The sequence below is a fragment of the Paraburkholderia sp. USG1 genome (assembly GCF_031570135.1).
In the GTDB taxonomy this organism is placed as follows: Bacteria; Pseudomonadota; Gammaproteobacteria; order Burkholderiales; family Burkholderiaceae; genus Paraburkholderia; species Paraburkholderia dioscoreae.
On the sequence record NZ_JAMWXW010000007.1, the window covers coordinates 229,218 to 286,602 of the forward strand.

The window sequence follows — 57,385 nt, forward strand, 5'->3', positions numbered from 1 at the left end:
GCGGAGCGACTGGAAGGTTGCCATCGCCGTCGTCGACGATGGCGGCCATCCGCTTGCGTTGCTTCGGCTCGATGGGTGCGCGCCGATTGGCGGCTACATTGCCACCGAAAAGGCACGCACATCCGCGTTGGGCCGTCGGGAGTCGAAAGTCTATGAAGACATGATTAACGGTGGACGCACGGCCTTCCTGAGCACACCGCTGTCTGGCACCCTGGAAGGTGGCGTGCCGGTCGTCGTCGACGGCCAGGTTGTGGGCGCAGTCGGGGTCTCGGGCGTGCAGGCCGCACAGGATGCCCTGGTTGCCAAGGCAGGCGCCGGGGCGATTTCCGGCTAACCTTCGGCCCGCTCTGGCCGCCGAACGCCCCTTGGCCGAATAACGAGGGGCGCCGGCGGCGCTAGTCCGTCGATAATTCCGCCACGCCAGACGATGCGGGACCAGAGGCCTGCGAGAACCGTCCCGCCGCTTCGCATTGGCGCCTGACGTTCGACAGTCAGTCTCTTCCAGCTGTCTTTATCCCAGACCTCTCCTCTCCCATACTTTCTTCACGTGCCGCCACGGCCCGACGACGACGAAGTCTGCCCCTCGCACCGAAACATCAGCAAAGCGTTCTCATGATTGAACTCTACACATCCGATACTCCCAATGGCTGGAAGGTCTCCATCGCCCTCGAGGAGCTTGAACTTCCCTACAACGTTCACACGGTCAGCATTCTGAAAGGAGAGCAGAAGCTGCCAGACTTTCTCAGGCTGAATCCGAATGGGCGCATTCCCGTCATCGTCGACACGGAGCACAGTGACCTGACGATTTTTGAGTCCGGCGCCATTCTTATTCATCTGGCCGAGAAAGCCGGAAAACTACTCGGCAACACCAGCGAAGAGCGAATTCACATCATCCAGTGGCTGATGTTCCAGATGAGCGGCATCGGGCCGATGATGGGTCAGGCGAACGTCTTCTATCGCTACTTCCCTGAAAAAATTGAGCCCGCAATCAAGCGCTACCACGCAGAAGTCAAGCGGCTGTTCGGCGTGTTAGAGGGGCAGTTGGCAACGCGGGACTTCATTGCTGGACCGTACTCTATCGCCGACATCGCGACTTTCCCGTGGGTACGCATTCACGACTGGGGCGGCGTTGCTATCGATAGGTTTCCCAACCTGCAGCGCTGGCTCGCGATGGTTGAGGCGCGTCCCGCTGTACAACGCGGCGTCCTTGTACCGAACGCATCAGGGTGGGAGAAAATTACAGGCAAGGCAGGCGACACCGACGAGCTCGCGGCCGAGGCACTTAAGCTGGTAACCACAGGGAAATAGTGAAGACATACGGCCTGTCCGTGATATCCGCACGGCAGGTAACGGAAATGGACAGCCGGCCGCGCGTTACCGCGCCCCCGTTGTCCGAACCACCCGTTACTCGCCGGACAGGCCTGAAAGCCTCCGTGTCACAGGAGGCGGTCCCGCCAACCGGTAGCGCTGCCGCCCTCTTCCTTCATGGCTTTGGCGACCGACGGGCGCGCAGCGACGCGGCCCATATACGCCACCAGATGACTCAGATTCCAGATGTCAACTTTCGTACGCACGACCCACGGCACAATCGAAAAGAGGAACGCGTCAGCGACAGTAAAATCAGCACCGAACAGATAATCCCTGCCGTCTGCAAGTCGCTGGTTCAGCGACGTAAAGTTCCGCACAAGCAGCGCGCGGAACTGGTCTTTCGCCTCTTCATTCACAAAGGGGCGCAGCACCGGGATGAATTTCGCCTGAACCTCGGTGGCGATGAACGAGAGCATTTCAAGTTGCCTGAACCGTTCAAAACTGTCGGCGGCCGGCGCCAGGCGCAGTTCAGGTTTTTTGTCCGCCAGAAACAGCGAGATGACAAGCACCTCAGAGAGTTTCGTCTCGTGGTCAATCTCGAGAGTCGGCACCATGCCGTATTGATTTACGCGGTAGTAGTCCGAGTCACTTCCGTACTTCTTGGCGGGGACGTCGACGTTAATCAGTTCGAGCTCAAGCCCCGTTTCATTCGCAATAGCCTGTGGTGCAAGCGAGCACGAGCCGTTCTGAATATAAAGCTTCATCGTCATTTGTTGTCCGTCTCCGAAATGGTTTTTTTCGTCAATGCGCGTCGCATCCCGCTGCGACAGCGAGTCATCTCTGACTGCGGATTTTGTTGCTCCTCAATCATCAGGCAACCATAGCACCCAGCATTCCTCGGTGATATACACAACTTCAGAAGTCTGACTTCACAAAATACATCACGGGAACCCACCCTTATCGAACGGGTCCCACAACTTCAGCGCGCGGTCTTCTACATCGCCAATCCAGGGCCGCCTGGCGATGCCCTGAAACGCGGTACTTTCTCAGAACGTATGCTTCAGCCCAATGCGAGCGAAGGTCTGATTTCGTCCGCTGGATGGCCCCGCGCCGCCGGTGATGTTCGCATTGTCGAGGAAGGTCCCCGTCAGGCCACCGGCTACGCGTTGATAGGCACCGAGAGCGTAGATGTCAGTCCGCTTAGAAAGATAGTAGTCGACCATCACACCCGCTTCGTGCCAGTGCGGCTTTGACGTTCCCTGGGAAGCGTCGAAAGTTCCGTTGGTGTAGGTGTACATCAACAGAGCCGACAATGCAGGTGTGAACTGGTACAGCATGTTTGCTTCAATGTTGTCGAACTTCAATGAACTTGGGACAACATTGAAATTCCCGGCGTAAATGGAACTGGTGGGCTGGTCGAGCGAGGTGTGCGTGTAGATTAGCCCGAAGCTTGCCGAAGCCCATACGTACTTGAGCGCGCCACCCCACACCTGCTGCTTGCGCGCAGTGAAGTTCGTATCGTCGTTGGCGAGAGCACCGCTGGCGTTTTGACCGGGATTGTCAATGCGCATATAAGCGGCAGCCACCGTTAAAGCCGCCGCGGAGTACGTAGCTCCAAGGCTGTAGGCGCGGTTGTTGGCAAACCCTCCCGTCTGGTTGCTCATGCCGTAGAGTCCCCCAAACGTCAATCCGTTGAGGTTCGTACTCGTGTACTTGATGGAATTGTTGACCCTGAAGGTGTCGACCGCATTGTCGTTGTCGAATGGATGCGTGAATGCCCAACCAGCGTAACCGCCCGTGGACGTCAAAGGCGCGATGAAATCGACGAACGAGTCGTACTGTCGGCCGAACGTCAACGTGCCAAGCGTGTTGCTTGCGACACCCACATATGCCTGCCGGCCAAACATCCGTCCGGCGTTGCCCAAGGTCCCCGAATTCAGGTTGAACCCGTTCTCAAGTCGAAACACCGCGCGCCAGCCACCGCCCAGGTCTTCGCTTCCCAACAGGCCCCACCGGTCTCCCGCCATTGACCCATCAGCCAACTGGTATGTGCTCTTCCCGCCCGTGTTGCTCGTGTACTGGAAGCCCTCGTCGATAATTCCGTACAGTGCAACACTGCTCTGTGCGAACGCATGCGACGCTACCAGCATAAACGATGCACCTGCAATAAATACCTTCTTCACGTCTGCCTCCGACCTCATTGATGGAATTTGAATGGCAAGCCTTATTGCTTTTTTTGACCGCCAGAATCCTTATGTTTTCCTACTCGCCAGCTCCCTGTGAATTCAGAAGTTGGCTCATCTTTATCTCGCCTCCCCAATATCAATTGAACTTGTCTCCGCCTTCAAGCAGATTGATATTTTCTTTATTGAATCGTAGTCCTACATTTTTCATCTGAAAAATGGATTTTTTCGATTACCCAAACTGAACAACGCGAGATGGATGCCGGCGTTGAGCACGCCGGCAACGGCCCAAGGTCTTATGCAGCTGCAGTGGTTTGACGAATGCTGTAAAGACTGACCATGCCCACGATTAAAACCCCGTAGCAAATCTGCTTAATCGCCTCAGGGACGTGCATGAGGGAGAGCATGCTGCTGATGAGCGTGATGACTAGGACACCGGCAATGGTCCCACCGTATGTGCCCTTCCCGCCCAGAATGCTTGTGCCCCCGACGACGACAGCCGCGATACCCGGCAAGAGATACGGGTCACCCATTCTTTGATAGGCCTGCCCCGCGTAACCGGCTAGCAGCATCCCAGCGATGGCGCTGCAGACTCCGGACAAAACAAACGCACCCAGGACCACGCGGCGAGTATCGATGCCAGACAGGTAAGCAGCCTTCTCCCGGGACCCGACCAGATAGATGTATCGGCCAATCACTGTGCGACGTAGAAGCCACATCAGCCCAACGGAAAAGACAATCCACAGCAGGACCGAGTTAGGCACGAGATTGAAGAGTTTTCCGCTTCCCAGCATTGTCATCAGGTGTGATGGCTGGCTCGCGACCACTGCATTGCCCGCGTAAAACGCACTGGCGCCAAGCAATATCGCGTTTATCGCGAGCGTCCATATAAGCGACGGAATGCGCAGATACGCAACCCCGAAGCCGTTCAGGATGCCAATGGCCGCGCCCGCGACCAGCCCGGCCAGCGGACTAAGTTCCACCCACTCGCTACCGCCGCCAGCCTGCATCACCGCCGTCGATACGATGGCGGAGACACTCAAGGTCCACGGGACCGAAAGGTCGATATGGCCCACGAGAATGACCAGCATCGCACCGGCCGCAATGATACCCAGCAGCGCTCCGCTCTGAAGTTGAAGCAACAGATAACGCGGAGACAGAAACTGGTCATGCACCATTCCACCGACCGCAATCAGTATCGTGAGCACGATGAGTAGAGCTCGGGTCGATGTGTCCATGGAGATGCGGGGGAAAATGCTCTGGTTCATTGAAACACCTCCAACCGGTTGCGAATGCCGACCAGTCCCAGCGCGCCGACCACCACCGCGCCCACGAGAACAAGGCCATCGAAGAGCGGTTGTGCGGATGGGGGTACGCCCAGGAAAAACATAAGGCTTCCAATTGTGCGCAAGATAAATGCGCCCGCGATGGAGGCAAGGACACTGCCGGAACCGCCGCTCAGGGCGGTCCCGCCTAACACCACTGCAGCCACGGAATTGAGCGTGTAAGGCATGCCTGTCGTTGCGTCACCACTGAGCGTCTGAAGTGCCAAGAAAAGTCCGCCCGTTGCGGCGAATATGCCGGCGAGCGTGTACGCGGCGACCTTGGCTCTCGCGACTGGGAGACCCGACATGAAAGCGGACGCTTCTGCCGAGCCGACAGCCAGGATGGCTCTTCCTGTCAGCGAACGTTTGACCGGTAGCCAGAAAAGCAGCACGAGGACCAGCAGGTAGAGAAGCGAGGTCGGAAACCAGTCTGCAAAGGCCCCCGTCAAAGCGTCGCTTAGGCCCTCGGATACACTTCCACCGGGTGCCGGCCGGACAAGCAGCGCGACGCCCGTGTAAGCAGCGCTTGTACCAAGGGTCGCGACGATGGGCTGTATGCGGCCAAACACGATAATCATCCCGTTGACCAGGCCACACAATGCGCCAATTGCAAGCACGGCAGCGATGCCAGCAGCGACCTGTACCGGACTACCTTGAACCAGCTCTGAGGTAACGCTGTTGCACAGTGCCATGATGGAGCCGATTGAGATGTCGATTCCACCGGCCAGCACAACAATTGTTTGCCCAACCGCTACGAGAGCAAGACCGACCCCCTGATTGGCCCACGCGGTGAACACGTTCACCGAGCCGCCTCGCGGGTGGATGCAAAGGAAGAGAAGCAGCAGTGCGGCGAGGACAGCACCCGCCATCAGATAGCGCGACTGGTACCGCAAGAACGAAGGCATTGAGGTTTTCATCGCGCGTAACTCCCAAGTTGTGCATCCTGTGACACAGAAGCAGGACTCTGCGCGGAGCCGGAGTTGGACAGATTCATCGAATCCATCAGAATCTGCTGCTCATTCAGGCTCGCGCCGGAAAGGACCGAACGAACTTTTCCGTCGTACATGACGGCGACCCTGTCGCACAACCCAATCAGTTCGTCGTAGTCGCTCGAGTAGAGAAGAATGGCCATGCCCTTCTCCGCAAGGTCGCGAAAGAGTCGATATATCTCCTGCTTGGTACCGACGTCGACGCCGCGGGTCGGGTCCATCAACAGCAGCAATTTCGGTTGGGTCGCAAGCCACTTTCCCAATAGGACTTTCTGTTGGTTCCCTCCGGAGAGCGTCGCGACCGGCAACGACGGGTCTGGCGCCTTGATTTGCAGTGCATTGACCAACTCCATGACCATCGACTTTTCAGCCTTGTCCTTGATGGCGCCGCGCCGGGTGAACCGACTGAGCGCGGCGACGCTAAGGTTATCGGCCACCGAGCGACGGATGAACAGACCCTCGGTCTTGCGCTCTTCAGGGACGAAGGCGAGCTGGAACTCCTTTCCTTTGCCGGCCCTCGGACTCGCGGGCACCCCTAGTCTCTCCCCCACATGGATTTCCCCTTCCACGTTTGCAAGAACGCCACTCAGGGCAAGTAACAGTTCACGCTGCCCCTGCCCATCGAGGCCACCTAACCCGACAATCTCGCCCGGGCGAACCTGCAGGTCTATGCCTTTGAGTACGTTGTTCCAACTCAAGCCTGCTAACCGTAGATAAGCCGGGTGTAACGACGCTGCCTCCGGCTTCGGCGGGTAGACCTGTGCGATTGGACGGCCAATCATGAGCTTGACGATGTCTTCGTGCGACCGCGTGCCGGCGGGGAAGCTCGCTACGCGCTCGCCGCTCCGAAATACGGAGCACATGTCAGCCAGCGCGTCGATTTCGTGCATGCGATGTGAGATGAAGAGCACGCAAACACCGTCCTCGCGCAACCTTCTCAGCAGACTCAGGATTTTGTTGACATCCCCCGCGGCGAGCGCGGAAGTCGCCTCATCCAGAATCAGTACACGGGGACGCTGAATGACTGCCTTGGCGATTTCGATAATTTGCCGCTTGGAAAGCGATAGGTCCGAGCAGCGCTCCGAGAGGTTAAATTCCCCCTCGAATCCCATCTCCGCCAGCACCGCCGCTGCTTCGGTGTTCTGGCGTGCCCCGTCAACAAGTCCGTAGCGCCGGGGCGGCTTTCTGATGCAGATGTTTTCAGCCACCGTCAGATGCGGTACGAGCGACAGTTCCTGAAATATGCAGACAACGCCCGTTTCCAATGCGTCGGAAGGTGTCGACATACTCAAGGGCGAGCCGCCGAGGGTGACAATTCCACTGTCAGGCTTGACTACGCCTGCGAGGATTTTCATCAGGGTGCTTTTACCCGCACCGTTCTCGCCAAGGATTGCGTGAATCGAACCTCGCGAGGCGCTAAACGAGATGTCCTTCAAGGCGGTCGTACCGCCGTAGCGCTTCGTTACACCGTCCAGGCGCAGGAAGCCATCAACCACATCATGTGCATTCACCATGTACCTCTCTTCGTGACATCAATTGATGGATGCCGCATCGAGCACGACATCCGTAGCCGAACGCTCAGTTGTTGTCAGCCAGGAATTTGTTGACTTCCTGTGGCGTGAAGGAGATGCCGCAGTCCACGTAGCTCGCTACCGTTTCGTACGTGTCCGGGAGATTGGGGAAATAATTGACGTCGGGTTTCATGTCCTTCGTCAGGACATACGGAATCGGCAGATACGCCCGGGTCGGGAATGTCTTTCCTTGCAGGAGCGCCACCGCTGCCTGCAGGGCAACCGGACCTTGGCCAGGCGAGGTAGAGACAGCGACACCCGGAAGCTTCTGTGCAGCGAGCGCTTTTACAAAGCCATTAGCGGCATCGCCACCGACAGGGATTGCTGGGCTGTGCGCGGCTTGAAGTGCGCGCGTGACGCCCTGGCAGCCATACTGGCAAGTTACCGCGTCGAAGTTTCCGTTCACGGCGATTGCATCGGAGACAACCTTCTGGACCGTACCTGTATCCCAGTTGCCGACAACCTCGGTGACCTGAATGTCCTTGTAGTTGCTGACAATCTTCTGCACACCAGCATGGAGGTCCCGGTCAGCCGCGTTGCCAGCCGGCCCCCGGACTTCGAGCAGTCTGCCCTTCTTGACCGGCATCTGGTCAAGAGTGGCCTGGGTACGAATCGACTCGAAGCGGGTCCACTCCGGCGTAATCTGCAGTATCTCTGCGTTGTCGACCGGATTGTCAAACGACACCAGGATTGCTCCCGCCTTTTTTGCGCGGCGGATGACTGCATCGAATGCCTTGGGGTTGACCGGGTCAAATGCAATCACGTCGTAGCCGGCTTCAATGAAGTTGTCGACCGCCGCGATTTGCGCCGCGACATCGGCTCCCGTGCTAACGACTTTCAGTTCCTTGATGTTGCGCGCATTCTCCGGTCGCGCTGCCCACGCACGGCTTTCCTGAATCATCTGGGTACGCCAGGGGATACCGGTATAACCGTTGACCAGTGCTACCCTGTACGGGCCCGGGCGCGCCGGGTACTTAATCGTCGTTGTGACGCCCGGCGCGGGCTTGTAGCAGGCTGGCATGTACGTATCAGCCGCCACCGATGTCAGCGACGTGGCCAGCGATGCTACCGCCAGACCAACTGCTGCCGCCAAAGGAATGCCACCTCTCTTTGCACGCTTCATCTTCGTCTCCAATATTTTCTCAATCCGCACAGCGCAAGCTCTTTTGGCCGCATCTGTTTTTTCGGTTCGGGCAGTCCCGCTGAAGGCCAACCGCCCTTCCTACTAGCACTGACGTACCTCTCGACCTCACTGGGCGATACTTTTTGCTTTGCAAATCAGACTTACAGAAACCAGACTATTTTATTTCGGATACCGAACTACGCTAGGTTGCATACCCGACTGAAAACACGCGTCCTGACTACTCACTTCGTCTTACGAAACCTTTGTTAAGCGCCGCCGAACAAAGTGTTTTCAGGCCGTGTGAAGCACAGGATAAATGACGTCACAGGCAATCCTTTCTCTGAAACTTCCGAAAACAGATTTCAGAAAAAGTGAAATCAAGTGGCTTGCGAAAACAATTTATTCATGAAGTGGAATGCCGCCTGCAACGTTCGCTGCGCCCAATGTCGTTTACCCTCTAGTCAGGTCGGCCATGCGAAATGAATATTGACTCAGAGCTCGTTCGCTCTTATCGTCACTTTGACGCACCCAGGACGACATTGAATTGATGGCGCAGTCCGCCTGACTACGAGTCGTTGGCGAGACATGAGAGGAGCTCCACGTAACCGCGCGGCCCCGCGCGGAGCCATCGACTGGCAGTGTTCGGTGTGCGTGCGGCGGTTAATCCCGCACAGCAGAAATTAACCAGTATCGCGCGGGGATGCTGAAGCTTTACACGAGGCGCGCGCTAGCCACGCGGCTGAGGCTTTTCCCGGATGACGGGGTCATGAATACCGTCAGGTCATTCTGAGGATGCGTTTGAGACCGTCGATGCGGACGGGTGGCCTTCGGAAAATTTGATTTTTCTATCCAGACCGGTTCAGTCCGATTGAAATCGGTCCGCTAGCGTGGAGGAATCGCTTGCCTCCTGCACCCATCATCGACGCGTCGTCCTCACGTCGAAATCTCCGGCGATGCCCAGTTCCGATAGCACCTTGGCAATCAGTCCAGTTCGCTTCCACTCCAGCCATTTCAGGTAGCACGTCTGGGATGCTGGATATGAGGACGGCAAATTTTGCCACTTTTCGTTATTAATCAAAACCCAAAGAATGCCATTAAGGACGGCGCGAGGGCAGGACCGAGGTCTGCCGACACGGTGCTTTGGTTGATTTTCAAAATAATGCGAAATGCAGCCCCACTGCTCATCCGAGAGAGGAATCATTTTGGTCGCCCCAAGCGCTTTGATGACGTAGACCCTTTCCAGAGCTCAAAACGATGCTGCGCCTGGTGAGCCCCTTATCAAAATTTCCATTTCAACCGTGCCGCTGGTCAAAACCCGGTGAATGCCGCACCGCCAATGACATCGTTTTTCCTCCGACGCGCGCGGGCCCAATTGCACGACCCTTCGCCAGTCGAACTCTCGTGTGCACTTGTGTCTGACGCGCCCTGGGCGCCGTCAAAAATCGTCTTCGGCGAGCGCAAGTGAAGCTTCGCCGTCTTTCGCGCTCAGTATTGAAGCGGCGAGTGCTGGCGCCTGTGGCAGGATGTAGTCTGCAAAAAAGTGTGCCGTCGCAATCTTGGCGCCGTAGAAGTCGGGGGCGCCCGTTCGCTTCCTGACCGCCACCACTAGCGCACGGGCCATCTGCCAACCGGTGAGTACGACGCCGGCGAGCTTCAGGTACAGCACGCCGCCAGCTGCGACCGCATTCGGGTCGTGCCTGTTGGTGTCCAGCACGAAATGCACAGCATCCGTCAATGCTTTTAGTCCATCTTTCAGACGACCGTGCATCGCACGACAGGCGTTCCCCGCTTCTCCAGCGTCGATGCTCTCCAGTTCGGCCAGAGTTTTCGCCACCGCCTCGAGTATGACTCGAGCAGTTGCACCGCCGTCCCTCAACGTCTTCCTCCCGACCAGGTCGTTTGCCTGGATGGCGGTTGTTCCCTCATAAATCGGGAGAATCCGTGCGTCACGGTAGAACTGCGCTGCGCCCGTCTCCTCAATGAACCCCATGCCCCCATGCACCTGCACGCTAAGGCTCGTCACCTCCAGCGACATCTCGGTGCTCCATCCCTTGACGATGGGCACCAGAAACTCGTAGAGGGCCCTGTGGCTGTCCCGTGTTGCGCTGTCCGCCGCATAGTGTGCGTAGTCAAGATGAGCCGCTGCCACATACGCCAGCGCCCGAGCGCCTTCGGTCAGCGCACGCATGGTCGTCAGCATCCGTCGCACGTCTGGATGGTGAATGATGGCGACCGGCTGTCTGGATGAACCGTCTACGGGACGGCTTTGCACACGCTCCTTCGCGTAAGTCACAGCCTTTTGATACGCCGCATCGGAAACACCAATTCCCTGCAGGCCGACCGCGAATCTGGCCGCGTTCATCATGATGAACATGTATTCGAGGCCCCGATTCTCCTCGCCAACCAGGTAGCCTACCGCGCCGCCGTTGTCACCGAATTGCAGCACGGCCGTAGGACTCGCCTTAATACCGAGCTTGTGCTCGATTGACAGGCATCGAACATCGTTGCGCCCACCCAGTGAGCCGTCTTCGTTGACTAGGAATTTGGGCACGACAAACAGCGAAATACCTTTTACGCCCGCAGGCGCATCAGGCGTCCTGGCGAGAACCAGATGGACGATGTTGCTCGCCATGTCGTGTTCGCCGTAGGTGATAAAAATCTTCGTACCGAACACCGCATAGGTGCCGTCGTCGCCTGGAACCGCCCGAGAGCTGACCAGCGACAGGTCGGAACCAGCCTGCGGCTCAGTGAGGTTCATCGTCCCAGTCCATTCACCCGAGATGAGCTTGGGCAAGTACCGTTCTTTCAGCTCGGTGGACCCTGCTGTCAGCAGCGCCTCGATGGCACCGTCTGTCAGAAATGAGCACAGGGCGAAAGACATATTTGCCGCGTTCTGCATTTCAGTGCATGGCGTCGCAATCAGCTTTGACAGGCCTTGACCACCGAATTCGGTGGGATGGACGATACCTTGCCAACCGCCTGCGGCGAACTGATGAAATGCTTCCCTGAAACCCGGCGTTGTGATGACGTTGCCGTCCTGCCATGCACTCGGATTCTTGTCCCCTTCGAAGTTCAGCGGCGCCACAATCTCAGAAGTGAATTTCGCGGCTTCTTCCAGGACGGCGTGTGCCGTTTCCAGAGTCGCATCTTCAAGACCCGGCAATGTAGAAGTCTTTGCGATATCGGCCAATTCTTCGAGTACGAAGAGCATGTCTTTGATTGGGGCGATGTAAGTCATTACAAATTTCCTGAATGTTGATGCGTACGAGCCTGCAAGACACCGACCTTGCGTAGGTCAATGAACGTGTTGGCATATGGCCCAGGGCCGACAACGGTCTTATCCAGACTTTTCCTTTCGCCTCGTTCGTTGGCTTCCGCGCGCACATTTACAGACGTTGCCTCATAAATGAAAAAGCCGCTCGCGTGCCCTTGGAGTGCACGCGAGCGGCGGAACCAGAACAGGAGATTTTTCCGGTCCCTCACAAGTAATGCGATTCAGAGTTCCGGGGTAGCGACGCAGGGTTCATGCAATGCGCCGCAGCAGCTCGGTATATCGCAGAAAAGGCTACGACGGTGGCCGAAAGAACACCTATTGCGCGTACTCGACCTGCTGCTTATCGGCCAGCCGGGGCTCCATGTACTCGCTCAGCCTCGGCATCACCTGCTTCGCCGTCAGTTCCATCGAACGGCGCCAGAGGGGCTCGTCATCCCACTCATGGAAGGTGGTCAGGAGCGTTCCGAACGGACCGGTCTTCTCGCTGAACGCCACCAGCTGTTCAACGACCGAGTTTGCGTCGCCGGCAATAACCATCTCGCGAATACAGTGCTCGATGTTCACCTCGTCGTCGGTCATGTCGGGGCGCGACTTGAAAATGCTCGCGTAACCGATGGCCTTCAGGTGAGTGACCATGAAGTCGAAGTACGTGGCCAGCGCGTTGGTTTCGCGGGCCAGGTATTCGTCGGCCTCGGCCTGCGAATCGGCAACAAACACGGAACGGGCGACACGCCAGTTCCGGCGGTCGGGTTTGACCCCGGCCGACAGCGCGCCATCGGTGTAGGCCTGCCAATGCGATGCGACTGTAGAAGCCAGATTGAAGTTGGCCGAAATGACGTCCCAGTCGTTCGCCCCAGCAAGTTTCGCGGTGCTCGAAAAATTACTCATTGCAGACGTGGCAACCCGCGGGAACGGATTCTGATAAGGGACCGGCATCAGTCCGACGCCCAAGTCTTCGTGAACGGTGTTCTTGATACTGACCTCGTGATGCGCCGTCTTCAGGTCGTATGGCGCATCGGTGTTCCAGATAGCGCGAATCATCTGGTAACACGACGCAAGCATTGCCCCGCTCGCCTTGTGGTCGCTCTTGTACACCTCGAAGTCCGATGCAAGGCCACCTGGGCCAATGCCCATAATGAAGCGCCCTTTCGACATATGGTCGAACATGGCTGCGTCCGCCGCGATGCGGGCAGGGTGATGATGTGGCAAATTCAACACGCCAGTGCAGAGCTTGATGCGCTCGGTAAGGGGAATCAGTGTCGAGAGAAACTGTAGCGCGTTGGTTACCGGTTCCGTTCGCTGCGAAGTGTGTTCGCCCATCCAAAGCTCGTCATAACCTACCTTGTCCGCGTGAATGGCACACGCAATGTCCATGTCATACATTGCGTGATATGGTGCCCCAGACAAATGGAGCGGCTGCATGAAAATGCCAAGTTTCATTTCATCTCCTTACTCTTTCTATGTAAGACCAGCATCTGACCGTCTACGCGGTACGTTTTGATTCTGGCTAGGCATCAAGCCGGACCGCTTATCCGGGACACGGACAAGCGGTGGCAGTGCTCTCAGGCACTCCTCGAACGTATGAATAGTCTGAAATTCGGGTAACTGTGCAGCCGCCCAGACACACCGGATGCTCTCCTATCTCCGGAGGCACCACGTCGAAAACATCGCTGACGTTCCGATTATTTCATTGCCTCACTAAATACCAAGCAAATCGAAACAATGTTATTCGCCTCGTTATTAGCCACAGGATAAGTGACGGACGGGTAATTGATTTTCTGAGATTTCAGAAAACAGATTTCATAAAAACTGATGACTCTCACCCGGCTCGAGATGCGTGTCGTTTACCCTGAAAATGACTCACTAATCATAAATGAATATTGACTCATAGTTCGTTCACTCATATCGTCCGTCTCAGGGCCGTGCGTAAGAACGAGTCCAAGTTCAAGGTAGTTCAGAGCAGAGCCTCGCGCATAGCATGGAGCGAGAGCAACACGACCCATCCGCATCATTGTCCAATTAACCTTCAGAAAGGTAACCATGACGACGAACACAGGGTCTGCGCCAGCTCGAAGACTCCTCATTGTGGGTGGCTACGGCGTAGTCGGGACTGCGGTGGCGAGCGCCATGCGAAACACTGACTGGACCGTCCTGACTGCGGCACGACGCGCGGCCCCAACTCAAATGCTCGCCGGAGCCCCAGCCGCGGACCACCTGCGCATCGATTTGCTTAACCCGGCAGAGATAAGCGACGCCCGCTCCAGACTTGAAAGCGTGACCGACGTCGTTTATTGCGCATACGCCGAGAGGGAATCGATGGCTGCGGCTGTTGAGCCCAATGCCTCGATGCTCGGCAACGTACTTAAAGGGCTTCGAATCGCGGGCGCGAGATTGCAGTCTGTTGTTCTCATCGGCGGTGGCAAGTCATACGCGGAACACCTCGGAGCCTACAAATCGCCCGCCAAGGAAAGTGACCCGCGCTTCATGGGCCCGATTTTCTACAACGACCAAGAAGACATTCTCTGGGCTCGTGCACAGACACAGGGTTACAACTGGACCGTGCTACGGCCTGATGCTGTAATCGGTCCAAGCATTGGCTCACCGATGAACCTTGTCATGGGAATCGCGGCGTTTGCCGTAACCAGTCGTGAGTTGAATGTGCCGTTGCGATTTCCAGGCAGCCTGGCGGCATGGTCCGCACTCCATCAGGCGACAGACTCTGAAATTCTCGGTCAAGCCGTGCGGTGGGCGCTCACATCTCCTTCCGCTCGCAATGAAATCTTCAATGTCACGAACGGCGACAACTTCCGGTGGCAGCACCTCTGGCCTGACGTGGCAGAGTTCTTCGACATGCCGGTCGCCGCGCCCCAGCCCATGTCTCTTGCCGAACAGATGCAGGACAAGGCAAGCCTCTGGGAACGGACAATCAGAAAGCACAATCTGAAGCCGACACTGTGGTCCGAGCTGGTGTCATGGCCATTTCTTGACGGTCAGCTGAACTTCGGCACCGACATGGTCCAAAGCACCATCAAGATTCGGCAGGCTGGCTTTGGTGCATGCGTTGATTCGCATCAGAGCATTCTTTCCCACTTGCGTCGGCTACGTGATTACCGCCTGATTCCCTAGGTGCGTACCGATATTGCTGGAAGTAAATTGAAATGAGACTGGTGGAGACAACAATGAAACATATAACGAGACGCGCCCCTCACGCATTTGCGAGCGCTATGGTACTTGCGCTCGTAGCGGCAATGGCACCGCAGATTGCGACGGCCGCCGAAACTTTCATGCCGGCTTGCTATACCCCCGCGCCAGCGTCCGCGGGCACGATTCAGTACCCGGCTCGCACGGGACCCTACAGGGTGGCGCTGGTCTATGGCTTCAGCGGCATTCCGTGGCTCACACAGATGGTTCAGGAAACGCAGGCGTGGGTTGCCCGACCCGAGAATGCAAAGAACATCAAGGAACTGAAAGTGGTCGGCACCGGGTCCGACGTTGTCGCCCAAATCGCTGCAATCGATAGTTTCATCCAGGTCGGCTATGACGCCATCGTCTTTGATTCGGTGAACCCCAAGGCGTTCGACGCGGTTATCCGGCGTGCAAAGCAGGCGGGCACAGTACTTGTGTCATTCGATAACGTTGTAGACAGTCCCGATGTGTTCAGAGTCACTCCGGATTTCAAGGCATTCGGCGTACTTAAGACTCAGACGGTCGTTGACCTGATGCCAACAAAAAAAGGCCGATTGCTCGAAGTGCGTGGACCGGCGGGTGCCCCAAATGACCGAGCCCGACATGCTGGTGCGCGCGAGGTCCTGGATAAGTACAAGGACATTCAGGTTACAGAGGTAGTCGGCAACTGGGATACCGGCACCGTTCAGAAAGTCGTCTCCGATGCCATCGCCGTGAATGGCAATTTCGACGCAATTGTTTGTCAGCACGGGTGCCAAGGCGTAACCAACGCTCTCAAAGCAGCGAACGGTCCGGCAACGCCCGTCGGCGGCGACGCTGTCAATGGGTTCGTCAAGGCGCTGGTGTCTCAGAAAATTCCCGGGATATCTATTTCAACGTCTCCCGGTCAAGGTCCCGTAGCGATGCAGGCAGCCATCGCACTACTCCAAGGCAAAGCCCTTCCTTCTCTTGCCTACCTTCCGCCTCTTCATGCAATGACTAAGGACATGAAGGTCGATGTCAACTACTTTCCTGAGCTGCCCGACAGCTACGAGACCGTCTCCAGCTACACCAACTGTGGCGTAGTGCTCAAACCTCAGGAATTCACAAAACTTTCGGCGAAAGACAAATAGCCCGCAAGCTTGAACGGACCGAAGCGGAACCGCAACGTCGCGTAGGTAGCGACGGCCGGCCGAAGATGATTCGTTCAGCAGGTGGCCGCCTCGAAGGCGGCCACTCGCAACACGGATTGGCCCGTAAGTCGGCTGCAGCGGCGCCGAGCTGTAATGAGCCTTCAGGAGGAGTTCCACTCACGTGCGAATCGCAGGCCAGAGCCAGCGTCTAGTCGTGTGCGGAACATCCAGCCCGTTCTGCTTGTAGCGCAGGCGTCAAGCTGCAGGAAAGTGACTGACAAGGCAGGATATATCGATGCGTTCACTGCGCAGGTGCTCAATTTGATGCGAAATTGCCGTTCATTGCGACGATTGCGCTGTCACGTGTGGCCCTCTGCCTCGGCTTCTAACAAGGGGCTCTGTGACAGCACAAACAAATGCGAACAAAGCTCGCTCAAGCATCAGACCTCGAGAATGACAGAGCCCATTGACTTGCCGCTCTCAATAAGGCGGTGAGCATCGGCAGCCGCGGCAAGGGGGAACCGCGCGCCAATGTGCACCTTTAGCGCACCGGACAGGATATGTCCGAAAAGCTCATCCGCTGCCACCTGAATGTCCTGCAAGGTCTTCAGATAGGGCGAGAGACCCGGCACGCACACCGAAAGAGACTGATATGGGCCGAGGTCTGCCAGGTCCAACGTTGGCAGAGGTCCGCCAACCTGGCCGAGATTGACCGCGAGACCGAATGGCTTGATAACCGCGAGCGAACGCTTGAGCGTGTCACCGCCGACGCCTTCGTAGACCACATCGACGCCTTCGCCTTTCGTCAGCTCTTTCGTCGCTTCCGCGAAGTCGACCTCTTTGTAGAGGATGGTTTCGTCTGCGCCAACGGACTTTGCCAACTCCGCCTTTTCAGGCGAGCCGACTGTCCCGATGACGCGCACACCGATGCTCTTCGCCCACTGAACCAGCAAAAGACCAAGGCCACCAGCTGCGCTATGAACTAGAATGGTGTTGCCCGGCTTGAGTTCACGAACACCCTTTAGCAGCATATGGACCGTCATGCCCTGCAGGCTGATTGCTGCTGCGACCTCATTACTGATGCCCTCGGGAAGGCGCATGAGCATCCGTTCGGGCATGATGCGGCGACTTGCATAGGAACCCGTCGTAACCGACCTCGGGTAACTGACATGGTCGCCGACACGGACCCGCGTCACCCCCTCGCCGACCGCCTCAACAATCCCGGCGGCTTCCACGCCAAGTGCACGCGGTAGTTCGCCAATCGGAAACAGGCCTCGGCGATGATAGGTGTCGACGAAGTTGATGCCCACGGCATCCTGCCTCAGAAGAACCTCACCCGGCCCAACGTCTCGAAGTGTTACCTTCTCCAGACGCATCTGTTCCGGACCACCAAACTCATGAATTCGTACCTCGTCAGCTTCCCAACTCATTTACATCTCTCCAGTTTTTTCGCACTAAAACAACATTCGCAATTGCGTCTTCGCGACCACCCAATCGAACCCAGTTGCGCATGCCGTCTCCTGATTAATTCCTCGCGGGGAGGCGAAACCACCGCGCTCGATTCCATCTGACTTCTTGCCCTCAACTTTCCATATCACCTGCATCCAGACGACGTATCGCCCTCCCGTATAAACGAGAGGGTCTCGAACTTCTGGCACGATGACGTTGTGTACATTTCCGATGATGACCGTATGGGTGCCGTGCTCCACCTCTCAGGCAACGGAGCAGAACACCGCGGGCGCATCATCGATGTACGGCAATCCAGCAGGTCCAGCTCGCCAACGGCCTTGGACAAATCGCTGGTCTCGATTATCGGGCCGGCTAAATCTGGCGCTGATTTCCTCATGAATGGATTGCAGCAGAACTACGCAGAAGACCCCGCTGTCCTTAATCACCGGCGATGCGCTTGCTGAACGGTTCACGCATATCAGCGCGGACGCCGGGTTCATTGACACAGAGAGGAATGTCGTCGTGGCGAGGCCATGGGGACGGCCGTTTTCGTCGACAGTAGTGACCAGCGCTACTGAAGATGCGCCCCGGCTCATGGCCGACTTGAAGCTCGCGGCAAGCTCCAGTGGATGGGTAATCCTCTCGATATCTGCTAGCACTTCCGCGTCTCCTTCTGTTCTACTGACACACACCAGAAGGCAACAACAGTAGCACCGAACACCCCGACAGCAGTGTTCACATTTGGCGAAATTACTTTTCTAATTTGCCGAATATCGGCTCGACTGTGACCACTCGCACGTGCGGTAGCAGAACGAGCCGTCTACAGCGCCTGTTCGATTTCATCTGCGGCGCGGTTGCGCTGCGCGGGCGTTCTTAGTTGTCCGCCCGCGCTTGCTGCCTCTGTGTTTTTTGCTAAACGCGCAAACTGTTCACGGCAACGCGACGATATTCGGCTGCAACCAACATCGTCGCAACGGATGTGCGCTATTTGTATTCGATGAGGACTTCGCGGTAAGGGGTGGGCCCGGCATTCAGAGCCTTGTGCGTCGCGGGTACGCGCGCGCCCTTGCCAATCTCCGAGAGCACCTCCAGGTAGCCGTGCTCCAACTTTAGCGAGAAGATTCCTCCGGTGGGGACGTCGAAGACCCCGAGGTCCTTACCTTCTTCGTCGTAGATTTGGAGCGGCGCACCGGCAATCGCATACCACACGTAGTCGCGCTCGTGCGTGTGAAGGGGCGTGCACTCCCCGGGTTCGAGGGTGAAGTTCCACACGATTACCTTGTCGTTCTCAAAAACCTTTTCGCTACCCACTCCGGCCATGATTGTCTCCTATATGTTGGACTGTTCATCGGTCATCCCGAAGGTGGCCGCGGAAGAAGTACTTCCAGGTCGTCGCCCGGTTCTTTTAGTTATAGGTGGCAATCTGACGCTTGAACTGTCGACTTATCTTTCCGGATGGTTCTTTTCATGCCTTACCGGAGAATCGGAGTGACCAACTCCACTTTCCGACGGTACTGGCTAGGTGTAACCCCCTGTTGGGCCACAAAGAAACGCGTGAAGTTGCCTGGCGAGTCGAACCCCATCTGCCAGCCGATTTCCATCAAAGGGGCGTCGGGCGAAGAGACACGGGCAATCGAGGCTTCCATGCGCAGCATCGTCGCAAATGTTGCCGGCGTCACGCCAGTCTGTTTGCGAAAAAGATGAAAAAAGTGAGGTCGGGACAGGTTCGCTGAACGCGCAATCTCATCGAAATCAACGGTAATCCCACTCGTGTACTGCATGAGCTCGATGCAATGCCGGATGCGTGCGTCGAATGCCACCCCTCCTATCAACTCGCATGCCGAAAGGTGGGGTGAAGGTTGAGCCTTCGCAGTGATTTCAGCAATCAGCGCGACGATTGTCTCCTCCACGATTCTCCCCCAAGGTGATTCCCTCACAGCAAGCATATCTAGCAGCTCGTCACGAATTCTTGCAATTCTGCCTTCCGCTTCGCAACCGGGGCTGCTGAAAAACCGCGGATGTGCACTCAGCGAGAAACGACGGTCAACTTTACGAAGCCAATCCGGCTCCAGGTAGAGCGCCAGAAGCGTGGCCGGCGGCGAAAGGGGTTTCTGCTCATAGAAGTGCGGCTCCCAAGCATTTACGAGGAGTACGGTTCTGGCGTCAAGGCGATGCTGCCGCTCCCTGATGCCAAATTCGATTGCTCCCCCGCCGACCTTGAATATGATGTGGCACACACGATGAGCATGGACCGCCATGGGCTTGTCGATAAGTACCAGTGCGACGCGACCAAACTCTCCGTGAAGAATTCTTAGAGCGTCTGACATTTCATCGTCTCCTATGCTCTTCTGTCGTTTCGTCCAGACCTGCGGGGAACGACTTCGCATGCTGCAGTGCACACGCACTTCGCATCGGCTCGCTCTGCGTGAGCATCGACGTTGCTCGATGTCGGGTAGGTCGCCGAGGCCCCGAGCATCGCTGCGCTCTAACCGCCGCCGCGTCCCGAACGACCGAATCAGGCTCAAACCAGTATGCTGCCAATTGGCAACAAATACGATACCGCAGCTGTGTTGAAGCCACAGCAAAATCTCGCTACATGCCCCTGCCAGGTGTGCGCCGACTGCAAAACGCAATCGCCTGACAAAACGCCCAGCGAACGTGCCAGCCCTCAGTTATCCCCTCGCGCAGTAATGGGCGCCAGCAACGGAGCAGACAATGGCAGGCTACGCGTCTCTCATTCGGGAAAGCGAACCGCACGTGCGCGAGACCAGCGCTCCAAAGCGCGCCAGACCAACCGTAAAGGAACTTCACGAGCATCTGAAGGAGATGGCTGTCCTCCATGCGAATCGGCCAGGCGAGCGAGTGAACAAACTCGAACTCAAGGAAAAGTTCGAGGTGAGCCGGCCTCCTCGTCGAGAGGCGCTCAACCGACTTATCGCCGAAACCTTCTGACTTTTGGACCCAACCGGTGATTCTTCATCCGGGAGCTGCACCGTCAGGACATCTTCGACCTTTTCGAGATGCGGCGCAGCATGCAAGCAGCCACGGTGCAACTTGCCGCCGGGCCCGCCGACGCCAAAGCCACGCGCGACACCGAGGCTTCAGGTCAGAGCGAACTGATAAGATGACCGCCGTCAACTGTCACGACAGAGCCGGTCATAAATGAGGACGCGCCAGACGCCAGAAGAAGGATTGGTCCGTCGAGCTCGGCCGGCTTGCCCAACCTGCGCATCGGGATGCGCATGACCAGTCGCTCTCCTGCCTCGCTCTCAAAAAAAATCCCGATTCAGGTCAGTTTCGAAGTACCCCGGCGCGATGGCATTGACACGAATCCGGTGTCGCGCAAGTTCGAGTGCTAGCGCCTTGGTCATCTGAATCACGCCAGCTTTGCAGACAGCGTACGCGGTTACCTGCTGGGCAACACGCAGGCCTAGAATCGAAGCGATATTGACCACGCGTCCCGGCGCATCGACTTCCCTGAGGCTATCGGCGAAGGCGCGGGTCATTTTCCATACACCGTTAAGATTTACCTCAATCGTCTGGTTCCATGAATCGTCACTGGTGGCAAGCGCGGGCGAGTGGTGAGCCACCCCAGCATTGTTCACAAGCACGGACGGCCGCCCGAGCGTCGAGGTGACTTCCTGGAGGCATCGCGCAATAGAAATCGCGTCGGTTACATCAAGCGCAAATGCCTGTGCCGTTTGGCCTTCATCGCAGAGCGATTGGGCCAGCGTCTGACCGCTGAGGAGCCGCCGGCCGCACATTGCCACTCGACAGCCCTGTGCCGCCAACGTCTTTGAGAAGTGAAGACCCAGTCCACTGAATGCGCCTGTTACCAGCACCGTCGTGCCTGCCAGGTTAAAGTCGAACGCCATGCATGTTCTCCGGTCCTTGCGTTATTCAGGCGACCTGCTTGAGCTCAATCACCGATGGCTTCGCCAGTTGGGCGACTGCGTTCGCCCATTCCGCGTCTACGGACTTGAAATTGCGCTCCTTGACGTGTCCGTACCCACGTATCTTCTCCACCATGTTTGCTGCACGGAGTGCGGTCTTATAATTGCGCGCGGTGCCATACCGCAGAATCTCGGCAACAGTGTGCTCATAGCGAGGTATCAGGGCGCGTTCCATTCGACGCTCAGTCGTGTACCCGAACACGTCGAGGGCGGTTCCCCGGAGCACCTTCATCTTCGCGAGCATCCGGAACGCGGGCAGAATCCAGGCCTTATACTCCTTCTTGCGCGGCTCGCCGCTCAGTACGTCTTTGCCCGCAACGAGCGGCGGCGCAAGATTAAATGCGATACGGAAGTCTCCCTCAAACTGCTGCCGGATACTCTCGACGAACTCCGGTGAAGAATGAAGCCGTGCGACTTCATACTCGTCCTTGTACGCGAGCACCTTGAAATAGCCGCTTGCGACGGCGCGCGTGACGCTCTCCTCGCGCGGCATAACAGTGCGCTCCCAGTCGCGAACCTTGCCGACGAGCTCGCGGAGACGCTGGCCATAAGCAGCATTCTGATAGTCGCTCAGGAACCTGACTTTGCGCTCGATGAATTCGTCGAGTGTCGACGAAATCCGGAGGGACTCGCTCACCGGCTTCGCCGCGACAAGTGCGCGCTCGGCTGCAGTGGGCGATAGTGCAGCCCGGCGGCCCCACAGAAAAGCTTCCTGGTTCATCCTGACACCCGCGCCATTGAGCTCAATGGCGGCGTTGATGGCCTCGGAGCCAATCGGGATGAGACCACGCTGGTAGGCGTAGCCGAGCATGAACATATTGCCCGCAATCGTGTCCTCGAACAGGTTGAGGGCGTATTTTGTCGCCTCAACAAACTCCGCACGGTCGCCCCCGACGGCATCGGTAATGGCCTTTCGCATTTCCGGCGCAGGGAACCTGAGGTCGGGATGGCGCGTAAATTCGCCTGTCATGACCTCGTGCGTGTTCACGAGCATGCGTGTTGCACCCTTTCGCGTCGCGGCGAGCGTCTTGCGGCTCGCTGCCACGACCATATCGCAGCCCAGAACGACATCAGCACCACCCGCGGCGATGCGGATAGCCTTGATAGCGTGTGGGCTCTTTCCAAAGCGCAGGTGCGACCATACCGAGCCACCCTTCTGGGCAAGGCCAGCCATGTCAAGAATTCCGCACCCCTTGCCTTCCAGATGAGCAGCCATGCCAAGAATTGCGCCAATGGTCACAACCCCGGTACCACCAACGCCCGTCACGATGATGGAGTAGACGCCGTCTTCGACAGAGGGCAGTTCAGGTTCAACCAGTGCCGGGAACAGTTCGATGTTCGGTTTGATGGCGCCGCCCTTTCTGAGGCTGCCGCCATGCACTGTCACGAAGCTTGGGCAAAAGCCGTTGTTGCATGAGTAGTCCTTGTTGCACGAGGACTGGTCGATGACCCGTTTGCGCCCGTGCTCCGTCTCAAGGGGAACCAGCGAAACGCAGTTGGACTTCACGCCGCAATCGCCGCAGCCTTCGCAGACGAGGTCGTTAATGACAAGGCGCTTTGCAGGGTCGGGGAACTGATTGCGCTTGCGGCGACGACGTTTCTCGGCCGCGCAGGTCTGGTCATACACCAGCACTGTCACACCTGGAATGTCGCGTAGCTCCTCCTGAACCTTTTGCAGTTCGGAACGGTGGTGGATGGTCACGCCCTGTGCCCAGCCGGCATCCGCTGGATATTTTGACGGCTCGTCCGTCACGACCGCGATGCGGCTCACGCCTTCAGCGCGCACCTGCCGCGTGACGGCCATCGGGCTGAGCTGTCCGTCGTGCCGTTGACCACCGGTCATTGCCACCGCGTCGTTGTACAGAATCTTGAACGTGATGTTGGTCCTGGCAGCAAGCGCTGCACGGACCGCGAGCAGGCCTGAATGGAAATAGGTGCCATCGCCCATGTTCTGGAACATGTGACCACGCTTTGAGAACGGTGCCTCGCCAACCCACGCCATCCCCTCGGCGCCCATCTGCGTGAAGCCCTGCGTGTTGCGCTCCATCGTCTGTGCCATCCAGCCACAGCCGATGCCGGCGTAGGCCTTACTTCCTTCAGGAATAACCGTCGACGAGTTATGCGGGCAGCCACTGCAGAAGTAAAAGCTGCGTAGCATGGCTTCAGGCGTGAGTTCCACCTGGCTCAGTTCAGTCAGGAAAGCGACCCGCTCTGCAATGCCTGCGTCGCCCGTATGCTGCGCGAGGCGTTGACCCAGAGCGATTGCAATCTGAATCGAACTGAGCGCCATTTCGACCGGAAAGAGCTTCTTGCCCTGCTCGTCGTGCTTTCCGATAACGACCGGGGCGTGAGGCTGCCGATACAGGATGTCTTTAACCTGGAATTCAAGCAGACTGCGCTTTTCTTCAACGACCATGAGAAGGTCAAGCCCGGATGCGAAGTCCCGAATACCCTGAGGCTCGAGTGGCCAGGTGCAGGCCACCTTGTAGATGGCAACGCCCATTGACTCCAGGTCGCCCTCCGTGACGTTCAGGTCGTCAATAGCCTGCAGGAGGTCCAGGTAATTCTTGCCGTGCGTCACGATACCGATTCGCGCGTGAGGCGTGCCAAGTGCAACCCGGTCAAGTCCGTTCGCGCGAACGAACGCCCGAACAGCATCAAGTTTATGATTGTGAAGCCGGAATTCCTGCTGCTGGGGTGTGTCCGGTTGTCTGAGGTTGAGGCCATCCGGCGGCATTTCGAACGCCGTCGGAATCTGCGGCGTGACGCGTTCCAGGTCGACATCGATTGCAGCAGAGGCGTCAGCAACGTCTTTCACGCACTTGATGCCGACCCAACACCCCGAGTATCGCGACATAGCCCAGCCAAACAGGCCATAGTCGAGAATTTCCTGTACGCCACTCGGGCTCAAGATAGGGATTGACGCGTCGACTAACGCAAATTCCGACTGATGGCAGGTCGTCGACGACTCGCACGTGTGGTCGTCGCCCATCAACAGCAGCACGCCGCCGTTCCTGGAACTGCCAGCGAGATTTGCGTGACGGAAAGCGTCGCCACTGCGGTCAACGCCTGGGCCCTTTCCGTACCAGATGGAGAAGACGCCATCATACTTGCCCTCCCCGCCCACCTCGGCCTGCTGCGTGCCCCAGACCGCTGACGCCGCAAGGTCTTCGTTTATCCCCGGCACGACGACAACATTGGCCTTGCCCAGAAACTTCCTGGCCTTCCCGAGTTCGGCATCGTATGTGCCCAGCGGCGAGCCCCGGTAGCCGGAGATGTAGCCGGCGGTGCTCAGCCCATCTGCCTTATCCCGTCGCTGCTGCATCAACGGCAAACGCACAAGGGCCTGTACTCCGGTCAGGAACATGCGCCCGCTGTCGAGGGCGTACTTGTCGTCAAGCGTCACTGTTCGCAGAGTCACGGTCACTCCTTCGTGGTGGTAGGTTCGGCCGGTTGCGACTTCCAGTTCCAGATATCGCTCCCGGTTTCAAGGAGCGAGCGCGCAACGACCATCTTGTGGACTTCCGAGGCACCGTCAACGAGGCGTGCCTGCCGTGCGTACCGGTACATCCATTCGAGTAGCGTGTCCCTGGAATAGCCTTTGGCGCCGTGCAACTGAATGGCTGTATCGACGACGTGGTGCAATGTCTCCGATGCCGCGATTTTTGCCATCGATATTTCCGGGCGTGCGAAGTCGCCGGTGTCCATGCAGCACGCTGCGCGCATCGTCAGCAAGCGAGCGATGTCGAGCTTCATGGCTGCTTCCCCCAGCAGCCATTGCACGCCTTCACGCGCCGAGAGCAGGTTGCCGCCCGCCTTGCGAGTGTTCACATGGGCAACGGCGAGCTCGAGTGCACGGCGGGCCATCCCATTCCACCTCATGCAGTGGGTCAGGCGGGCTGTGCCAAGGCGTATCTGCGTTGCCTTGAGGCCATCGCCAACTTCCATGAGGCGATGCTCATCGGGGATTTCCAGACCATCGAACTCAATTTCGCAATGTCCCCCGTGCTCCTCCGGGCCCATAATCTGGATGCGGCGGACAATGCGCCAGCCAGGACTGTCGGCGTGAAAGAGGAAGGCGGAGAGCCCCCTTCTCGAGTCGGCCGATGTGCGCGCGATGAGGATGAAGTGAGCCGCGACCTCCGCGCCGGTAATGAACCACTTGCGACCGCTGATAATCCACCGGTCGCCCGCGCGCTCTGCGCTCGTCAGCATCATCGACGGGTCTGAGCCCGCACCCGGCGCCGGCTCGGTCATAGCAAACGCGGAACGGACTTTCCCCTCGATGATTGGCTGCAACCATTGGTCCTTCTGCGCAGGCGTTGCCACCTTGTTCAGAAGAATCATGTTGCCGTCGTCGGGTGCCGCCGAGTTAAAGACAACCGGACCGAAGATAGAGCGATTCATCTCTTCATAGCAGACCGCCATCTGGGCAATGAACAGGCCGCCACCACCGCGCTCGCGGGGCATCTGGAGCGCCCACAGACCGTTCGCGCGTGCCTGCGCGCGTAGTTCCCTGAGCAGGCTCTCGGAAATGTTCTCGTGCTGGTCGTAGGAGTCAGCCCTAAACTCGAGCGGTAACAGTACGTCGTTGACGAACGTCCGAATCTGGTCGCGCAACGCTCGCGTCCTGTTGTCAATTGAGAAATCCATTTCACGAGGTCCTTTCGGAGTTTTGCAGGGTTTCGAGCATGCGGGGGTTGTCGATTGAAAGTTCCTGTACGAGGCGATTTCGCAGGTTTGCGACGAGCGCAGAGCGCATCGGCGAGCCACCGTCAAACTGTCCCGCACGAATGCCTCCGGCAATAGCAACGTCCCCGAGCAGCGGCAGCGGCGCCGTCAGACGGAACGCTGCGTTGACGTGGCGGGCAACGATGCACATAGCATTGGAAACCATGAGGCCGCGATATCGGCTCTCATCCTTGAGCAACGGAAGAACATCCGCCGTGAGCGTGCTGTGCGCGATTTCGAGCAGGTCGACTATCTGGCCGGGGGCCTCCATCAGAGAATCTCCAGCAGGTTCAATGCTTCCAGTGTCAGGCCCGAGACCAGCCGGCCAGAGAGTGCGAGCTCGAGACTGCGCTGGGCACCTGAAGCGTGGCGCCTCTCCTGATGCAGTGCAATGACCGCCCATTTGACCTGCGCCAGTGCCTGCCAGTCGACTAGCTCGGACGCCTCGACACAATGCCCGGTGGCCATTCGATATCCGTCCAGAAAGCTTTGAAGCGGCCCGACTCCGCCAGCAGCCCTCTCAGTCCTGCCAAATCTCCAGCATGGTGCTGTGAACCATCCGAGGTCTTCATAAGGGTGCCCCCAGCCCGAAAACTCCCAGTCAAGAACTGCCGTAACACGTCCGCAATCGACCATGTAGTTGCCGGTCCGATAATCGCCATGCGAAAAAACCGCTTCGGTCATACCGCCGACCCGCAGCTCGACTTCGCGAAGACACAACTCAAGCGCCGGGTAGGTATCAGGCAAACTGTCGAGCTGCCGACGAAGATGGGTGATTGACTCAGACGCTGCCAAGCGTGGAGCATCCCCAAAGATAGCCCTAACGTCCGGGCAAGGCGCGCGATGGATGGTGCCAAGGATTTCACCCAGTTCGAACGCAAGCGCGTGCCTATCCGGGACAAGTACGTCGTTCCTGGCGAGAACGTGCCCCGCCGTGGTCCCCTTGACAAACTCCAGAATGAAAAACGGTTTTCCGATGACGCTCAGGTCTTCACAAAAGCCGTAGGGTTGCGGCACTCGTGCGCCTTGGCGCGACGCCAGACAATAGCGGCCGTATTCCTGCTTGCGGCTGCAACTAGCCGGGATTGCGCCATCTGCATCCGTCCTCAACACATACGTATCGCCATTCGTCATCTCAAGCCGCCAGTTTTCCTGGATGGCGCCCCCGGACAATTTCGACACTCGGGCAACGTCAGCCGGAACGATGTCCTCCTCTGACATCCAGTGCCCGAGTCTCGCAAGGGCGGCCACAGCCGGAAGGCCAGCCACGCCGCTGCCGCTTTGATTTGCAGCTTCATGCAACATAATTGTGTAGTCCGACGCACTGCCACGAGGAAAATTCGAGTCAGCCTGCTTCAATTTCACAAGCTCGTTCATATGAACATCTCCGGGAAAGGTGCATCACTGCTGTACCAACAGGTGCCCGTCCAAACTTCCGAACCACTATCCATGAAACCGCCCTGCCTACCGCCAATCCGTCCTGCACACGTGTCGACCATTCACTGAAAGACTGGCGGGAGCGCTGCATCGGAGATTACCCTTAGGTTTTTCTGCACCAATGCACGCGCAGCCAGACACTGGATACCTTAACGGGGCCACCAACCGGTCCCTGCGTGGCATCGATTGTGTACACTGCTGCGTTCATGGCTGCAGTATAAAAATGCTTTGCGCTGCCCGATATTGAAACTTCGGGATAGTGATATAGCTGGAAGGCAACCCTGATGATTCCGTCTCTTAATTCCATCGTTGGCCGTCTGCACGCGAAGCAACTTCGCCTGCTCGCCGCACTGGCAGACCATGGCTCGCTGCTGAACGCCGCGAAGGCGGTTTCAATGTCCCAGCCCGGCGCGAGCAAGGCGCTCCGGGAAATCGAGTCCATATTCGGCGTCGAGCTATTCGTCCGAACGAACCGGGGTCTCGAGCCCAACGCCGCGGGCCACTGCGTTATCCGCTACGCGCGCCTGTTCCAGACCGATATGGCCCATTTGCGCGAAGATTTGCTTGGCGTCATGCGCGGTTTTGGAGGACGGGTGTCGGCAGGAACAATCATGGGGGCGGTGCCGCTGCTAACCGATGGCATCAATCTCTTGTTGTCGCAACAACCGAAGATGTCAGTGGAGGTTATGGAAGACACAAGTGCATCTCTGCTTGACCTGCTCGATGAAGGACGCATTGAGCTGGCGTTGTGCCGGACAAGTGTGAGTCGCGCACCGGAGCTCTACACGAGTGTCATCATTCAGCACGAAACGCTTGCCATAATCGCAAGTGCAGGACATCCGCTGGCTCACGTGCAGCGCGTGAGCCTCGCTGACCTTGAGGATGCCCGCTGGATTGTTTATCGCACGAATATGCCAATTCGACGATTGCTCGAGCGTGAATTCCATGAAGCCGGGCTTCGAATGCCCGTGCATGTTGTGGAAACAACGTCGGCTTTTACGACAATGTCGCTCCTGCGGAAAGACCCGCAATACGTTGCACTGCTGCCAGTGCCAGTCGTGGAATTCTGCACATCCCAGGGGTGGGCCACGCAGCTCTCCCTCCGTGTTGCGTCGCGCAGCGAGCCGTACGAACTCGTGACCCGTCGCAGTGCGCCCATTTCTCCAGGTGCCCAGATGCTGATTAATGCACTAACTGAGGTGAGTCCGGTCGCATTGCCTGCATCGGCTGATTAGTCCCGGGCCAGTACGCTTCCAGTACCCGTGCGTCGGCCAAATGCGGTCCGTGCAGACGACGGTTGGATAATGGCCTACGCCGAGGACGCCATCCGCAATCCCAGCGACCTGGTCATTCTTGACGCGCAGGACGTCGGTGGCAACTCGATGGCAGGCGTCCGCCAGCCGGTTCGCGCGCCGTTGATTTCCCCGGGGAGCTGGATGCCCCCCCCGCTATCGGTGCGCCGAAAGCGGTAGTGAACAGTTCTCGTCGGCGCCTAGCTACAAGTCATCGAGGTCGATTTGGACAGCGTGGTCTACTGATTTCAGCGGTTCAGAAACGCCGTGATGTTCGGCGTTGTGCAACAATTCCCTCACGCTGATATCCTCGACGCCACAGCGCCCCTTGAACTGCGAAGTCCCACAAGCTTGCGCTGATTCGCGGGTAGTCAGCGGTGGTTACGGTTTCTGTCAGAACGAGCATTGTGGGCTCACGGAGGGTACTAAAGCCCAACCGGGTCGTTATCCTCGGTCTGCGAATCCAGATAGGCGCGCCAGGCTGCATTCCGCTTCGCTAGGTAAGCCTGAATCGAAGTCGCATCGATATCGACTTGGCCCGATGAACTTTTCGCCTCCACCTCGACCAGCACGCCAATGTTAAGAAGATGGCGAATGTGCGCTTGGCTGACGAAGAGAAATTTCACTGCTTCTTCAATGGTCATGACAGACACTTCAACGTGACTATCTCGTTGCATGGACAAAAGCGAGGTGCGCAGCCAGTTGTCGCTATGTAGGGTAGGCACCGCCGGCAGTAGCCAGTTCTCGCGCCGCACGGTCATCGAGTCGATACACATGTGTCCCGTTTCCGAGTGTTTGTTACCAGTTGAGCAGAGTGCGCAGCCGTTCCAATAGCCAATCCGTTTCGACGACGCTCGTCCACTGTTTTCCTTCGATAGCCCTTTTCATTCTCCGCAGCGTTACTTCGCGCGAATTCTCGGGGTATTTCGCTGCGTCTTTAAGGGTCTTTGGCACCAACTGCTGTGCCAAGTCTTCACACATGTCCCACCGCTCAAACCTTTCGGCCGCAGTTAATCCGACGACGAACCTACCGCCAATCGACCTCACCGCGAGCTTTGGCTGAGCGCCGGCTAGTGAAGCGGGCGTCGTTTCCCAAGGAAAGTCGTTGGGAACCTGTAAACTCAACGTCTCTTCAAGAAGGAGCGGTTCATAGTCACGCATTAGTCCGCTGACGCGGATGTTCTCGTGAAGTTGGTCCCAATGCAGCTCTGCGCCGGACGCAGAGACTCGAACATCGTTTCGTTGGTCGGGCGTCGCTGCTAGCAATCGAGGAAACCATCGCCATGGAATCCGAAATTCTCGACCGTCTTTCAACAGAAGGATGAAGTCGCGCTCATTTACGTCAATCGAGATTGCCGTGGGTTCCTCTGGATTTGTCATTGGTTGACCCTCCTCGTTTGTCGACTAGAGGTGCTTGCAAAGGTAGCCAACGATGCGCTTGGCGATTTCGATGAAGCTTTCATGCTCATCGCGGGGCAACGTTTCTGAATGCAGCCGAGTTCCAACTGCAGCGGCAATGCGGATTAGAATCCGCTCACCGTCGACGTGAATTTGCACGCAAGCTTCCCGTATAGGCGTCGAGTCCCCCGCCGCCTGACGCGCGACGAAGAGGGAAAATATCCTGACGTCGGGATACGGCCCGAGTGGCCACTGATAACCGTGCAAGTGAAGTGCATTCGAGGCGCGCTCCCATAGAGGCCTCCTTGGGTCCACGTCGGCCGCAGCTGTGTAAAGCAATTCGATGTCCGCAGGTTCCACTTCATGCTCGCCATCGAAAATTTTGACCACTGTGCGCGACCACTGCGTGGCCCAAGCCGTGGCCATCCGACTCACTGTTTTGAACCCATCCACGCTCTTCAGAACTTCGAGGGGACTGCGGTCGCCCAGACGTTCACGCCGTGAAGTGAGAAAGTCGAGCCTAGCGTCCGAGGGCGCGGGCGCGATGATTTGGCAAATTGCATAAATGCTCCTCCGCTGACTTGCCGGAACTGCCAGCAAAGCGGGGAAATACTCCACGCCGTCTACTTTAATCGTAAAAACGCTGTCGTCCGCGAGGAGCACAGAAAGCCTTCGCGCTGTCAGGTTGCCGCGCCTGCGAAATTCCGCTTCTGAAATCAATTCGCCGTTCGCAATCATCTCGCGCCGACTCGTTAGTGCTTGCTGCCAAAGGTCCTCGCGGAGGATGTCTTCGTCGATGTCTTCGCCGGCCTCCAGATAGGATTCGAGGACGATGTGCTGGATGCGAGCGATAACTTCATCTGGCAAGTATCCAACCTTGACGCGGTCCGACGCCGGCAGCCGGAAATTGCTTGCTGCGATTTTGCGCACAAGCGCGGAAGCAACGAACTGCGCGAGGTCAAACTCCGCGTCAATGCGCCGCATCGCAATGTCCCAACCGCTATCAGCCACGAGCTACTCCAGACGCAGAAGGCAAAATGGGCATTTCTAGTATCTTCACGGTTGCGGCTCCTTAGGCATCCGCTTGCTGCTTCGCTCGTAAGTGACAGTCCTGCTACCCAGCGAAATGCGTCGCGAAATACGACGTCGCCCTGTATCCACTGTTGCAAGCATAGGTACCTGGGTGGTTTTGCCCGCGTTATAGTCCCGAGCGAGCTGGCCGTGGCTGACATCTATGTCTAGCTTGCGAAAAGCTTCTGCCGCGATTTCCTCAAACGTCGCTGCAGTTGCAGCTTCACCGGTGAATTTGTTGAGTCGTGTCTTGGCGTAAATTCCGAGCCCGACTCGTACCAATCGCTTGTTCTTAACCAGATTGGACAAGACTCGGGTAAGTTGCGCCGGGCTCCCAAGAGCGGCGAGCTCGGAGCGGAGAATCACTACGCTGTACCTCCTAGCAATTGAACGAACCACTCGGTCTTTGAGTTTCACCGCGATTTTTCTCAGTTCGTATTGTTGACCGCAAGTGCTCCCGGGGTCGGCAACTGTCCCATACCAGCACGTAGGCCACAGGCGCATCGCGCATTCAGCATCAGCCACCTCAGATTGCCATTTTCGAACCCAATTCACGCGATGCCATGTACGGCATCATTGCTTGCCTCCTCGGCGCATACGCCCCATGAGGTCCGCGACCGCAGGATGGTGTTCTCTGCTCGCCAGATGAAGTAGGACGGCGAGGCCAATCTCGGTGGGTGAGTGAGATGGCTCGACGCGCATGCGTGCGATTTTTACCAATGACTGGCCAGTAGCGACAGCCTCACCTCGAATTCGTCCCGATGTGTCAATGGATATTGTGAAGCGCGCGGCCGCATCTTGCACTTGCCTACATTCGCGTTCGACGAAGACAGTAATATTCGTTACGCGAGCGCGCTTTGCGCATGTAGCCGTCTCAGGACGCGCAACCGCATTTTCGTCAGAGACGAGCTGCGCGCTTTCGTATCTAGCTAGGGCATGGTATGCGTCGACCCAAATGTCGGGGCCACCTCCATGCTGAACGCAACGTCCGTATAGAACCTGAGCCCATTGCAAGTTAGACCCAAATTGCCCTGTGTACACTCCAATTACGATGCCCTCGTTCTCCCGAAATGCAGTGCTCTCTACCGCATAAACTGCCATCACGTCAGTACTCCCGCTCATACATCGTGGCCAATTTTCCTCGCAGTTCCGCTAACACCATCGGCGTGCTAATTCCGAGAACCTCATGTGTTCGTATTAACTTGTCCCGACACCACGTCGGCCAATGCAAATAGTCGTCATCGACTGCAAGCCAGTCGTCTGGCTTGCGTCGCAGGACGTCTGCCCATATTTGCATTCCTCGAGGCGCCTGCCTAAACAACTCTGCGTCCATGTTTTCGTGATACGTCGCTCCAATCACCCTGCTACGCAATTCTGGCGGCAATTTGCGCGCGACCCTCACAACGCTTTTGTAGACACGCACCCAGGACGTTGACAGCACAATGCGGAGGTCCGGATATGGCAGCAGGGTTTTCTCAAGCAATCCTACATTCTCAAACAATTTATGACCTTTGGGCGACTCAATATAGGGCCCTCGGCCGGTGCGCATATAGACATTCTCGGGATGCAAGACGCCATCAAAGTCTAAATACAGTACGAATCCACCAGTTGCTGCTGGTGGTGGCACAGCAGGCGGTGGTGTTAAAACGTCGCTCATCTTCCAATATTTGTAGTCTCGTACAGTCTCGCTTCCTGAGATACACGCGCTAGCTCGCGCAAAGCCCCGCGCGCAATTCTCTGCCGCTTGCGTCGATAAGCTTCTGCTTTTGCCCGAAGCACGGATACACGACCGCGGCGCACTGGTACTGGCCGCGAGGGGTGTTTCCGCAACAGCTTCTTGCTCACATAAGTTTTTGACACGAAAAGCAACAGGGCCAACTCGGCGACTGACATCAAGTGGCGGTCATCGGCGCTAGTCATCCAAACTTTCCCTCGAATCACACATGCATCAACAATGAAGGCGCAATGAGGACGCCGTCAGGTGCTGTGCTCAAAAAACACGGCCCTGCCTCAAGTATTTCGACCGTACGGTCGATTGTCGAACGTCTTGGCATCGGCCTTTCCACCGGCAAAGCGCGACGTGGAAAATTTGAGAGCTGAACCTCCTCAAATTTCAGACGACAAAACCGTCTGTCCGAGACTCGGAATGGCGAAAATGCTTCGGAACGCTCACAGCATCGCGCCTTTGCGATGCCGCTCGACAAACCGCACATACGGCAAGTGTAGGCGTTTACGATGTACATGTAAACGACAACATTTCAAGTGACGACAACTTTTACGACGCAAATTTTAAAGGCGAACAGTTTTACGCTGTAGACAGATAAATTGTTGTCGCCAAAATTGCGACATGAAAACGACTAACGAGCAGATGAGCTTGAGGGAACGCTTCGCGCGGAATCTGAAGCGCTACCGCATAGAAATGGGCATGACGCAGGAGAAACTGGGGAGTTTTGTCGGGGCCGACCGTACGGGCATCAGTCGCCTTGAACAGACTTACGGGAATCCAACGTTGGAGCGCGCGGACGCCCTTGCTACGGCACTGGGAATCGATGTCCGAGTACTGATGGCAACGCCGACAGACGCCGTGATTGAGCATCGTGCGCCGACGAAAGATGTCTCAAGCGCTGCGGTCGGTGCCAAAGTCCTCGAACTGCGTAGCGCGGAGGGTATTTCCCAGAAGGAGCTGGGGGCACGCGTTGGGCTCGACCGCAATTTCATCTCGCGCGTTGAATCGCAAAGCGGGCGTTCCACACCACTTGAATTTGCCTCGCTTGAGAAACTGGCAGCAGCACTTAGCGTGAACCCGGTGGATTTGCTTTAGAAGCGCCGACGGACAGGGTTCAACCGCCGCCATTGCATGAGCACGTTCGGTCGCCAACGAACAGGCTCGCGGTCGAGCAGTTCGGCGCGGGGTGGTAGCAGCCAAGGGCGGTGTCTTGCTCGCAGGATGATTGTGCGCAGGGAGAGGCCGAGGATGTCGGCAAGGTCGGTGGCGTCGAGATAGACTGCCGGTTGCGGGTCGGGAGCATTCATGCAACCTGTAGCGCAACGGCTTTAGTCGCTGCAGAAAACGTAAAACATCGAGCTTGCCGCGATTCGAGCATATGAGCGCGCGAGCCCAGCTATACGCCGAGGGCAAGCCGTGCACATCGTCGCGCTACGGGTCAACAATTTTCGGGGAATCCGCGAGCTATCGTGGTTTCCGAATCAAGGCGTCAACTGTTTAATTGGTCCGGGCGACAGCTGCAAAACTACGATTCTCGATGCTATCGACCTGCTGCTTGCAGAACGGCAGAACGTCACGTTTGACGACCTTGACTTCTACGACGCGAATCCGTCCAACGCAATCAGAATCGTTGCATGCATTGCCGAGTTGCCGAGAGACTACCTGCGAGAGGACCGATACGGACTGTATCTATCCGGCTGGAATTCCGTCACGCGTTCGTGGAACGCTGAGCCCTCGGAGAAGCAAGGATTTGGACCCGTACTGACGCTCGAACTCTTGGTCGATGAAACACTCGAGCCCTTGTGGTCAATCTATGTTGGATGCGCGCCCGAAGACAAGTCCAAGCGAATTCGCTTCGCTGACCGCAAGGAGATGGCGCCAGCGCGCCTCGGCGCCTACGCGGACAGACACCTTTCATGGGGCCGCGGCTCCGCCTTGCAACGGGTCGGTGCACATCCAGAAAGGCTGCCAGCGCAGCTGAACGAGCTGTTCCGCTCGGCTCGCGACACGTTTGCTGCCAAAGGCGCCTCGACCTTCAGTGAAATCATTGAGGCAGTTGCACCGGACATCACAGGGTTGGGTGTTCAGGTTCGTAACAAGCTAACCGCGAATCTTGACCACACGAGCTTCTCCATGAACGCAAGCGGAGTTGCCCTTCATGATGGCAACGTACCCTTTCGCTGTATGGGAACAGGCTCCGCGCGGCTTGCAGTTGCCGCCCTCCAGAGTGCTGAATCGGCACATCGCCAGTTCTTGCTCGTCGATGAGATTGAGTACGGGCTCGAGCCCCACCGAATCTCTCTGCTAGTCAGCCATCTCCGAAAACGGGTTGAATCAGGCGGTCAGGTATTTCTGAGCACGCATTCCACGAGCGTACTGCGCGAGGTAAGGTTCGGGGAAGTCTTTGTTTCCCGACGTGACGCAACGGGCAAAGTTGAAGTGAAGCCGTCGTCCACAACTGCCACGGCGCCGCTTGAGGCAAAGCGCTATATTCGCGACTTGGGCGAAGCGTTGCTTACAAGGTCCGTCCTCGTTTGCGAAGGGCAGACAGAGGTCGCCCTTCTCAAGGGATACGCTGAAGGCAAACAAAGGCAGTTCCAGATGTTTGGTGCGACCGTCATAGATGGCGGAGGGGCCTCGGCGCCCGCCATCGCAATACACTTTGCGTCACTGGGATATCGGACTGCCCTGCTTACCGACAGCGATGCCCCAATCCCACCCGCCTTCACTGCATCGCTCAAAGCCGAGAAGATTCCCCACTTCGAGTGGGGCGACGGGCGATGCACTGAAGAAGAGCTTTTTATGGGGACACCGCAGGACTTGCGCCCAAAGCTACTAGAGTTGATTGTTCGCGAAATTGGAGAGCCGCGCGCTCTGGGAGAACTGTCCAACGTTGTTCAGCAGAAGCTCGAAACGCTGCAGCATGCATCCACGTATCTATCGGACCAGAATTGGCTCCGTCACATTGGTGGACTCGCGCATAAGTCGAAGTGGATTAAGAAAGACTACGACCTCTGCTTCCGTATCGGCTCAAATCTCGCGACGCCCCCGGTAGCCCCAGGAGCACCTGCCCATTTGCCGTGGCAGCTCGACCAGATTATTAGTTGGCTCTGCAGCGATGCTTGAACTGACCGTCCAGCAGATGCTCCGCGCTCGCGCCGGCGCTATTGAAGCGCCAGCGGGCACCGGTAAAACCGAGCAGATTGCCCTTGTCGCCGGCAACGCTCCGGGCCGCTGGTTGATTCTCACGCATACAGTCGCTGGTGTTGATGCCATTCGACGCCGGCTGGCCAAATACAAGATAGCCCCCGAGAAAGCTCAGGTCGAGACGCTGTCGGCATGGGCGCACCGATGGGCACGTGCTTTTCCAAAGGGGTCAGGGTTGGCCTCAACGTGGTCGGCTAAAGACCGGGATTGGGATACGGTGATGGTAGCGGCCGCGACGCTGATTGAAAGCGGTGCCGTCGAGAGCATTCTTCGCGCGTCGTATGAAGGCGTTCTCGTAGACGAGTATCAGGATTGCACCGTCGCACATCATGGGCTTGTACGCACGCTTGCGCTCCATCTTCCTTGCTATGTGTTCGGCGACCCGTTGCAGGCCATTTTTGGCTTTCGCCCAGGCATGCTCGCTAACTGGCACACGCACACCTTGGCGGCCTTCCCACAGGCAGGCGTGCTAGCTACGCCTCAAAGATGGATTCATGCCGGCAATCCCGCACTCGGTGCGTGGCTCATCGGCCAGCGAGCAAACTTCAGCGCCGGCATTTTCGATTTCCGGGGCGCCCCGACATGCCTAACATGGCAGGCTTGCGCCCCTCGGCTCGCAGCCCAGCAGCTCGCCGGCTCCTGGTCGGTCCAGCTTCGTGCTGGAGAGACGCTCGCGGTGGTTCATTCGAGCATCGACGAAGTGCGGCGCGCAGACCTGGCAAAGGCCATCCATGCGACTACGGTCGAACCCATTGGTGGCAGGACCGAGCGCAATTTTTATGAGAGCCTCAGAACGCAAACCGGGGTTGACCGGGTGAACGCCGTGCTCGACCTCATGGGAACAGCGTATCTGGGCGTAGGGGCTGCGAGCAAAAGGAAGCGCGTTGAATCGTTGCTGGCAAATCCGACGCGCATCAAAACACCGGCTACGCCAGCAGAGGTCGCATTGACCGGCATCGTGACGAGCGATTCGCTCGCGAATGTCTTGGACGCAATTCGGTGCATTGAGAATGAGACCGGCGTAACAACCGTGCGCCCAGAACTGGTGTATTGCATCAAATCCGCGTTGCAGCTATGCGCAGAGAATCCCGCGCTACAACTGGACGATGCCGCATTTCAAGTTGCGAACGCACGTCGAGAGAGAGGACGAGTCCTGCGGAATCGCGCTGTTGGCAGCACGCTATTGATGAAAGGCCTTGAATTCGACCATGTCGTCGTTACGCCGGACGCGTGTGAAAACCGCCATCACTGGTACGTGGCTCTGACGCGCGGCACGAGGTCGGTTCGTGTCTTGGCGCCAAGTGTGAGTTTCAGCGTCTAACTAGCAAGCCGACCTTTCGACCATAGTCACCTCCGACGTTCGTCCCAAAGTAGTCCGGCTAAAGCACGTCAATCCGAGACACGCTGCTTCGCGCGCTCAGCCGCGGTCGCCCTCAACGAAGCGAAGAGCGCGTTTCGCTCGAACAGGGCGAACGCGTAACAACCTGCTGCCAGATGCCACACAGGTTTGAAGGGTGACGGTGGTAGCTGGTGATAAAAAAACGAAACACCGTAGAGACAGAACGTCAGCAGCACGATTCCAACAAGCCCAAAAATCGCGTCGTCAGGCAGATACCGGTCGATAAAAAACAGCGCGTTATCGACCAACATCATCGCAAGCAGCGCCACAATGCAAGAGAAGACCAGTCCGGCAGCCATGTTCGTCATAACGCTGGCATCCGGAGAATTGTGAATTGGAAAATCCGCGTCGATGCCGAGCGCGACCATCGGAATCAGCAACAACCACGCGAACTTTTGAATCGTCTTCAATACGCTGAATGAGAACATCGTTCCTCCACTCTGACACGCGTTTCGGGGTAGCGTCCGCAAGAACGCAGGCCATATATTCCTGATTTCGATGTCAACTGCAAGCGACTTTGTCGCCTTCTAGCAACGCCTCCCGTGAGCTGTCCCGGCGCCACCCACGCTCCCTCTTAGCGAATGGGCCTCGCCGTGAGCAACATGGCCCTAGACCGCCGGCCACAGCAAATGCAACAAGGGATGCTTGCGCCGAGCCTGCTGCCCGGCCCGGCGTATACGCGGGCATGGGGTCGCCGCAACATCGCCTGAAGCTAACAGCTTGTCCAGTGGGTCAAGGGTCCGCCCTTTACACTTGCCAGGACTGCGGAATGAGCGCCTCCCCATTGCGGAATTCGGGCAGGAGGTGCACGTAGTTCATGCCCGTGAAGGTATCCCGCGGGACATGCTCGAAGACAATCATCTGAAATTCCGTCTGATAATCGTTGTTCATACGAGCGACAAAATTGTTGAGCAGATTGAAAGCGATTGAGACCTTCTCGCTGTCGCTGTTCGTAAGCTTCACATTGTCGTTCGCTTTCTCGTCCGGATAGTACGGTCGACTCGGCTGGTCAATAATCAGAAAGCTTGGGATGAACATCGACTTGTGGCTGATGGCAACTTCATGCAGCGCAAGGAAATGCAGCAGATGCAGGAACATGTGATTCGAACTGCTGCCCACGTTCTCAATCAGCTTGGAACGCGGCTTTCGTAGTCGCAAGCGCTTTTCCTTGTATGCAAAGTCGGTCTGGTAGCTGGCGTAGTTCGCAAGCGCATTGGCTGTTTCCTTCAACAGAGCGAGCGCAATCTCGTTAATCATGGAGACAACGGCCTGCCGGGTTTCCTCTACGTCACGTACCTCGATATCGTCCATTTGCTGTTGGAGGTCTGCTTCGTCGGAAGTAGCTGACTGGAGAACGGCCGGCGTTCTCGCTCCCTCGTAGGCATTAAATCGCCCCATCGCCTCACCAACGAACATCCACTTTTCGCGCTCTGACGCAAAAGATTTCGGCTCCTGCGGAAGCCCGGAGAGGTCGCGTTGCAGCGTCTCGCGTTCCTCCTCGAGTGACTTGACCATCGCGCTTATCTGCCCGTCCACCGGCTGCTTGCCAGCGATGGATTTCTTGACTGCCGACAGGTCCGTTTTAAGGCTGCTGATAAGGTCATCGAAAATCTCCGACTTCAAGAGCGTCGGCGCCTGCTTCAAAAGCTGCTCGATTGGCCGAAGGCTGTCCTCCGCGTTCTTCAACGTGTCTTTGTACGAGCGGTATTCAGACGTGAACTGCCTGAGCTTTCGCAACCGCCGCTCAACGACAAAGAGCTTGGCACTTGCTTCGACATATCGGTTCAGGGCGCGCCCTGCCTCCGGTGACGCAGCGTCGCGAATCGCACTCCGTACACTGTCGATGGACAGTTTTTCAGGGTCACTATCTATCAACCCGTATTCAGCCGCCTTAACAGCGATATCGCGTACTTCCTCATCAAACGTTTCCCGCCCTTGGCCGAGATGCGCGTCCTTGCGCTGGAGCCTCGAAAGGTCCTTCCTGAGGACCTCCTTCCTCTCGCGCGCGGCAATGTTTGAGAGGTCGTCGATTCCGAGCGCCATATCGAATATGCGCGGCAAAGCCTCCTGATACCGCTCTTCAGACTGCTTGTCGAAGAACACCTTGCTGTTAGTGATGATGTCTTCGGAAATGGTGTTGAACAAAAAGAAATATCTGAACGACACCTTCGAGCCCGCCTTCAGCGCCCGCCCGCCATATGCGACCGTGACCTTGTCGTCGATATGGAACTCAGCCTCCAGTATCGACTTGATGTCGTCCTCTCTTGTGTTCGGCTGTGGCGCGTCCGGAACAGCGCCGGTGCTCGAGAAGTAATAGTCTTTCGACACCGCGTTGTCTAACGGGCTCCTGCGTGCAATGGTGTAGGTCTTGTCGTTCACGTAAAACGTGAGCCCATACCAGCCGACGTTCTCGTTGATGATGCTGTCAGGAAGCTTATGCGAGCTGGCCAGAAAACAGTAATCGATGATGTCAAGCAAAGCGCTTTTACCGGTGTGACTACCGCCCGTGAGCACATTTACCCGGTTGCGCTCGAATGCCAGGCTTCGTTGCTCACCGCTCTTTGACCAAAGCGTGATGGAATCAATGCCAAAATTCAAAGCTTCACCCTGAAATTTAGATACAGTTCTTCGACCGGGCTCGCGAGGAGCGAAGCGATGTGCCCGGCCGCTTTGACGATTTTCTGTGCTCGCTTGCCAAACGCGGCATCAATTTCCAATGGCTTAAGCAATGTCAGACCGTCGTCGAATTGAACGAACCCGGCCGCCACGAGTAGCTGTATCGCGTTTATCGTTACTGCCAAACTGTCGTCGAAACGGGTTGAAAAGTTCGCGAACAAATCAGGCCGTTGGGCGACCAATGCTGCAGCTTCTCTCTGCGCGACTCGAGAATTGCCTAGATAACGAACGGTTACATCGTGCATGACGAGCGGCATCACAAGCAGGGCTTTCGGGAGCGTCACGCCCTTCGAGTGTCCAAGGACGCTCATTAGCGCAATTGAGCAAATCCCCACGTTGTTGTATCCGGACCATCTATTGCTCATTGCCGCTCCAATCTTTATGCCAGCCTATCTGTCCAGCGTCAGAGAGATAGTAGAGCTCCCCGTTACTCAATGTTGTCGTAAGTTCGGTCTCGCCCAAGCTGAACTGGTCGCGCCTTAGAGTCATCAGCAAATCCATCGCCGCGTCGATAATCTGCTGCGGACTATTACAGCCGCGAAAAGCCACCCGGAACTCGTTTCGCCAACGAACGAATACCTCTTCATGGAAGTTTTCGATTTCGTCGCGGACAAGGTCACCTTCCTGAACCCACTGCTCCAGATATCTCGATATACGCAGCTTGTAGGTGGTGTAATCGATGGCGAGCTCCTCGTCAGAATCGGTAATGTCACCAATCTCCAGGAGACGCTTGATGAATTTCTGCGCGAAGATGTCGTCCGGCAACTCCGGAGTGAACTTTGGATAGACCAGCTTTTTTGTACGTCCGTCGTCGAAAATACGCTTGTACCGTTTCATGAAGTCATCGAAGCTGATGACTATTGACTCGCCACGCTTGATGGCAATGAAGTTGTCGGTTCTGATATTGGAATCGAGACGAGAAAAAACGGTTTCCAGCTTGTCGGTATCGATAATTTTCGCGAGAAGGGAGACCTTCACGCGGCCAATTATGTCGTCGAGTTCGAGCTCCAAGCGGACATTCACGAAAAACGCCTTGAGGACATCGGGCGACAACTTCAGCACCGCATCGATATAGCCTCTAATACCGTCGTCGGCAGTCTTACCGTTTAGAAATTTCAAGTGACCAAGCAGCTGTTCGAAGTCTTCTTCGCCCGCATGGAACTGGTCGAGTATCTGAAGAAACTGATTCGACTTGGAATGCGACTTATTAGAGACAAGAAGGAACCTCGTGTTCTCCACGAACCGCATTTGTGCACCAAAGGTTTCGCGCCCTTCCGCCGAATCTGTGATTACCTGCGACCAGTTGAAAAGCGTCTTCCAGAGGTCCGAATCGAGTTCGGTCAACGCTATTGGCTCGCCCTTCGCGTTACTTTGAACCGTGTGCTTGAGCTGGACGAGTATGTTGAAATCGGCGTTGAGCGCCGTATGCACGTCGTCTTTTACTTCAAGGCCAACGGATTGCCCTGGTTTTAGGTTGAGTATTCTGTCGAGGAAGTAGTAGTACTGGTAGTCAAATCCAATACTTTTATCATCCGCGCTGGTCTTGTCGGTAAAGCTCTTTTCGTTTGCCACGTGCTACGCCCAGTTCTTCTGCTGACTACGCACACCCTTGACCACCAAGGTCGGCATTCGAATGAGTCTTGGCGGCATCCCCGGAATTGAAAGCAGACAGACTTACGAAAGCTTTCTGATGCCGAATGATACTTCGTCCATACGTATTTTTGTTAGTTGCGTCGGACTTGTGTTGCGGGAGCAGCAACTATCCGCGCGGCCAGAAAATCTTTGATTTCAGACAGGTGCCGACGCCCCTCTTCCCGTGGCGTGATTACGACGCCTTCTGGTATGGTGACACCGAGACTTTTGGCAATGTTGGAAACATAGGGCCGGGTACGTCCAGGAAGCGCCTGGCGGGCCTTGATTACCCGTTGAAGCCCACAGGTGTCGACGAGGTACGCGAAGGTACGGCGGTCCCTCTCATTCGCCAGGATGATGTCAAGGCTGTCCGGAGTGATTGCTTCCATGGTCGGCTCCGTTGGGAGGGTTGGGCACAAAATGGAATCTAGTCGAAGAAATGGAAAAAACAATATATTTTTCAACAACTTATCATCGACATTCCGCGCCCCTCCCCCGGACCCCCACCGGTTTCGGGCATGCTTGCCCTCAACCTAAAGTCTCTCGGCTCCCTGCGGTCGCCTTCGAAAAGCTTAGATACAGATGCACGTAAACCCTACTTGGACACAAAACGCTCTATTCTTGACTAGTACATATGTGTTCGACTGGGCTTGGGCCGACGCCTACAAGCGCAACGGCTTGCCGTATTACCCGAAGCTGCTGTGCGCGGTGCCGTTCACGCCGGTGCAAGGCAACCGGTTGTTGTCGGCGGATACGCATGCGCTCAGGCATCTGGCGGCCACGCTGATGGCGTTCGCCGAGCAGGCCGACGTGTCGTCGCTGCATGTGCTGTTTCCCACCGAAACGGAAGCCAACGCGCTCACCGAAATGGGCATGATGCAACGCGAAGGCGTGCAGTTCCATTGGCTCAACGACGGCTATCGCGACTTCGACGATTTCCTCTCCACGCTCGAACAGAAGAAGCGCAAGAACATTCGCGCCGAGCGGCGCAAAGTGCATGAAGCCGGCGTGACCATGCGCCGGCTTCGCGGCGAGGACATTCAGGACGCGGACTGGCGTTTCTTCAGCAAGTGTTATCGGCAAACTTACCGCGAGCACTTTTCGAGTCCGTATCTGAACCTCGATTTCTTCCGCATGATCGGCGCGTCGATGCCGGAGAACCTGTTGCTCGTGATCGCCGAATACGAAGGCAAGCCGATCGCCAGTTCGCTCGTGGTGTATCAGCGCGACGCCAAAACCGGCGGCACGCTGTATGGCCGCTACTGGGGCGCGCTGGAACACGTGCCGTGCCTGCACTTCGAAACCGCGTACTACCAGCCGCTCGAATTCTGCATCGAAGAAAAGCTCGGCGCGTTCGAAGGCGGCGCCCAGGGCGAACACAAGATGGCGCGCGGCTTCCTGCCCACGGTGACGCGCTCGGCGCACTGGCTCGCGCATCCTGCTTTCGCAGACGCGGTCGGCCATTTTCTCGACAACGAAAAGAACAGCATCCACGCGTATGTGGATGAACTGCGCGAACACAATCCGTTTAAAGGCTGAAGCGCACCGATGGCGTGGTTTCTCTATCTGCTCGAATGCTCGGACGGCAGCGTCTATACGGGCATTGCCGTCGACGTGCAGGCGCGCTTCGACAAACACGTGAGTGGCGAGGGCGCGCGTTATACGCGTTCGCGCAAGCCGGTGCAGGTGCTGGCGTCGTTCGAACTGGCGGATCGGTCGAGCGCGTCGCGCGCGGAGTATTGGGTCAAGCGGCTGTCGCCGTCTGAGAAGCGGGCGCTGGCGGCGGGCTTTCGCACGCTGGAGTCGGTCATGCCGGAGCCGGAGCCCGAGCCTGACCCGGAACCTCAGCCTCAGCCCGAAGCGATCGAAGCCGGGCAGACTCAAGAAGCCACCCGCGCGACCTGAAACGGCTTCAGCTTCGTCGTCGCTCTTCCTCGCGCCGCGTTACTATCCCCTCGCCTCCCGCATCCGCTCATTGAGCAGCCGATGCATCAGCGCAAGCTCGCCCACCGCATCCGCCTCCAGCGAAGTCAGCCCGTCGCGTGCGGGCAGCGCGTGGCGAACCGGCCGCAAGGTCCGATTCAACGCGGCGTCGATGTCCGCGCTCACGGTCGCGATCCAGGCGCCGAGCTCATCGTGCATATCGCGCCGGTTCGTGCTCAGACGCAGTTGCGTCGCGGTGCCGGCCATTCTGCGCAATACGCTCAGCACCGTCAGCGTCACGGTATCGACCATCGAGTCCTCGAGCTTTTCGAGGCGCATCCGGCCGATGGCTTCCTCCGCGTTATTGCTGCCCAGACCGGCGGCCCGGCGCAAGCGCTCCATGTCCTTCTCGCTGCGACGGGGCGACTCCAGCGCGGCTCGCAGATACGCGAGATTGGCGCGCACCGCCTCGCCCAGATACGCGCGGTAGTCGATCTTTTCGCGCGTCGGCCACAGATAGAACGTGGCCAGCAGCGCCAATACGCAGCCGAGCACATTGTTGCCGAGCCGCGTGATCGCATAGGCGAATTCGCTGGCGCCCGGCGTCGCGAAGTCGGCGACCAGCACGAAGGTCGGCGTGAGGAACAGCACGAACAGGCTGTAGCTGACCGGACGCAGCGCCATGGTCGCCATCACCAGCGGAAACACCGCGAGGGAAATGCCGAGCGGCGAATGGATCGCGTAGCCGATACCCGCCGCCAGCACGCCGCCGACAATGCTGCCCGCGGCCCGTTCGATACTGCGCGGCCACGTAGCGGCAATCGACGGTTGCAAGATCAACAGCGTCGCCATCGTGGCCCAGTAGCCGAACGGCAGCCCGAGCGCGCGAATCACGAGAAAGCCCGCCGTGGTCGTCACGCCGACGCGGGCCGCATGCCGCAAGCCGACCGAGTCGGCCGACAGATTGGCCTTGAGCGTGGCCCAGATGCGCGTGAAAAGCCGCGTCGCGCTATCACGCCAGCTTTCCGGCTGCGCATACACCGGCGTGAAGTCGACCAGTTCGAAATCGGACTTCAGCTTCACGGGTTCCATCAAGGCGCTTTCGAGCCGCCTGGCAAAACGCCGCAAGCGCAATTGCAAATCGGTAAGACGCGCCCACTGTCCGTCATTGACTGCCGCGCCGATGCCACGCAGCACGTCGCCCGTGGCCGTCAGCAACCGGACTGCGCGTTTTGCGCGCCATGCGTCGTCCGGTGCTCGTTCGCATGCGCCGGAGACGGCGATCAGATACGCGAACAACGCTTCGCTGTCGGTCAGCAAGCCGAGCAGCGTGTCGTAAGTTTCACGGCCACCCGTTCTCGACGCCGGCACCCGCGCCAGCACCTTGCGCGAGCGTTCCAGCGCGGCGCGGGCGTCGGCGCGAAATTTCGCGGCATGCGTGGCCCACTCACCGCGGGCCGCGCGCCGCTCCAGCAGCCGCGCGCTATCCAACGCGATGTCGGCCAGACGCAGGTACACAGCGCGCAGCGTCGAGCGGCTCGTACTGAACGGGTGAATGCGCCAGACCGTCAGACTCAACGCCACGGCAAACAGGCAGCCGATCAGGTAGACGCCGAGAAACGTCATGCCTTGCCGAACATCGTGCATTGGCCGGTCGACCATCACGACGCATGCGGTGGCGACGAGAATCGTCACCTGTGCAGTGGCGGCGCCCCAGATCCGGCCGAACGCGCCCAGACTCGTGAAGACCAGCAACGCAAGCGCGGCGAACACGGTCCCGGCTGCGGAGGCGAAAGCCGTCAAGCCGCCGCATAGCGTGGACAACACGGCGAAGCCCATCATCGACGCGAAGCGGGCGCGGTTGGAACCGGCGGCGTCGGCGAGACAGGTCCAGAAGGCGCCGATCGCCGCCCACGCGAAGGTCGGTTCGTGCAGCACATTGCCGAGCGCAAGCATGGCCGTCGATGCGCACGCCGCCCGCAAACCTTCCGACAGACTGGCCTCGCTCGCCGAAAACGACACCATCCATACCGGCCGCTGGCGGTAAATCGCATTGGCGACGGCATACAGCCAGTTCGACCAGCGCTGCGAAGAAGACGACGACGGGTTGGACTTGCGATTCAGCATCCGGACGGTGTGCTCCTTGGAACGCGGATTGGCGCCGCGTCAGCGCCTCTGGATAGCCGGCGGAATGTCAGCGCGGCGGGGAGCCCAATGATAAGGGTTTACACCTAGATATAAAAATGCATTCGGTTCATCCTCTCGATGCGCTGTGTCTATGTGGTGTCGATGGAGCGGCGGTGCTCAAGCGGCAGGGAGTGCAACCTCGCGACGGCTACTGCCCGAATCGGCGTTCGAATAGGTGCCCTATATCCGAATGCGATTCTCGGTGCGTTCACAGGCATGACAGGCGCGACGGAAGACCTCGGCGAAGGGGCGACGAAGCGTTGGAACATGGCTCCCATGATAAGCTGGACTTCCGTGCGAACGGTGCGTGCGCGGGCACGTGGGCCTGCCAGTCAGAAGCGCTGGCCCGATTCGATGGAGTGGTTCTTGATGCGCTGAAAGATGTTCAATGCGGCGTTGCCGGTTATAGCGGCAACATCGACCGCATGCACTCGCTCGAACGGCCTTACGCATTGGCGGCTGATTCCGCGAGTCACGCCGACCACCTCTATTCAATGGGCCGGGCGACATTCCTGGACGACCTTGATGCGAGCCGCTCGCTGACCGATAGCGGGCTCGATTCGATCATAAGCAGAGTCGGCGTGTCTCTCAGTCAGTCGACGCGGCAGATGGGCGATGACACGACCTCACTCACGAACACGACGTCGCGCCAGAGAATAAGTAAAGGAAAAGAATGGATACGCTGAACCAGATGCGTGTGTTTGCACGCGTTGTTGAATCGGGCACGTTCACCGCAGCGGCAAACACGTTGAATACAAGTCCCGGCGCAATCTCACGCGCAGTCGCGGAACTGGAAACACGGCTTAGAACGAGACTGCTCAACCGGTCAACGCGGAAGGTTGCCCTCACTCCAGCCGGAGAAATCTATCTTCAGAGATGCAAGCAGATTCTGGCGGACGTCGAGATGGCCGAGGAAGAAGCAAGTGATGCGCAGTCGCGCCCCATGGGTAAGCTTCGAGTTCACAGCTTCACGGGAATCGGGCAGTACTACGTGTTGCCCGCCATCAAGGAGTACAGGTCACGCTATCCGAACGTCTCCGTAGAGCTCACCTTATCCCAGCGGGCGCCGGAGTTGTATAAGGGCAGCACCGATATTGCCGTCGTGGCAACTTCTTCGGCGCTTCCAGATTCGGACCTCGTCTCGCATCTACTGGGCTCCTCTTTCAGCGTCTTGTGTGCGTCGCCAGACTATGTCCATCAACGCGGCATGCCGGATTCACCTGAACAGCTTGCCCGTCACGAATGTCTCATTCTGCATTCCCCCGCTTTTCCGGCCTACGAATGGCTACTGGAGAGCGACAACGGAAGCGAATCGATGAAGGTATCCGGTGCAGTGGAGTTGAACACGCCTGAGGCAATCGGCATGGCCGCGCGGGCAAGTATGGGCATAGGCGTATTGCCGATCTACACGGCGCTTGAGGGTTTATCTAACCACACCCTCGTGCGAGTACTTCCCGGCTACACGCTCCAGAAGATGAATATCTACGCGCTTCATCCGTCCAGAAGATACACAGACGCCAGAATCAAGACGTGGGTCGAGTTTCTGCGTCAGCATCTTCCAACTGTGACGGCACGCGACGCACAACTGATCGAAGCGCACCAGGCTTGTTGAAAGCTGCAATAGCGAGAGCACCAAACCGCGACAACCTGTAAAGCGATCACGTTCTTCTCACGGAGCACAACCGGTAGAGAAGACGCAAGATGCGAAACTCACAGGCACGCAGAATCGCGATTGCCGGAATTGTTGTGGGAGTCGGGAAACCCCACAAACGTTCGACTCAGTATTTGTACTGATAGGCCACCAGCATCACATCCCGTACTCTTTCTGTATACAGAGTTCCGAATTCCGCACGCAGAGTGACAGAAAAACGCCGGCGGATCTCCGGCGGCTCTTCTCAACAATGATGAACGGAGACGGCATGAAAGAAGCGGACTTCCTGATAGCGCGCCCCGTAAGCTATGGCAATTCACCGCCTGTCGTGATCGGCGAGACAGGCTTTTCATTTCGCGACTCGGACAGACCGAAATCAATCATGGATGTCTGGATGAACGGCGAGGGCTTTCCCGCGGCCGCTCGGGACGTTTTCGCGAAATATCCGCAATTTGCCGATATCGTCGGCCTCATTGGAGTGCCGACCGCGCCGCGCGAACATCGCCGCCCTTCTTCGGGATGGATTCTCGCGCGTGCTTCATCAGGGCTGGTTTCCATTGCGATTCGCAACGCTCAAGATTGCGATTCAGAACGCCTTGCGGAAGATGCAGCGTTCGCGACTGAGGAAGCACAGCGCTTCGCCGCAAAGTCCGTCGTCATTCTCGTGCAGGCGGAAACCGGCCGGGGCGCAGAAATCGGGCGCAAGGCGCTGGAAAAGACATTTGCAACAGACATCCCTGAGCTGAACCGGCTCTACATCGACCGGCATGCCAGTTCCCCAATCTGGCTCGCCAGTCTGTCGGGCAAAAACTGACTGTTCCGGCGTAGCACCGCTGCTTCCTGCCGAAAAACGCCGCCGCCGCTCCCTTCCTTTCCGTGGGCCTTCGCCTCCACCGCGAATCATCAAAGGCTTGCGCCACGTCATGCAGGCGAAGCGCCGACCTGAACAGCCTTAATCAATGCTGGTAAGCTATTAGTATTCTGTATCCACAGCTACCGTAGCCATGCCAGCAAAACTCCTGAAAATCCAGGCACGTACAGATTACGTCGATGAAGTCTACCGAGTCCTGCTCGATGCCATCAGCGAGGGTTCGATCGCGCCTGGAACCCGGATCGTCCAGGAGGAAATCGCCGAGCAGTTGGCTGTCTCCCGTTCGCCCGTTCTGCAGGCCTTCCGCCTTTTGAAAAAAGACGGACTGGTGGAAGATGCGCCCGGCCGCGGATTGCAGGTCACACCGCTCGACGCGACGCGCATCGGCCATCTCTATGAACTGCGCGGCGCGCTGGATAGTCTCGCCGCTCGCCTGGCCGCGCGCAAGAAGGTCAAGATAGACAAGGCACTGGTGGCGACCGGGCGAAAGCTGTCAAAAGGTGAAGACGTCCGGGCGATGATCGAGGCCGACATGGCATTCCACACCGCCATTTACACGGCGTCGGGCAATCCGCTCATTGTCGACAGCGCACGTTTGCACTGGATGCACCTGCGGCGTGTAATGGGGGCCGTTCACCAGGTGACCGGCCAGCGCAAGTCCGTCTGGGACGAACACGCGGCAATAGCTGACGCGATTGCCCAGGGAGATGAAGAGCTCGCTGCAAAGCTCAGTCTCCAGCACACCGAAGTCGCCCGCGAGAACCTCGTTCGCCACATGAGCCAAACCATCGTGGAAACGGACACGCCGAAACGCTCGGTACGCTGAGCGTTTTTGCTCCCCTTCTGGCGTCGCGACCGCCGCAGGATCCAGAGCCTGCGGCGGCGCTTACACACAAGCGCTCACCTAGCGACGACGGTTAACCAGCGTCGGAGGCACAAATAGCACCAGCACGCCCGCAATGACGAGGCTGACTGAAAGTGCCAACACGCCCGCGCCCGCCGATCCCGTAGCGGTCTTGACCAGACCGATCAGCGACGGACTGACCACGCCCGAGATGCTGCCTACCGAGTTGGCAAATGCCAGCCCCGCAGCGGCAGCGGCTCCGCCAAGGAATGCCGGAGGAAGCACCCAGAACTGCGAGATGGTTGTCATCACACCCATCGTTCCGATGGTCAGCGCAATCATCGCCGGCACCGTCGAGTTGGAAAACCACACGCTCATCGCAAGACCAAAGGCGCCGACGAAACCCGGCACGATCAGGTGCCAGCGGCGCTCGCCCATCCGGTCCGAGCTCTGGCTGACGAGCACCATGGCGACCGCACCGACCGCATAGGGAATAGCCGTCAGCAGCCCGACGTGCAAGGGGTCGGCCACGCCGCTCGATTTGATGAGCGAAGGCAGCCAGAAGCTGACCCCGTAAAGGCCCATGGTATAGAAAAAGTAGATGGCGCTGACAAGGAGAATCTTGGGATTGAGAAGACCGTCCTTGACCGAGTGCAGAAGGCCCTCGGGCCTCTCATCAACGAGCTTGCGCTCAATGATGGCTTTCTGGGCGTCGGTGAGCCATTTCGCATCCTGTACCTTGTCGTCCAGATAGAAATATGCAGCCACGCCGAGCACGACCGTCGGCACGCCTTCTACCAGGAACAGCCATTGCCAGCCTGCCAGACCATGAGCCCCTCCGAGGGCCGTCATCAACCAGCCGGACAGAGGACCGCCGATAACGCCGGACATCGGAATGCCGGTCATGAAAAGCGCGGTAACCTTTGAGCGCCGCGAAGACGGAAACCAATAGGTGAGGTAGAGGACAATTGCGGGGAAAAAGCCTGCCTCGGCGACACCGAGCAGAAACCGCATGATGTAGAAGGTCGTGGGCGTCTTCACGAACATCATGCCGACCGAGACGATACCCCATGTAACCATGATGCGCGCGATCCACCGTCGCGGACCTACACGCATGAGTATCAGATTACTCGGCACCTCGAAAAGCAGATAACCGACGAAAAACACGCTGGCGCCAAATCCATAAACCGCCTCGCTGAGCCCGAGGTCGTTGAGCATCTGCAACTTCGCAAAGGCAACGTTGATGCGGTCCAGGTAGGCGGACAGATAGCATAGAAAGAGGAATGGAATAAGGCGCCAGGCGGCTTTTGCAAACGCGGATGACTCACTCTCTTCCAGATATACGGCCGGACTGTGGGAACTCATTGTTGTCTCCTGAGGGGCCTTCCGATGACGGTGGTTGCTTTTCTTCTAGTGCCCACCGGTTGTGGCCTGCGGCGGTATCCGAGGAAATACCGCCGCAGGTATGCGTTCGTGACCGCGTTTAGTCGAACATGTCCGGCTGCGTGGCTACGAGGTCATTCCAGATGGTCTGGAAGTGAAGCCAGCCAATGTATTCGCTACCCACGTGCTCACGGCTGTACCGCGCACGGTCCGGCGTGACTTCCTTCGGCGTAATACCCGTGGCTTCGATCATCAGTTGCTGCTGGCAGCAGCGCTCCAACGCGATGAACCAGAACGCGGCCGAGTCGATGCTGTGACGGCTGGCGGTCAACAAGCCGTGGTTCTGGTGGATGGCGGCTTTGACTCCGGCGAATGCGTTGGCAACCTTATTGCCGCCCTTGACTTCGACCGCCACTTTGCCCGCTTCATCGCCGATAACGACGTGGTCCTCATAGAACGCTGCCGCGTCCTGCGAGATGGGCGCGAGCGGCTTACCCAGCGAGGAGAACGCGGTTCCGTAGGTCGTGTGGGCATGGCACATCGCGACGATGTCCTGATGCTGCTCATGTACCGCGGCGTGCAGCACGAAGCCGGCACGGTTGATGGCGTAGTTGCCCTCGACGACATTACCCTTGTGGTCCGCGCAGATGAGATTCGAGAGCTTGACCTGTGCGAAATGCACACACATCGGGTTTGTCCAGTAAAGGCCAGGATTTTCGGGGTCACGGATGGTCAGGTGACCTGCGAATCCGTAGTCGAAACCCTGTAACGCGAACGCGCGGCATGCAGCAACCAGGCGTTCCTTCAGATGCTGGCGGTGCGCCTGCACAGACGTGAACTGTGGAACTTCCGGAAAAATCAGCCCTTCCTGGTCCGGCTGGTAAATCGAGACCTTGCCCGGCTTGACAATCGATTCTTCTCTGGATTCTGCAACGGCAGTAGACATGTCTAATTCTCCTACGTATTGAACGGGAACTTATGAAGTACGTGGGTACCAGTCGCGTTGCTTCCGACACTGTTCCCACTGAAACCCGGCGATGTAACCATCACCGCCGGCATGACCTGCAATACAAACATCAGGCGACCGACTCATTCGCTTCGGCCGATAAATTGAGAACACCGAGCAATGCATCGAACTGACCGGCGACCAACTGGCTTGCATGTTTCGCATGCCCGCCCGAGAGACGTTCCGCTAGTGCGCAATCCCCCGCTTCTATGGCGTTGGCGATTGCCGCATGCTCGTCCCAGATTGACGGGCGCTGACCGGGCGCCTGCAGTACAGCACCCATGACGCGCCGGATATGCACCCAGTGACCATGTGCCGTCTGCGCAATCAGACGATTTCCAGAAGCGGCGTAGACGGCAAAGTGAAACTCCATATCCGCGTCGATCATCGCGTGAACGTTGCCCGTCTGCGCTGCCTTGCGGCCGCGCTCAATGAGTTTCGGGTCGAGCCGCGCGCCGGCGCCGGCAGCGAGCCCGGCCGCGAGCCTATCCAAAGCTCCGCGAATTTCGTAAAGGTCGGCGAGTGCCGATGCTTCCAGGGGTGCGACAAGCAGACCACGGCCGGGAGCATCCTGCACAAGTCCGTCTTTCTTGAGCAGTCGCAGCGCCTGCAACACCGGCGAGCGCGACACGGAGAGCTGCTCCGCAATGTCTTCCTGCGTCAGGCGTGTTCCGGGTGCGAGAGAGCCATCGCAGATTGCGCCGAGGAGTACCTCATAGACTTCCTCTACGTAATCGGGCCGCGGTTGAATCTTGAGCAGTTTCGATGTCATGGTTTCACTTTCCTTGACGACGGCATGGATTTATCCGGCGATATGCCCATGCCTGCTTCGCTGGGAACTCAGTTCTTCGAGCGGTCGACCAAAGCGCCTTTGCTAATCCAGGGCATCATGGCGCGAAGTTTCGCCCCAACGATTTCGATCTCGTGATTGGCGCTCAGGCGACGGCGAGCCTGCAGCGTCGGCGCGCCGGCTTTGTTCTCGAGGATGAAGCTCTTTGCGTACTCACCGGTCTGAATGTCATGCAGCACCGACTTCATGGCCTGCTTCGTCGATTCGGTGATGATTCGCGGACCGGTTTGATATTCCCCGAACTCGGCGTTGTTCGAGATGCCGTAGTTCATGTTGGCAATACCGCCCTCGTAAATGAGGTCCACGATGAGCTTTACTTCATGCAAACATTCGAAGTAGGCCATCTCCGGCGCGTAGCCGGCTTCAACCAACACTTCGAATCCAGTCTTGATGAGGTCGACAAGACCGCCGCAGAGTACCGCCTGTTCACCGAAGAGATCCGTTTCTGTCTCTTCGAGGAAGCTGGTTTCGATGATGCCCGCACGCCCACCGCCAATCGCTGCAGCGTAGGCGAGCGCGACTTCGCGAACAGAGCCTGACGGATTCTGCGCAACCGCGATGAGATGAGGCACACCACCGCCCGACACAAAGGTGCTGCGCACGGTATGGCCTGGTGCCTTCGGCGCGACCATCATCACGTCGAGGTCGGGGCGGGGGGCGACCTGACCGTAGTGAATGTTGAAGCCGTGTGCAAAGCCCAGGACCGCGCCTTTCCGGGCGTTCGGCTCCACTTCTTCGCGATACACATCTGCAATGCGTTCATCGGGAAGCAGCATCATGATGACGTCGGCCTCTTTTACGGCATCCGCTACCGTCTTGACGCGCAGGCCGGCGTTCTCCGCCTTGGTCCATGAAGCGCCTTTACGCAGACCGACGCTTACGTCAATGCCGCTGTCCTTCAGGTTCAGGGCATGTGCGTGGCCCTGCGAGCCGTAACCGATGACCGCAACGCTTTTGCTTTTCAAAAGAGAAAGGTCGGCATCCTTATCGTAATAAACTTTCATGCTGTTTCCAGAGGTTTGCGCCAAGGGCGCTGCTGCGTAAGTACGCGAAGAAGAAGTCGCCTCGATACGGCGGGCGGCCCCGTTAATTCAACTAGCTATCGCCTCTTAAAGGTCGAGCACGAGTGTTTTGCTTACCGGCCGTGATACGCACGCAGTGAGGTATTCCTGCCGTTCTTCTTCGCTGAGAATGAAGTCGTTGTGCTCGACTTCGCCATCCCGATAGCGAACCTTGCACGTCGCGCACAAGCCGGCGCAACATGAAGTCGGAACTTCGACCCCAACTGCATTCAGCGCTTCAGCGAGGCTCTGGTCCGCTCCAACATGTATGACCTGACCGGTGCTTGCAATGGTGACGTCGCAACCATCCGCGGATTCCACGCTGGCAGGTGCACGCCTCGGCTGCTCGGGCGCCTTGAAGTGCTCGAAATGCACTGTGCCTTTGGGCCAATGGCTAGCCGCATCCGCACATGCCTTCATGAAGCCGGAGGGTCCGCAGTAATAGACGTGCATTCCAGAAGAAGGCTGCGACAGCAGCTTCGCCAGATCTAGCTGGTTGCGTTTTTCGCCGTCGTCGAAGTGATAGTGCAACTTGCCGGTGCTCAGCATGGTTGCGAGCTCTTCGCTGAATGCTGCCGCTTCGCGACTTCGTGCGCAGTAGTGCATTTCAAAGTCGACGTGATGCGCTTCGAGCTCGTGCGCCATCGCCTTGAGCGGCGTCACACCAATGCCGCCGGCAATCAGAATGACTTTCTTCGCATTGCCGTCCAGCGAAAAGTGATTCCGCGGCCGGCTGATGGTGACAATATCCCCTGCTGCTACGTCGTCATGCATGGAGCGTGAACCACCGCGTCCGGCTTCGTCTTTCAAAACCGCAATGACATAGCGGTGACGCTCGGCTGGCGGGTTGCACAGTGAATACTGGCGGATAACGCCGTTCTTCAGATGGACGTCGATGTGCGAACCGGCTTCGAACGGCGGAAGCTTCTCGCCTCCGGGGCTCGTCAACTCATACGAGTTGATACCTTTCCCTTCGTACCGTACCTGCTTCACACGTACATCCAGCGTGCCTGCTTCGATATCCTGAATGGCCTCTTCCGTTTCCAGTGAGGTTTCCATCGTCATCTCCCTTCCTGGCTGGCGCCTGGCCGCTCAACAACGGAGCGGCCAGGCGCAGCTAGTGTCTGATCAATCCCGTACAAAAGACGCAATGCTTCAGCTCTTCAGCGACTGTTCGAGCTCTTCAAATTTCCCGCGCACGAATTCGGCGCGTGCGGTGCCCTTGAGGGTGTCGCTCTCGGTGAGAATTGCGACGACGGTTTTCAGGACTTTCCGGCGACGGGCGACTTCATCCTCGACCGTTTCGCCTTCAGCAATTTCGAACACGTTGCCGGTGCAATAGCTGTTGGGCGCGCCGCCGAGTTCGCGGAACCACTCGGCGAACCCGTGAGCGGATGCCGCCGCGTTCGTGCCCCGCACTGCGTCGCGCAACATCTTGCGGAACTGATAAAGGCCGGCGTCGAACTTGGTCGGGTTTTCAAGCGAATGGACAGCGATAGGCCGCTGGCTGATGATGGCCTCATAGTCGCCAGGCGCGTATTGCGCGTCCTTATAGGTTGCGCGCTCCCGGTGATTCGGCGGGATGGGCGGCAGGTCTTCGAGCTTGTATTTGCCAAAGCGCTCAGGACGGCGCATCGCCACCTGGCCTTCGAGAAAGTCGATGGTCTCGTACCCGACCAGTTCCTTGTTGCCGATACCACGGGTGTCGATGCCCGGGCCCATTACACGCCAGCCGATCATCTTGCTGTTTTCGTCGTCAACAGGGACTGTCCAGCGGATGATGTGGAATCGGCTGAAGAGCTTTTTCTTCGAACCGTCTTCGGACGTATAGGCATGCAGGCTCAGGTTCGGCAGCACCTGATGCTGAACGCGCACGAAAAGCTTGTCTTTGTCGACCCGACGAGCGCCCGCACAAGCGAGGCTGCGACCGCCCTGAACCGGGACAAAATTCATGTCGGGAGCGACTTCCATCGACGCCGCGCCGACTTCGTCAAACGTCGTGCCCTGATAGTGACCATCCACCACATTCTTGCCGGAATGCAACGCCGTCGGATGGTAGTTGTCGGCCGCGTTGTCCTGTACCTGTAGCCAGTTGCAGTGCTGGAAGTTGCTGTATGCGACCAGCTCGTCACCCTCCGCTACCGTGAAATCGCCTTCCCACTCGGGGAAAGGCGGCTCGTCATCCGGCGGACCCATGTAGGCGAACACCAGGCCGTTGCGTTCGACTGCCTTGTAAGCGCCCTGACGAATCGAACAGGCGAACTTTTCGGCCTCTTTCTCCTCGCCCTTCGGGAAAGGAACGTGAAGGCAGGTGCCGTCCACGTCGAAGACCATGCCGTGGTAGCAGCACATGATGCCGTGCTCCTGAATCGCACCATATTCGAGCGACGCACCGCGGTGCACGCAATGTGCATGCAGCACACCGACCCGGCCGCTTTTATCCCGGAACGCCACGAGTTCTTCGTTCAGGATTTTGAGGAAGCGCGGCGTATCGGTGAGCTCCAGAGACATGCACACCGGGTGCCAGAAGCGGCGCATGAACTCGCCCATCGGGGTGCCCGGACCGGTTTCGGTCAGTTCGGGGTCGTGCTCAGGCACCTTGTTCGTGTAGTACCCGCCGAAAGGGATCAGCTTCTTTGCGACCGGGGCGGAGCCACCCGTGCGCTTCTGCTCATCCATCTTGTCTGACTTGACGCTCATGTCTGATTTCCTCCAGTGATTGATAGGGACGCTCGGCCAGGCGGTTCATCTCTGAACGCCGGACTCGGAGTTTCGTGTTCCGAACTCTGTATCCAAAGAATATGGCCGAAATGCGCCGCTGTCTTGATAGGGTTAACGCCATGCGTCCCGAACTGCGAGACCTGATGTCGTGTCCGGATACACATGATGCGACGCACCATTAATTTGCAAGGGCGTTGATGTCAGGTCGCGTCTATAGGGTATTTCGGCGCGTTCACCCATGTTTCGGTGCAGCAAAATCGGCTAGCCCGAACTCGTCGATGCAGTGGCATGCCGCAGCTTCATGCTGCTTTCCGGAAAGGACTTTGCGCTTTTCTGGTACAAATCCGCAGCGTCGGAATGAACGAGGCGCTGTTCTGTGCTGCACAGCAGGGCCCCGCTGGCGCAGGGTTGCCGGCGGAAGAGCACTTGCGAACCTCAGCGCCGAAATCGGCTGCACAAATGCAAAGAGGCAAGCCGCTGTGGCTTGCCTCTCGGCAGTTAAACCTCTTTTCGCAAAGCGAAGCCAATCTTTCACTTTGCGGTGGCGCAGCTTACTTCTTGTAGTTCGCCGCGCCGTCCGTGATTTCCTTGTGCGCGGCTTCAATGCCCGCCCAGCCGTCGACCTTCACCCACTTGCCCTTTTCGAGCGCCTTGTATTGCTCGAAGAAGTGCTTGATCTGGTCTTTCAGGTAAGCGGGGACGTCGTCGATCGACTTCAGGTCGGCGGTCATCGGGCAGACCTTGTCGTGCGGGACCGCGACCAGCTTCGCGTCCACGCCGGATTCGTCGGTCATTTGCAGCATGCCGAGCGCGCGGGCGCGAACCACCGAGCCGGCCAGCAGCGGG

54 protein-coding genes and 1 pseudogene (2 of these 55 only partly in view) are annotated in these 57,385 nt (G+C 57.9%); 17 read left to right on the plus strand and 38 right to left on the minus strand.

What is annotated here, in order from left to right:
- A protein-coding gene (locus tag NE850_RS12230) for a heme-binding protein (protein ID WP_165185186.1) crosses the window boundary here: on the plus strand, nt 1-334 show its 3' portion. Its footprint begins 71 nt before the window's first position; 334 of the gene's 405 nt are visible here — the last part of the coding sequence; its start codon lies beyond the left edge, outside the window; its stop codon occupies nt 332-334.
- Between the two features lie 278 nt (nt 335-612).
- On the plus strand, nt 613-1,308 hold the full coding sequence (locus NE850_RS12235; RefSeq protein WP_165185183.1) for a glutathione S-transferase family protein: 696 nt from the start codon (nt 613-615) through the stop codon (nt 1,306-1,308).
- A 128-nt stretch (nt 1,309-1,436) separates the two neighbouring features.
- Here NE850_RS12235 and NE850_RS12240 read toward each other — a convergent pair whose 3' ends face one another.
- From NE850_RS12240 to NE850_RS12275, 9 genes are all read right to left on the minus strand, one after another.
- A complete protein-coding gene (locus NE850_RS12240) occupies nt 1,437-2,078 on the minus strand; it encodes a glutathione S-transferase C-terminal domain-containing protein (protein ID WP_165185181.1) in 642 nt (213 codons plus the stop codon).
- A gap of 276 nt (nt 2,079-2,354) precedes the next feature.
- Nucleotides 2,355-3,491: a porin gene (locus NE850_RS12245; protein ID WP_165185179.1), complete on the minus strand. Its 1,137-nt coding sequence runs from the start codon at nt 3,489-3,491 to the stop codon at nt 2,355-2,357.
- Between the two features lie 296 nt (nt 3,492-3,787).
- Nucleotides 3,788-4,759, minus strand: coding sequence for an ABC transporter permease (locus NE850_RS12250; protein ID WP_165185177.1), 972 nt, complete (start codon nt 4,757-4,759; stop codon nt 3,788-3,790).
- The gene (locus tag NE850_RS12255; RefSeq protein ID WP_310698805.1) at nt 4,756-5,733 is read right to left on the minus strand and encodes an ABC transporter permease; all 978 of its coding nucleotides are present in this window, start codon (nt 5,731-5,733) and stop codon (nt 4,756-4,758) included. Before NE850_RS12255 ends, NE850_RS12250 begins: the two co-directional genes overlap by 4 nt.
- Nucleotides 5,730-7,319 (minus strand): sugar ABC transporter ATP-binding protein, encoded by a 1,590-nt coding sequence (locus NE850_RS12260; RefSeq protein WP_165185174.1) that lies wholly within the window; start codon nt 7,317-7,319, stop codon nt 5,730-5,732. Before NE850_RS12260 ends, NE850_RS12255 begins: the two co-directional genes overlap by 4 nt.
- Before the next feature lie 64 nt (nt 7,320-7,383).
- Complete coding sequence (locus NE850_RS12265) at nt 7,384-8,499, minus strand: substrate-binding domain-containing protein (protein WP_165185171.1); 1,116 nt, start codon at nt 8,497-8,499, stop codon at nt 7,384-7,386.
- A gap of 916 nt (nt 8,500-9,415) precedes the next feature.
- Complete coding sequence (locus NE850_RS39470) at nt 9,416-9,700, minus strand: transposase (RefSeq protein ID WP_165185168.1); 285 nt, start codon at nt 9,698-9,700, stop codon at nt 9,416-9,418.
- Between the two features lie 234 nt (nt 9,701-9,934).
- Nucleotides 9,935-11,737 (minus strand): acyl-CoA dehydrogenase, encoded by a 1,803-nt coding sequence (locus NE850_RS12270; RefSeq protein ID WP_165185165.1) that lies wholly within the window; start codon nt 11,735-11,737, stop codon nt 9,935-9,937.
- A 351-nt stretch (nt 11,738-12,088) separates the two neighbouring features.
- Nucleotides 12,089-13,213: an LLM class flavin-dependent oxidoreductase gene (locus NE850_RS12275; protein WP_165185162.1), complete on the minus strand. Its 1,125-nt coding sequence runs from the start codon at nt 13,211-13,213 to the stop codon at nt 12,089-12,091.
- Between the two features lie 600 nt (nt 13,214-13,813).
- On the opposite strand from NE850_RS12275, the gene NE850_RS12280 reads away from it, so the two are divergent.
- Nucleotides 13,814-14,899 (plus strand): SDR family oxidoreductase, encoded by a 1,086-nt coding sequence (locus NE850_RS12280; protein WP_165185159.1) that lies wholly within the window; start codon nt 13,814-13,816, stop codon nt 14,897-14,899.
- 122 nt (nt 14,900-15,021) lie between these two features.
- Nucleotides 15,022-16,071, plus strand: coding sequence for a sugar ABC transporter substrate-binding protein (locus tag NE850_RS12285; RefSeq protein ID WP_165185155.1), 1,050 nt, complete (start codon nt 15,022-15,024; stop codon nt 16,069-16,071).
- Between the two features lie 440 nt (nt 16,072-16,511).
- Here NE850_RS12285 and NE850_RS12290 read toward each other — a convergent pair whose 3' ends face one another.
- The 4 genes from NE850_RS12290 to NE850_RS12305 form a co-directional block, all read right to left on the minus strand.
- Complete coding sequence (locus NE850_RS12290; RefSeq protein WP_197740208.1) at nt 16,512-17,501, minus strand: quinone oxidoreductase; 990 nt, start codon at nt 17,499-17,501, stop codon at nt 16,512-16,514.
- A 282-nt stretch (nt 17,502-17,783) separates the two neighbouring features.
- Nucleotides 17,784-18,179: a flavin reductase family protein gene (locus tag NE850_RS12295; RefSeq protein WP_197740207.1), complete on the minus strand. Its 396-nt coding sequence runs from the start codon at nt 18,177-18,179 to the stop codon at nt 17,784-17,786.
- A gap of 325 nt (nt 18,180-18,504) precedes the next feature.
- Nucleotides 18,505-18,840, minus strand: a complete 336-nt coding sequence (locus NE850_RS12300; RefSeq protein WP_165185153.1) for a hypothetical protein — start codon at nt 18,838-18,840, stop codon at nt 18,505-18,507.
- A gap of 152 nt (nt 18,841-18,992) precedes the next feature.
- Nucleotides 18,993-19,847, minus strand: a complete 855-nt coding sequence (locus NE850_RS12305) for an AraC family transcriptional regulator (RefSeq protein ID WP_310698806.1) — start codon at nt 19,845-19,847, stop codon at nt 18,993-18,995.
- Between the two features lie 388 nt (nt 19,848-20,235).
- On the opposite strand from NE850_RS12305, the gene NE850_RS12310 reads away from it, so the two are divergent.
- Nucleotides 20,236-20,472: a GntR family transcriptional regulator gene (locus NE850_RS12310; protein WP_232064112.1), complete on the plus strand. Its 237-nt coding sequence runs from the start codon at nt 20,236-20,238 to the stop codon at nt 20,470-20,472.
- A 154-nt stretch (nt 20,473-20,626) separates the two neighbouring features.
- Here NE850_RS12310 and NE850_RS12315 read toward each other — a convergent pair whose 3' ends face one another.
- The 6 genes from NE850_RS12315 to NE850_RS12340 are packed head-to-tail and all read right to left on the minus strand — an operon-like array spanning nt 20,627 to nt 27,581.
- Nucleotides 20,627-20,764 carry an SDR family oxidoreductase gene (locus NE850_RS12315; protein WP_310698807.1) on the minus strand — a complete coding sequence of 46 codons (138 nt, stop codon included), beginning with the start codon at nt 20,762-20,764 and terminating at the stop codon, nt 20,627-20,629.
- Between the two features lie 25 nt (nt 20,765-20,789).
- Nucleotides 20,790-21,395: an SDR family NAD(P)-dependent oxidoreductase gene (locus NE850_RS12320; protein WP_310698808.1), complete on the minus strand. Its 606-nt coding sequence runs from the start codon at nt 21,393-21,395 to the stop codon at nt 20,790-20,792.
- Nucleotides 21,396-21,420: 25 nt separating this feature from the next.
- Nucleotides 21,421-24,894 carry an indolepyruvate ferredoxin oxidoreductase family protein gene (locus tag NE850_RS12325; protein WP_165185146.1) on the minus strand — a complete coding sequence of 1,158 codons (3,474 nt, stop codon included), beginning with the start codon at nt 24,892-24,894 and terminating at the stop codon, nt 21,421-21,423.
- 2 nt (nt 24,895-24,896) lie between these two features.
- Nucleotides 24,897-26,126 carry an acyl-CoA dehydrogenase family protein gene (locus NE850_RS12330; protein ID WP_165185143.1) on the minus strand — a complete coding sequence of 410 codons (1,230 nt, stop codon included), beginning with the start codon at nt 26,124-26,126 and terminating at the stop codon, nt 24,897-24,899.
- A 1-nt stretch (nt 26,127) separates the two neighbouring features.
- Nucleotides 26,128-26,475 (minus strand): DUF6285 domain-containing protein, encoded by a 348-nt coding sequence (locus NE850_RS12335; RefSeq protein ID WP_310698809.1) that lies wholly within the window; start codon nt 26,473-26,475, stop codon nt 26,128-26,130.
- Nucleotides 26,475-27,581, minus strand: coding sequence for a phosphotransferase family protein (locus NE850_RS12340; RefSeq protein ID WP_310698810.1), 1,107 nt, complete (start codon nt 27,579-27,581; stop codon nt 26,475-26,477). The genes NE850_RS12335 and NE850_RS12340 overlap by 1 nt, the downstream gene beginning before the upstream one ends.
- 344 nt (nt 27,582-27,925) lie before the next feature.
- Between NE850_RS12340 and NE850_RS12345 the strand changes: the two genes are divergently transcribed.
- Together NE850_RS12345 and NE850_RS39475 are read left to right on the plus strand one after the other, a co-directional pair.
- Nucleotides 27,926-28,876, plus strand: a complete 951-nt coding sequence (locus NE850_RS12345; RefSeq protein WP_165185136.1) for a LysR family transcriptional regulator — start codon at nt 27,926-27,928, stop codon at nt 28,874-28,876.
- A 27-nt stretch (nt 28,877-28,903) separates the two neighbouring features.
- Nucleotides 28,904-29,113 carry a carotenoid oxygenase family protein gene (locus NE850_RS39475; protein ID WP_405044829.1) on the plus strand — a complete coding sequence of 70 codons (210 nt, stop codon included), beginning with the start codon at nt 28,904-28,906 and terminating at the stop codon, nt 29,111-29,113.
- Between the two features lie 245 nt (nt 29,114-29,358).
- Here the strand turns inward: NE850_RS39475 and NE850_RS12350 are convergent, their stop codons facing one another.
- From NE850_RS12350 to NE850_RS12370, 5 genes are all read right to left on the minus strand, one after another.
- The gene (locus tag NE850_RS12350) at nt 29,359-29,709 is read right to left on the minus strand and encodes a hypothetical protein (protein ID WP_232064111.1); all 351 of its coding nucleotides are present in this window, start codon (nt 29,707-29,709) and stop codon (nt 29,359-29,361) included.
- Between the two features lie 22 nt (nt 29,710-29,731).
- Nucleotides 29,732-30,313, minus strand: a complete 582-nt coding sequence (locus tag NE850_RS12355) for a DUF2442 domain-containing protein (protein ID WP_232064110.1) — start codon at nt 30,311-30,313, stop codon at nt 29,732-29,734.
- Between the two features lie 24 nt (nt 30,314-30,337).
- On the minus strand, nt 30,338-31,342 hold the full coding sequence (locus NE850_RS12360; RefSeq protein ID WP_165185131.1) for a hypothetical protein: 1,005 nt from the start codon (nt 31,340-31,342) through the stop codon (nt 30,338-30,340).
- A 45-nt stretch (nt 31,343-31,387) separates the two neighbouring features.
- Complete coding sequence (locus tag NE850_RS12365) at nt 31,388-31,906, minus strand: DUF6088 family protein (protein WP_232064248.1); 519 nt, start codon at nt 31,904-31,906, stop codon at nt 31,388-31,390.
- Between the two features lie 601 nt (nt 31,907-32,507).
- Complete coding sequence (locus tag NE850_RS12370) at nt 32,508-33,059, minus strand: HAD domain-containing protein (protein WP_165185128.1); 552 nt, start codon at nt 33,057-33,059, stop codon at nt 32,508-32,510.
- A gap of 690 nt (nt 33,060-33,749) precedes the next feature.
- On the opposite strand from NE850_RS12370, the gene NE850_RS12375 reads away from it, so the two are divergent.
- A complete protein-coding gene (locus NE850_RS12375; protein ID WP_165185125.1) occupies nt 33,750-34,223 on the plus strand; it encodes a helix-turn-helix domain-containing protein in 474 nt (157 codons plus the stop codon).
- On the opposite strand, the gene NE850_RS12380 is transcribed toward NE850_RS12375, so the two are convergent.
- Nucleotides 34,220-34,435, minus strand: coding sequence for a hypothetical protein (locus tag NE850_RS12380; RefSeq protein WP_165185122.1), 216 nt, complete (start codon nt 34,433-34,435; stop codon nt 34,220-34,222). The two genes, NE850_RS12375 and NE850_RS12380, sit on opposite strands and share 4 nt — an antisense overlap.
- A 109-nt stretch (nt 34,436-34,544) precedes the next feature.
- On the opposite strand from NE850_RS12380, the gene NE850_RS12385 reads away from it, so the two are divergent.
- Together NE850_RS12385 and NE850_RS12390 are read left to right on the plus strand one after the other, a co-directional pair.
- Nucleotides 34,545-36,254, plus strand: a complete 1,710-nt coding sequence (locus tag NE850_RS12385) for an ATP-dependent endonuclease (protein ID WP_165185119.1) — start codon at nt 34,545-34,547, stop codon at nt 36,252-36,254.
- Entirely contained in the window at nt 36,247-37,656 is a 1,410-nt protein-coding gene (locus NE850_RS12390) for a UvrD-helicase domain-containing protein (RefSeq protein WP_165185116.1), read from the plus strand. The genes NE850_RS12385 and NE850_RS12390 overlap by 8 nt, the downstream gene beginning before the upstream one ends.
- A gap of 68 nt (nt 37,657-37,724) precedes the next feature.
- Here NE850_RS12390 and NE850_RS12395 read toward each other — a convergent pair whose 3' ends face one another.
- The 5 genes from NE850_RS12395 to NE850_RS12415 form a co-directional block, all read right to left on the minus strand.
- Nucleotides 37,725-38,114 (minus strand): hypothetical protein, encoded by a 390-nt coding sequence (locus tag NE850_RS12395; protein ID WP_310698811.1) that lies wholly within the window; start codon nt 38,112-38,114, stop codon nt 37,725-37,727.
- 367 nt (nt 38,115-38,481) lie between these two features.
- Complete coding sequence (locus NE850_RS12400) at nt 38,482-40,332, minus strand: DUF3732 domain-containing protein (protein ID WP_165185110.1); 1,851 nt, start codon at nt 40,330-40,332, stop codon at nt 38,482-38,484.
- Nucleotides 40,329-40,775, minus strand: coding sequence for a three component ABC system middle component (locus NE850_RS12405; RefSeq protein ID WP_165185107.1), 447 nt, complete (start codon nt 40,773-40,775; stop codon nt 40,329-40,331). The genes NE850_RS12400 and NE850_RS12405 overlap by 4 nt, the downstream gene beginning before the upstream one ends.
- Nucleotides 40,765-41,982: an ABC-three component system protein gene (locus NE850_RS12410; RefSeq protein ID WP_165185104.1), complete on the minus strand. Its 1,218-nt coding sequence runs from the start codon at nt 41,980-41,982 to the stop codon at nt 40,765-40,767. Before NE850_RS12410 ends, NE850_RS12405 begins: the two co-directional genes overlap by 11 nt.
- A gap of 152 nt (nt 41,983-42,134) precedes the next feature.
- Complete coding sequence (locus NE850_RS12415; RefSeq protein ID WP_165185101.1) at nt 42,135-42,431, minus strand: hypothetical protein; 297 nt, start codon at nt 42,429-42,431, stop codon at nt 42,135-42,137.
- 244 nt (nt 42,432-42,675) lie between these two features.
- On the opposite strand from NE850_RS12415, the pseudogene NE850_RS12420 reads away from it, so the two are divergent.
- Together NE850_RS12420 and NE850_RS12425 are read left to right on the plus strand one after the other, a co-directional pair.
- Nucleotides 42,676-43,581: pseudogene (locus tag NE850_RS12420) on the plus strand (GNAT family N-acetyltransferase); the annotation flags it as partial.
- Nucleotides 43,582-43,590: 9 nt separating this feature from the next.
- Nucleotides 43,591-43,947 carry a GIY-YIG nuclease family protein gene (locus NE850_RS12425; RefSeq protein WP_007175825.1) on the plus strand — a complete coding sequence of 119 codons (357 nt, stop codon included), beginning with the start codon at nt 43,591-43,593 and terminating at the stop codon, nt 43,945-43,947.
- 42 nt (nt 43,948-43,989) lie between these two features.
- On the opposite strand, the gene NE850_RS12430 is transcribed toward NE850_RS12425, so the two are convergent.
- Nucleotides 43,990-46,092 carry an FUSC family protein gene (locus tag NE850_RS12430; protein ID WP_007175826.1) on the minus strand — a complete coding sequence of 701 codons (2,103 nt, stop codon included), beginning with the start codon at nt 46,090-46,092 and terminating at the stop codon, nt 43,990-43,992.
- 320 nt (nt 46,093-46,412) lie between these two features.
- On the opposite strand from NE850_RS12430, the gene NE850_RS12435 reads away from it, so the two are divergent.
- The 4 genes from NE850_RS12435 to NE850_RS12450 all read left to right on the plus strand — a co-directional run bounded on the left by NE850_RS12435 (nt 46,413) and on the right by NE850_RS12450 (nt 49,500).
- Nucleotides 46,413-46,838: a hypothetical protein gene (locus NE850_RS12435; protein ID WP_035516372.1), complete on the plus strand. Its 426-nt coding sequence runs from the start codon at nt 46,413-46,415 to the stop codon at nt 46,836-46,838.
- The gene (locus NE850_RS12440) at nt 46,826-47,764 is read left to right on the plus strand and encodes a LysR family transcriptional regulator (protein ID WP_007175828.1); all 939 of its coding nucleotides are present in this window, start codon (nt 46,826-46,828) and stop codon (nt 47,762-47,764) included. Before NE850_RS12435 ends, NE850_RS12440 begins: the two co-directional genes overlap by 13 nt.
- 307 nt (nt 47,765-48,071) lie before the next feature.
- Entirely contained in the window at nt 48,072-48,617 is a 546-nt protein-coding gene (locus NE850_RS12445; RefSeq protein WP_007175829.1) for a hypothetical protein, read from the plus strand.
- Between the two features lie 190 nt (nt 48,618-48,807).
- Nucleotides 48,808-49,500, plus strand: coding sequence for a GntR family transcriptional regulator (locus tag NE850_RS12450; protein WP_007175830.1), 693 nt, complete (start codon nt 48,808-48,810; stop codon nt 49,498-49,500).
- A gap of 78 nt (nt 49,501-49,578) precedes the next feature.
- On the opposite strand, the gene NE850_RS12455 is transcribed toward NE850_RS12450, so the two are convergent.
- The 6 genes from NE850_RS12455 to NE850_RS12480 form a co-directional block, all read right to left on the minus strand.
- Nucleotides 49,579-50,883 carry an MFS transporter gene (locus tag NE850_RS12455; protein WP_007175831.1) on the minus strand — a complete coding sequence of 435 codons (1,305 nt, stop codon included), beginning with the start codon at nt 50,881-50,883 and terminating at the stop codon, nt 49,579-49,581.
- Between the two features lie 118 nt (nt 50,884-51,001).
- Nucleotides 51,002-51,847 carry a class II aldolase/adducin family protein gene (locus tag NE850_RS12460; RefSeq protein ID WP_007175832.1) on the minus strand — a complete coding sequence of 282 codons (846 nt, stop codon included), beginning with the start codon at nt 51,845-51,847 and terminating at the stop codon, nt 51,002-51,004.
- 130 nt (nt 51,848-51,977) lie between these two features.
- Nucleotides 51,978-52,679, minus strand: coding sequence for a GntR family transcriptional regulator (locus NE850_RS12465; protein WP_007175833.1), 702 nt, complete (start codon nt 52,677-52,679; stop codon nt 51,978-51,980).
- Between the two features lie 68 nt (nt 52,680-52,747).
- Nucleotides 52,748-53,761 (minus strand): ketol-acid reductoisomerase, encoded by a 1,014-nt coding sequence (gene ilvC, locus NE850_RS12470; RefSeq protein WP_007175834.1) that lies wholly within the window; start codon nt 53,759-53,761, stop codon nt 52,748-52,750.
- Nucleotides 53,762-53,866: 105 nt separating this feature from the next.
- Complete coding sequence (locus NE850_RS12475; RefSeq protein ID WP_310698812.1) at nt 53,867-54,877, minus strand: PDR/VanB family oxidoreductase; 1,011 nt, start codon at nt 54,875-54,877, stop codon at nt 53,867-53,869.
- A gap of 96 nt (nt 54,878-54,973) precedes the next feature.
- On the minus strand, nt 54,974-56,518 hold the full coding sequence (locus NE850_RS12480; RefSeq protein WP_165185087.1) for a Rieske 2Fe-2S domain-containing protein: 1,545 nt from the start codon (nt 56,516-56,518) through the stop codon (nt 54,974-54,976).
- Nucleotides 56,519-56,827: 309 nt separating this feature from the next.
- Between NE850_RS12480 and NE850_RS12485 the strand changes: the two genes are divergently transcribed.
- Nucleotides 56,828-57,103, plus strand: coding sequence for a hypothetical protein (locus NE850_RS12485; RefSeq protein ID WP_310698813.1), 276 nt, complete (start codon nt 56,828-56,830; stop codon nt 57,101-57,103).
- On the opposite strand, the gene ppa is transcribed toward NE850_RS12485, so the two are convergent.
- On the minus strand, nt 57,091-57,385 hold the 3' portion of the coding sequence (gene ppa / locus NE850_RS12490) for an inorganic diphosphatase (protein WP_007175837.1). 233 nt of this gene lie beyond the right edge of the window; 295 of the gene's 528 nt are visible here — the last part of the coding sequence; its start codon lies beyond the right edge, outside the window; its stop codon occupies nt 57,091-57,093. The two genes, NE850_RS12485 and ppa, sit on opposite strands and share 13 nt — an antisense overlap.

Excerpts from the sequence above, each read along its gene's own strand:
- NE850_RS12415 (WP_165185101.1), bottom strand. The coding sequence starts at position 42,431 with ATGGAAGCAATCACTCCGGACAGCCTTGACATCATCCTGGCGAATGAG.
- NE850_RS12355 (WP_232064110.1), bottom strand. The coding sequence starts at position 30,313 with ATGACAAATCCAGAGGAACCCACGGCAATCTCGATTGACGTAAATGAG.
- NE850_RS12330 (WP_165185143.1), bottom strand. The coding sequence starts at position 26,126 with ATGGATTTCTCAATTGACAACAGGACGCGAGCGTTGCGCGACCAGATT.
- NE850_RS12365 (WP_232064248.1), bottom strand. The coding sequence starts at position 31,906 with ATGCGCCTGTGGCCTACGTGCTGGTATGGGACAGTTGCCGACCCCGGG.
- NE850_RS12485 (WP_310698813.1), top strand. The coding sequence starts at position 56,828 with ATGCCGCAGCTTCATGCTGCTTTCCGGAAAGGACTTTGCGCTTTTCTG.
- NE850_RS12370 (WP_165185128.1), bottom strand. The coding sequence starts at position 33,059 with ATGAGCGACGTTTTAACACCACCGCCTGCTGTGCCACCACCAGCAGCA.
- NE850_RS12425 (WP_007175825.1), top strand. The coding sequence starts at position 43,591 with ATGGCGTGGTTTCTCTATCTGCTCGAATGCTCGGACGGCAGCGTCTAT.
- NE850_RS12235 (WP_165185183.1), top strand. The coding sequence starts at position 613 with ATGATTGAACTCTACACATCCGATACTCCCAATGGCTGGAAGGTCTCC.
- NE850_RS12405 (WP_165185107.1), bottom strand. The coding sequence starts at position 40,775 with ATGAGCAATAGATGGTCCGGATACAACAACGTGGGGATTTGCTCAATT.
- NE850_RS12455 (WP_007175831.1), bottom strand. The coding sequence starts at position 50,883 with ATGAGTTCCCACAGTCCGGCCGTATATCTGGAAGAGAGTGAGTCATCC.
- NE850_RS12430 (WP_007175826.1), bottom strand. The coding sequence starts at position 46,092 with ATGCTGAATCGCAAGTCCAACCCGTCGTCGTCTTCTTCGCAGCGCTGG.
- NE850_RS12390 (WP_165185116.1), top strand. The coding sequence starts at position 36,247 with ATGCTTGAACTGACCGTCCAGCAGATGCTCCGCGCTCGCGCCGGCGCT.
- NE850_RS12340 (WP_310698810.1), bottom strand. The coding sequence starts at position 27,581 with ATGAACGAGCTTGTGAAATTGAAGCAGGCTGACTCGAATTTTCCTCGT.
- NE850_RS12300 (WP_165185153.1), bottom strand. The coding sequence starts at position 18,840 with ATGGCCGGAGTGGGTAGCGAAAAGGTTTTTGAGAACGACAAGGTAATC.
- NE850_RS12240 (WP_165185181.1), bottom strand. The coding sequence starts at position 2,078 with ATGACGATGAAGCTTTATATTCAGAACGGCTCGTGCTCGCTTGCACCA.
- NE850_RS12265 (WP_165185171.1), bottom strand. The coding sequence starts at position 8,499 with ATGAAGCGTGCAAAGAGAGGTGGCATTCCTTTGGCGGCAGCAGTTGGT.
- NE850_RS12285 (WP_165185155.1), top strand. The coding sequence starts at position 15,022 with ATGGCACCGCAGATTGCGACGGCCGCCGAAACTTTCATGCCGGCTTGC.
- NE850_RS12375 (WP_165185125.1), top strand. The coding sequence starts at position 33,750 with ATGAAAACGACTAACGAGCAGATGAGCTTGAGGGAACGCTTCGCGCGG.
- NE850_RS12465 (WP_007175833.1), bottom strand. The coding sequence starts at position 52,679 with ATGACATCGAAACTGCTCAAGATTCAACCGCGGCCCGATTACGTAGAG.
- NE850_RS12270 (WP_165185165.1), bottom strand. The coding sequence starts at position 11,737 with ATGACTTACATCGCCCCAATCAAAGACATGCTCTTCGTACTCGAAGAA.
- NE850_RS12275 (WP_165185162.1), bottom strand. The coding sequence starts at position 13,213 with ATGAAACTTGGCATTTTCATGCAGCCGCTCCATTTGTCTGGGGCACCA.
- NE850_RS12280 (WP_165185159.1), top strand. The coding sequence starts at position 13,814 with ATGACGACGAACACAGGGTCTGCGCCAGCTCGAAGACTCCTCATTGTG.
- NE850_RS12335 (WP_310698809.1), bottom strand. The coding sequence starts at position 26,475 with ATGGAGGCCCCCGGCCAGATAGTCGACCTGCTCGAAATCGCGCACAGC.
- NE850_RS12445 (WP_007175829.1), top strand. The coding sequence starts at position 48,072 with ATGAAAGAAGCGGACTTCCTGATAGCGCGCCCCGTAAGCTATGGCAAT.
- NE850_RS12440 (WP_007175828.1), top strand. The coding sequence starts at position 46,826 with ATGGATACGCTGAACCAGATGCGTGTGTTTGCACGCGTTGTTGAATCG.
- NE850_RS12290 (WP_197740208.1), bottom strand. The coding sequence starts at position 17,501 with ATGAGTTGGGAAGCTGACGAGGTACGAATTCATGAGTTTGGTGGTCCG.
- NE850_RS12305 (WP_310698806.1), bottom strand. The coding sequence starts at position 19,847 with ATGTCAGACGCTCTAAGAATTCTTCACGGAGAGTTTGGTCGCGTCGCA.
- NE850_RS12250 (WP_165185177.1), bottom strand. The coding sequence starts at position 4,759 with ATGAACCAGAGCATTTTCCCCCGCATCTCCATGGACACATCGACCCGA.
- NE850_RS12475 (WP_310698812.1), bottom strand. The coding sequence starts at position 54,877 with ATGGAAACCTCACTGGAAACGGAAGAGGCCATTCAGGATATCGAAGCA.
- ilvC (WP_007175834.1), bottom strand. The coding sequence starts at position 53,761 with ATGAAAGTTTATTACGATAAGGATGCCGACCTTTCTCTTTTGAAAAGC.
- NE850_RS12460 (WP_007175832.1), bottom strand. The coding sequence starts at position 51,847 with ATGTCTACTGCCGTTGCAGAATCCAGAGAAGAATCGATTGTCAAGCCG.
- NE850_RS39470 (WP_165185168.1), bottom strand. The coding sequence starts at position 9,700 with ATGATTCCTCTCTCGGATGAGCAGTGGGGCTGCATTTCGCATTATTTT.
- NE850_RS12350 (WP_232064111.1), bottom strand. The coding sequence starts at position 29,709 with ATGTGTATCGACTCGATGACCGTGCGGCGCGAGAACTGGCTACTGCCG.
- NE850_RS12310 (WP_232064112.1), top strand. The coding sequence starts at position 20,236 with ATGGCAGGCTACGCGTCTCTCATTCGGGAAAGCGAACCGCACGTGCGC.
- NE850_RS12380 (WP_165185122.1), bottom strand. The coding sequence starts at position 34,435 with ATGAATGCTCCCGACCCGCAACCGGCAGTCTATCTCGACGCCACCGAC.
- NE850_RS12260 (WP_165185174.1), bottom strand. The coding sequence starts at position 7,319 with ATGGTGAATGCACATGATGTGGTTGATGGCTTCCTGCGCCTGGACGGT.
- NE850_RS12255 (WP_310698805.1), bottom strand. The coding sequence starts at position 5,733 with ATGAAAACCTCAATGCCTTCGTTCTTGCGGTACCAGTCGCGCTATCTG.
- NE850_RS12320 (WP_310698808.1), bottom strand. The coding sequence starts at position 21,395 with ATGGCGTTCGACTTTAACCTGGCAGGCACGACGGTGCTGGTAACAGGC.
- NE850_RS12315 (WP_310698807.1), bottom strand. The coding sequence starts at position 20,764 with ATGCGCATCCCGATGCGCAGGTTGGGCAAGCCGGCCGAGCTCGACGGA.
- NE850_RS12480 (WP_165185087.1), bottom strand. The coding sequence starts at position 56,518 with ATGAGCGTCAAGTCAGACAAGATGGATGAGCAGAAGCGCACGGGTGGC.
- NE850_RS12450 (WP_007175830.1), top strand. The coding sequence starts at position 48,808 with ATGCCAGCAAAACTCCTGAAAATCCAGGCACGTACAGATTACGTCGAT.
- NE850_RS12345 (WP_165185136.1), top strand. The coding sequence starts at position 27,926 with ATGATTCCGTCTCTTAATTCCATCGTTGGCCGTCTGCACGCGAAGCAA.